At 56.0% G+C, this 57,671-nt stretch carries 46 protein-coding genes (1 of these 46 running past the window's edge); 33 read left to right on the top strand and 13 right to left on the bottom strand.

Going from position 1 to position 57,671, the window contains the following annotated elements; all coding sequences use genetic code 11:
• Nucleotides 1-167: the beginning of a sensor histidine kinase gene (locus tag ABD971_RS28755; protein WP_345327175.1), read on the bottom strand. The gene continues 1,687 nt to the left of window position 1, outside the view; 167 of the gene's 1,854 nt are visible here — the first part of the coding sequence; the start codon lies at nt 165-167; its stop codon lies beyond the left edge, outside the window.
• Nucleotides 168-823: 656 nt separating this feature from the next.
• On the opposite strand from ABD971_RS28755, the gene ABD971_RS28750 reads away from it, so the two are divergent.
• The 4 genes from ABD971_RS28750 to ABD971_RS28735 all read left to right on the top strand — a co-directional run bounded on the left by ABD971_RS28750 (nt 824) and on the right by ABD971_RS28735 (nt 5,523).
• Nucleotides 824-2,731: an SHD1 domain-containing protein gene (locus ABD971_RS28750; RefSeq protein ID WP_345327174.1), complete on the top strand. Its 1,908-nt coding sequence runs from the start codon at nt 824-826 to the stop codon at nt 2,729-2,731.
• Between the two features lie 232 nt (nt 2,732-2,963).
• Nucleotides 2,964-3,494 carry a GrpB family protein gene (locus ABD971_RS28745; RefSeq protein WP_339940342.1) on the top strand — a complete coding sequence of 177 codons (531 nt, stop codon included), beginning with the start codon at nt 2,964-2,966 and terminating at the stop codon, nt 3,492-3,494.
• Between the two features lie 86 nt (nt 3,495-3,580).
• A complete protein-coding gene (locus ABD971_RS28740; RefSeq protein WP_345327173.1) occupies nt 3,581-5,242 on the top strand; it encodes a serine/threonine protein kinase in 1,662 nt (553 codons plus the stop codon).
• An 80-nt stretch (nt 5,243-5,322) separates the two neighbouring features.
• Entirely contained in the window at nt 5,323-5,523 is a 201-nt protein-coding gene (locus tag ABD971_RS28735) for a hypothetical protein (RefSeq protein WP_339940346.1), read from the top strand.
• Nucleotides 5,524-5,535: 12 nt separating this feature from the next.
• Here the strand turns inward: ABD971_RS28735 and ABD971_RS28730 are convergent, their stop codons facing one another.
• Complete coding sequence (locus ABD971_RS28730) at nt 5,536-6,252, bottom strand: class I SAM-dependent methyltransferase (RefSeq protein WP_345327172.1); 717 nt, start codon at nt 6,250-6,252, stop codon at nt 5,536-5,538.
• Here ABD971_RS28730 and ABD971_RS28725 point away from each other — a divergent pair.
• The 3 genes from ABD971_RS28725 to ABD971_RS28715 are packed head-to-tail and all read left to right on the top strand — an operon-like array spanning nt 6,242 to nt 9,401.
• On the top strand, nt 6,242-6,616 hold the full coding sequence (locus ABD971_RS28725; protein ID WP_339940350.1) for an ExbD/TolR family protein: 375 nt from the start codon (nt 6,242-6,244) through the stop codon (nt 6,614-6,616). The genes ABD971_RS28730 and ABD971_RS28725 overlap by 11 nt on opposite strands.
• On the top strand, nt 6,616-7,065 hold the full coding sequence (locus ABD971_RS28720) for a biopolymer transporter ExbD (protein ID WP_345327171.1): 450 nt from the start codon (nt 6,616-6,618) through the stop codon (nt 7,063-7,065). Before ABD971_RS28725 ends, ABD971_RS28720 begins: the two co-directional genes overlap by 1 nt.
• A gap of 5 nt (nt 7,066-7,070) precedes the next feature.
• Nucleotides 7,071-9,401, top strand: coding sequence for a hypothetical protein (locus tag ABD971_RS28715; protein ID WP_345327170.1), 2,331 nt, complete (start codon nt 7,071-7,073; stop codon nt 9,399-9,401).
• A 360-nt stretch (nt 9,402-9,761) separates the two neighbouring features.
• Here the strand turns inward: ABD971_RS28715 and ABD971_RS28710 are convergent, their stop codons facing one another.
• Together ABD971_RS28710 and ABD971_RS28705 are read right to left on the bottom strand one after the other, a co-directional pair.
• Nucleotides 9,762-10,304: a hypothetical protein gene (locus ABD971_RS28710; RefSeq protein ID WP_345327169.1), complete on the bottom strand. Its 543-nt coding sequence runs from the start codon at nt 10,302-10,304 to the stop codon at nt 9,762-9,764.
• Between the two features lie 839 nt (nt 10,305-11,143).
• On the bottom strand, nt 11,144-12,274 hold the full coding sequence (locus ABD971_RS28705; RefSeq protein ID WP_345327168.1) for a GNAT family N-acetyltransferase: 1,131 nt from the start codon (nt 12,272-12,274) through the stop codon (nt 11,144-11,146).
• 276 nt (nt 12,275-12,550) lie between these two features.
• On the opposite strand from ABD971_RS28705, the gene ABD971_RS28700 reads away from it, so the two are divergent.
• From ABD971_RS28700 to ABD971_RS28605, 20 genes are all read left to right on the top strand, one after another.
• Nucleotides 12,551-13,870 carry an outer membrane protein assembly factor BamB family protein gene (locus tag ABD971_RS28700; RefSeq protein WP_345327167.1) on the top strand — a complete coding sequence of 440 codons (1,320 nt, stop codon included), beginning with the start codon at nt 12,551-12,553 and terminating at the stop codon, nt 13,868-13,870.
• Nucleotides 13,871-14,112: 242 nt separating this feature from the next.
• Nucleotides 14,113-14,946 (top strand): ATP-dependent sacrificial sulfur transferase LarE, encoded by an 834-nt coding sequence (gene larE, locus ABD971_RS28695; protein ID WP_345327166.1) that lies wholly within the window; start codon nt 14,113-14,115, stop codon nt 14,944-14,946.
• On the top strand, nt 14,943-16,496 hold the full coding sequence (locus tag ABD971_RS28690; RefSeq protein ID WP_345327165.1) for a protein kinase domain-containing protein: 1,554 nt from the start codon (nt 14,943-14,945) through the stop codon (nt 16,494-16,496). Before larE ends, ABD971_RS28690 begins: the two co-directional genes overlap by 4 nt.
• A gap of 149 nt (nt 16,497-16,645) precedes the next feature.
• Nucleotides 16,646-17,821 (top strand): metabolite traffic protein EboE, encoded by a 1,176-nt coding sequence (gene eboE / locus ABD971_RS28685; protein ID WP_339940365.1) that lies wholly within the window; start codon nt 16,646-16,648, stop codon nt 17,819-17,821.
• An 84-nt stretch (nt 17,822-17,905) separates the two neighbouring features.
• On the top strand, nt 17,906-18,625 hold the full coding sequence (locus tag ABD971_RS28680) for a pyridoxine 5'-phosphate synthase (protein ID WP_339940367.1): 720 nt from the start codon (nt 17,906-17,908) through the stop codon (nt 18,623-18,625).
• Nucleotides 18,626-19,148: 523 nt separating this feature from the next.
• Nucleotides 19,149-20,792, top strand: coding sequence for a MotA/TolQ/ExbB proton channel family protein (locus ABD971_RS28675; protein WP_345327164.1), 1,644 nt, complete (start codon nt 19,149-19,151; stop codon nt 20,790-20,792).
• Nucleotides 20,793-20,794: 2 nt separating this feature from the next.
• Nucleotides 20,795-21,622 carry a hypothetical protein gene (locus tag ABD971_RS28670; RefSeq protein WP_345327163.1) on the top strand — a complete coding sequence of 276 codons (828 nt, stop codon included), beginning with the start codon at nt 20,795-20,797 and terminating at the stop codon, nt 21,620-21,622.
• Nucleotides 21,619-22,749: a DUF4200 domain-containing protein gene (locus ABD971_RS28665; protein ID WP_345327162.1), complete on the top strand. Its 1,131-nt coding sequence runs from the start codon at nt 21,619-21,621 to the stop codon at nt 22,747-22,749. Before ABD971_RS28670 ends, ABD971_RS28665 begins: the two co-directional genes overlap by 4 nt.
• 312 nt (nt 22,750-23,061) lie before the next feature.
• A complete protein-coding gene (locus ABD971_RS28660) occupies nt 23,062-26,160 on the top strand; it encodes a PVC-type heme-binding CxxCH protein (protein WP_345327161.1) in 3,099 nt (1,032 codons plus the stop codon).
• A 156-nt stretch (nt 26,161-26,316) separates the two neighbouring features.
• Entirely contained in the window at nt 26,317-27,255 is a 939-nt protein-coding gene (locus ABD971_RS28655; RefSeq protein ID WP_339940378.1) for an RDD family protein, read from the top strand.
• Nucleotides 27,252-28,337, top strand: a complete 1,086-nt coding sequence (locus ABD971_RS28650) for a stage II sporulation protein M (protein ID WP_345327160.1) — start codon at nt 27,252-27,254, stop codon at nt 28,335-28,337. The genes ABD971_RS28655 and ABD971_RS28650 overlap by 4 nt, the downstream gene beginning before the upstream one ends.
• Nucleotides 28,327-29,367: a hypothetical protein gene (locus ABD971_RS28645; RefSeq protein ID WP_339940382.1), complete on the top strand. Its 1,041-nt coding sequence runs from the start codon at nt 28,327-28,329 to the stop codon at nt 29,365-29,367. Before ABD971_RS28650 ends, ABD971_RS28645 begins: the two co-directional genes overlap by 11 nt.
• Nucleotides 29,367-30,221: a DUF4129 domain-containing protein gene (locus ABD971_RS28640; RefSeq protein ID WP_345327159.1), complete on the top strand. Its 855-nt coding sequence runs from the start codon at nt 29,367-29,369 to the stop codon at nt 30,219-30,221. The genes ABD971_RS28645 and ABD971_RS28640 overlap by 1 nt, the downstream gene beginning before the upstream one ends.
• Entirely contained in the window at nt 30,221-31,693 is a 1,473-nt protein-coding gene (locus ABD971_RS28635; protein ID WP_345327158.1) for a hypothetical protein, read from the top strand. The genes ABD971_RS28640 and ABD971_RS28635 overlap by 1 nt, the downstream gene beginning before the upstream one ends.
• Nucleotides 31,690-32,865, top strand: coding sequence for an AAA family ATPase (locus ABD971_RS28630; RefSeq protein ID WP_425571387.1), 1,176 nt, complete (start codon nt 31,690-31,692; stop codon nt 32,863-32,865). Before ABD971_RS28635 ends, ABD971_RS28630 begins: the two co-directional genes overlap by 4 nt.
• A gap of 258 nt (nt 32,866-33,123) precedes the next feature.
• Nucleotides 33,124-34,983, top strand: coding sequence for a hypothetical protein (locus ABD971_RS28625; RefSeq protein ID WP_345327157.1), 1,860 nt, complete (start codon nt 33,124-33,126; stop codon nt 34,981-34,983).
• A 2-nt stretch (nt 34,984-34,985) separates the two neighbouring features.
• The gene (locus tag ABD971_RS28620) at nt 34,986-35,795 is read left to right on the top strand and encodes a MotA/TolQ/ExbB proton channel family protein (RefSeq protein WP_339940390.1); all 810 of its coding nucleotides are present in this window, start codon (nt 34,986-34,988) and stop codon (nt 35,793-35,795) included.
• A 173-nt stretch (nt 35,796-35,968) separates the two neighbouring features.
• Nucleotides 35,969-39,385, top strand: a complete 3,417-nt coding sequence (locus ABD971_RS28615) for a DUF7932 domain-containing protein (protein WP_345327156.1) — start codon at nt 35,969-35,971, stop codon at nt 39,383-39,385.
• Between the two features lie 282 nt (nt 39,386-39,667).
• Entirely contained in the window at nt 39,668-41,710 is a 2,043-nt protein-coding gene (gene ligA, locus ABD971_RS28610) for an NAD-dependent DNA ligase LigA (protein ID WP_425571386.1), read from the top strand.
• Nucleotides 41,711-42,307: 597 nt separating this feature from the next.
• Nucleotides 42,308-43,627, top strand: a complete 1,320-nt coding sequence (locus ABD971_RS28605) for a right-handed parallel beta-helix repeat-containing protein (RefSeq protein ID WP_345327154.1) — start codon at nt 42,308-42,310, stop codon at nt 43,625-43,627.
• A 216-nt stretch (nt 43,628-43,843) separates the two neighbouring features.
• Here the strand turns inward: ABD971_RS28605 and ABD971_RS28600 are convergent, their stop codons facing one another.
• From ABD971_RS28600 to ABD971_RS28580, 5 genes are all read right to left on the bottom strand, one after another.
• On the bottom strand, nt 43,844-44,293 hold the full coding sequence (locus ABD971_RS28600) for a hypothetical protein (RefSeq protein ID WP_345327153.1): 450 nt from the start codon (nt 44,291-44,293) through the stop codon (nt 43,844-43,846).
• On the bottom strand, nt 44,290-44,805 hold the full coding sequence (locus tag ABD971_RS28595) for a hypothetical protein (protein WP_345327152.1): 516 nt from the start codon (nt 44,803-44,805) through the stop codon (nt 44,290-44,292). Before ABD971_RS28595 ends, ABD971_RS28600 begins: the two co-directional genes overlap by 4 nt.
• Entirely contained in the window at nt 44,802-45,251 is a 450-nt protein-coding gene (locus tag ABD971_RS28590) for a hypothetical protein (RefSeq protein ID WP_345327151.1), read from the bottom strand. The genes ABD971_RS28595 and ABD971_RS28590 overlap by 4 nt, the downstream gene beginning before the upstream one ends.
• Before the next feature lie 14 nt (nt 45,252-45,265).
• Nucleotides 45,266-45,724 (bottom strand): pilus assembly FimT family protein, encoded by a 459-nt coding sequence (locus ABD971_RS28585; RefSeq protein ID WP_345327150.1) that lies wholly within the window; start codon nt 45,722-45,724, stop codon nt 45,266-45,268.
• Nucleotides 45,725-45,908: 184 nt separating this feature from the next.
• Nucleotides 45,909-46,235 (bottom strand): prepilin-type N-terminal cleavage/methylation domain-containing protein, encoded by a 327-nt coding sequence (locus tag ABD971_RS28580; protein ID WP_339940406.1) that lies wholly within the window; start codon nt 46,233-46,235, stop codon nt 45,909-45,911.
• A 115-nt stretch (nt 46,236-46,350) separates the two neighbouring features.
• Between ABD971_RS28580 and ABD971_RS28575 the strand changes: the two genes are divergently transcribed.
• From ABD971_RS28575 to ABD971_RS28565, 3 genes are all read left to right on the top strand, one after another.
• The gene (locus tag ABD971_RS28575) at nt 46,351-47,796 is read left to right on the top strand and encodes an aldehyde dehydrogenase family protein (RefSeq protein ID WP_345327149.1); all 1,446 of its coding nucleotides are present in this window, start codon (nt 46,351-46,353) and stop codon (nt 47,794-47,796) included.
• 895 nt (nt 47,797-48,691) lie between these two features.
• The gene (locus ABD971_RS28570) at nt 48,692-49,120 is read left to right on the top strand and encodes a hypothetical protein (RefSeq protein ID WP_345327148.1); all 429 of its coding nucleotides are present in this window, start codon (nt 48,692-48,694) and stop codon (nt 49,118-49,120) included.
• Between the two features lie 94 nt (nt 49,121-49,214).
• Complete coding sequence (locus ABD971_RS28565; protein WP_345327147.1) at nt 49,215-49,751, top strand: GNAT family N-acetyltransferase; 537 nt, start codon at nt 49,215-49,217, stop codon at nt 49,749-49,751.
• 1,421 nt (nt 49,752-51,172) lie between these two features.
• On the opposite strand, the gene ABD971_RS28560 is transcribed toward ABD971_RS28565, so the two are convergent.
• Complete coding sequence (locus tag ABD971_RS28560; protein ID WP_345327146.1) at nt 51,173-51,319, bottom strand: hypothetical protein; 147 nt, start codon at nt 51,317-51,319, stop codon at nt 51,173-51,175.
• A 147-nt stretch (nt 51,320-51,466) separates the two neighbouring features.
• Between ABD971_RS28560 and ABD971_RS28555 the strand changes: the two genes are divergently transcribed.
• The 3 genes from ABD971_RS28555 to ABD971_RS28545 all read left to right on the top strand — a co-directional run bounded on the left by ABD971_RS28555 (nt 51,467) and on the right by ABD971_RS28545 (nt 56,347).
• Nucleotides 51,467-52,792, top strand: coding sequence for an N-succinylarginine dihydrolase (locus ABD971_RS28555; RefSeq protein WP_345327145.1), 1,326 nt, complete (start codon nt 51,467-51,469; stop codon nt 52,790-52,792).
• 136 nt (nt 52,793-52,928) lie between these two features.
• A complete protein-coding gene (locus tag ABD971_RS28550; RefSeq protein ID WP_339940419.1) occupies nt 52,929-53,444 on the top strand; it encodes an RNA polymerase sigma factor in 516 nt (171 codons plus the stop codon).
• A gap of 74 nt (nt 53,445-53,518) precedes the next feature.
• A complete protein-coding gene (locus ABD971_RS28545) occupies nt 53,519-56,347 on the top strand; it encodes a vWA domain-containing protein (protein WP_345327144.1) in 2,829 nt (942 codons plus the stop codon).
• Between the two features lie 85 nt (nt 56,348-56,432).
• Here the strand turns inward: ABD971_RS28545 and ABD971_RS28540 are convergent, their stop codons facing one another.
• The 3 genes from ABD971_RS28540 to ABD971_RS28530 form a co-directional block, all read right to left on the bottom strand.
• Nucleotides 56,433-56,912, bottom strand: coding sequence for an RDD family protein (locus ABD971_RS28540; protein WP_345327143.1), 480 nt, complete (start codon nt 56,910-56,912; stop codon nt 56,433-56,435).
• Nucleotides 56,913-56,924: 12 nt separating this feature from the next.
• Nucleotides 56,925-57,422, bottom strand: coding sequence for a hypothetical protein (locus ABD971_RS28535; RefSeq protein WP_345327142.1), 498 nt, complete (start codon nt 57,420-57,422; stop codon nt 56,925-56,927).
• A 3-nt stretch (nt 57,423-57,425) separates the two neighbouring features.
• Nucleotides 57,426-57,671 (bottom strand): hypothetical protein (locus ABD971_RS28530; RefSeq protein ID WP_345327141.1); only part of this gene is annotated, 246 nt, incomplete at its 5' end.

The following is a 57,671-nucleotide window of genomic DNA, read 5'->3' as shown; positions in this document are numbered from 1 at the left end:
TAGTCGCGAGCCCGTTGGCGGGTCGTGTTGGTGACCAGACTTTTGGCCAGCAATTGGACGACGAAAAAAGCAGCGCACATCAAGACGAGCAGCGCCGAACCAAAAAAGAGCAGACATTTCCGCTCAAGGCTCATCGATGCAAAAACGCTCTTGATGAAGCGAAACATGAAAATCCGAGGCAATCGTAAACGAGAAAAATGACAAAGCGGCATGCACGTGGATGCAATCGACAAAAATGACTGGCACGCCAGCGGCCTCCGACCATCGACAAGCTGTGTGGTGCACGGCTGGCGACCCTCGGTGTTCGTTGTCCAGTCAGTATACTTTAACCGAAAGCTTGCACGATCGAACTTAAACCATGGACGCGGCAAAGCTTACAACTTTGCACCCGCCCCTGAGATCGACCGTTTTCCCCGCTAAAAAAGGGGAAAAAACACTGCGACGAGCGTCCCCGCAAAATACAAACTAGCGTTCCCTCAGCAGGCCTGGTCCCCGATCGGTTCCCCTAGTGTGACGAATTATTCCGATCCAGGGGAGGCGAATTTCGACCTCCACCCGACCTCCACATGGGGCACTCGAGCCACCCTGGCTGATTCTCACCGGATCATTAAAACCAGACCTGATTGCGCAAAGCTCTCCATTTAACCTGAATTCGCTGCTTGCTTGCTGATTTTCTGACAACTAGCATGTGAGGCAGGGTGATAGCAGAAGCCTACCGGTCAAATTGATTCATTTGGTTATCGAAGAAGGCCATTGCCCCAAAATCCCACCTTAGAAACTCGCACGCGACCCGCACTTCGGTGTGGAGGAGACAAAACGAACTATGAAACGAACGGCCCGAAGTCTATACCGATGGAGCCTCGTTGCCACGTTGACTTGCTTGCTCGGTATTAGCCCTGCATCCGCCGGATGGCTTCTTCGACACGCTTGCAGTGAACCGGCTCCCACCTGCTGTGACCCGTGTCCGCCTATCCATTGCCCACCTGTTCACTGCCCCCCGATCCACTGCCCACCGGTACTGCACTGCCCTCCGGTCCAGTGTCCACCGGTTGTTTGTCCTTCCGTCGCTTGCCCACCGCTTCATTGTCTTCCCGCCCCCGCGGCTCCCTGCTGTGGCGAAGTCTCCTACGAAGCGGTCGATAACAACGGCATTTGCGACTACAGCGGCGTCGACAACGGCACCGTGATCGAATCGGCGCCGATGCAATACGATGGCGGAACCGAATATGCAGCTCCGTTCGATCACGGCAGCATGCCGATGGAAATCGAAGACGCTCCTCCGGTTCCCACCGACCTGGATTCGTCAAACGAAGCAGAACCCAGCTCGCCTTCGGATTCACCGTTTGATAAAGCTCCCGCCGCCGATGAAGATCCTGCGGATCACGCCGAGCAACCTGCTCCTGTGATGCCGCTGGAAACCAAGCCTGAACCGCCTGCGGCACCAGACATGCCTGAGCCGCCTGCGACTGAACCGGCGCCAGCGGACGATTTATTCAGCAGTCCTGCTCCGGCAGAAGCCGAGCCCGCTCCGGCCGAGCCTGCTCCTGAAAAACCTGCTCCTGCAGAGCCAGCCAAGCCTGCCGCTCCAGACGCAGCGGACGACTTGTTCGGCGCTCCTGCTCCTGCAGAAACCACGCCCGAGCCAACCGAAGATCCGTTCGGTGCCCCAATGCCTGCAGAAACCGAACCTGCTCCGGCAGACGACTTGTTTGGCAACCCACCAGCTACCGAACCTGAAACCAAGCCTGCTGAAGAGCCTGCCCTGGACGATCTGTTCGGCGGCGACGCTTCGCCAGCAGGCGAAGAATCGGCTGCCAAACCGCCTATGGATGACGACATCTTTGGCGGTGCTGCGGATTCGCCAGCCGAAGCGGAAGCTCCAGCGGATATGCCAGCCAACGAATCGCCCGCCAACGAATCGATTGACGATTTGTTTGGTGGCGATGCTCCGGCCGAAGAGGCTCCTGCGGCAGAACCACCTGCAACCGAAGCACCGGCTGCCGACACCAGTCTGGATGATTTGTTCGGATCGGACGCCCCCGCGCTGGATACTCCTGCCGAAGACGCGGCTCCGATGGAGGCACCTGCGACCGACGCACCGGCCGCGGACGCGGGTCTTGATGACTTGTTCGGCAGTGATGCTGCGGCCACCGATGCCGCCCCTGCGGGAAGTGACACCAGCATCGACAGCCTGTTCGGTGACGCCCCCGAAACGCCTGCAGCACCTGCGGACGCTCCGGCTGATCCTCCTGCCGACGCTCCCGCAGACGACATCGACGGTTTGTTCGACACTCCGCCCGCCGACGATGCGGCTCCTGCATCCGATTCGATCGATGACTTGTTTGGCGCCCCTGGCGATGCCGACGAAGCCACACCCAAGACCGAAGAGGCTGGCACGTCAATCGATGATTTGTTCGGTCACGCCGAGCAACCTCAAGCAAGCGAAGTCGATTCGAAAGAGTCGACACAGCTTGTCGTTTCCGAGAAGAACACGGTTCGAATCACTTCGCTTTCCGACACTCGCTCGCGAACTTGGATCGATAACACCGGAAACTTCCGCACCGATGGACGTTTGATCGAAATCAATGCGACCAACATCCGTCTGCTGAAATCGAACGGCAAAAAGTGCACCGTGCCATTCTCGCGAATGTGTGCTGCGGACACCGCTTATGTCGAATCGATCGAAAAGCAGATCGAAGCTTCCAAAGTGGCAATGTTGATCAGCCGATAATCAAACCCCTTTGATTTCAAAATTCGAACCGGGCCAACGAGCAATTCGTTGGCCCGGTTTTTTTGTTGGCTGTCGTCTTGTTGATCCGTTTTTTTATGGACCACATCCCGAATCATCCAACTTCGGCTACATTCAATCCTAGAGCTGCTCGTCACTCCCCGATCCCGAATCCCCTGATCTCGAATCCCCCGATCCCGCTACACCGACGCGAACTGATCAAGGCATTTTCGTCATGGCCTCTCATCCCGTCCGCTTGATGCACTTTGACCCAAGGTGGCGTCAAGAATTTGAGCAAACTCGCAGCAGCATCCTGCTGTCGTGTGAGGGGCGGGTCGTGGACGTCGTCCATGTCGGCAGCACGTCAATTTCAGGTCTGATTGCTCGCCCGACCATCGATGTCTTGGCCGGAGTGAACGACGTGGCGATGATGGAATCCGCAGCGTTATTAATCGAAGGACTCAATTTCCGCCGCGGTAAAACGCCCGACTGGGCCGGCGCAGCGATCGCGCTCTTCAAACCTCGCTACGTTACGCCCGATCAGCCTGATCCGACCCATTGTGTCTATTTAATGCAGACATCCACCCCAGCCTGGATTCAAGCGGTTTCCATTCGCGATTATCTACGGCAAAATGCGGAGTCAGCACTCGATTTCGAAGAGGCCAAAGTGCGACGTTGGCGACACGGCGAGGGAGATTTGCAGCAGTACGAGGCGGACAAAGCGATCTTCTTTGCCCACCTCAAAGACCAAATCGACGCGTCGTAACCGCCCCCCCGCCGAGGCAAACTATAATCAATTCAAATTTGGCGGATTGTTTCATTCACATTCTCATTCCCAAGCTTTAGTCTCCTATGCCGCGCAGCCGACTTGGCCCGTTAGCGATCGAAGCGAAACTCGGTGACCATCCGTCACAGAGTTCGGTATGGCGTGCCATTCACGTCCAATTGCACAAAGCGGTTGCCGTCAAGGTGTTCTCGTCCCCCTTTGGCGCGACGCCGGAAGCCCGCACCCAATTTGCCGCCGAGTGGGAAACGCTAAAAACGTTGCAACATCCCGCCATCGCCCGCTGCTTTGGCGGCGGATTCGAAGACAAGGACGCCTACTTGGCCTACGAGCTTGTCGACGGCGAAACATTGGCGGCCGAGATCGAGCGGCGCAGTCGGTTGCCATGGGAATCGGTGCTCGAGTTTGCCGAGCCGATCATCGGTGCGCTGTGCTATTTGCACGAGCACAACATAATCTATGGGATGCTGGCCCCCGACAAAATTCTGTATGCGGGACTGAGCCCCTTGCTCGTGGACGTTCGCACCGATCGATTTAATTCCAACTTCAAGACCTCGCGTCCCCCCACGCCTCACGAAATCGCCTTTCGTCCCCCTGAATTGATCGACGATCCGACCTCGATCACCCACAAATCGGATCTCTATTCGTTTGGTGCGACGCTCTATTATGCGATCACCGGCCGACCGCCGGTCCAAGGCGATACGGTCGAAGAAGTCACGCGGAACGTGCGTGAACAAACACCGACGTCGGCCGCATCCTTGGTTCTGGATTGCCCGGTTTGGTTTGACAAATTAATCACGCAGCTACTGGAAAAGGATCCCAGCAAACGTCCGTTTGGTGCCCCGGCTGTCCAGCTTGCTTTGGCAGAAGTACGACGTCGATCGATGTCTCGCACCGGGGTGGCTGAGCATGCTTCGTCGGGATTTAGTCCGCTGAGTGTGACGGACCAAAAGGAGCGTGACGAGGCTCGTTCGCTGCTGGGGCGTGAATTGGTGGACGACGAGAAAGAATCGCTCCCCGATGCAACGATATGGCATGACAAGCCGTGGTTTTTGATCGGCGTTTTGATCGCGATGTTATTGATGCTCGGCTGGGTGGCGTGGCCGCTGAACGAAAATCAAATGCGAAAGCGTGCCGAGGACCTGCTAGCGCAAGAAACGCAATCATCGTTGAATCAAGCGAAGAACAATTATCTGAAACCGATGATCAACAAATTCCCCGACGGAGAACACACAACGTGGGCGGAAGAGCAAGTTGACCGAATCGAGATGATGCAGGCCGAGCACGCATTGTCGGTCAAAATGAAACGGAATCTCGCACTGAAAAACGAAGGCGAACGTTTGTACGCCGAAGCCGAACAGTTTGAACGCTTTGGCGATACGTCCACGGCGCTCGATAAATACCGCAGCATGGAAACGCTGCTCGGGGATGACCCCAAATATCGCCCCTACGTCAACCTTGCCCGTCGCCAGATCGCCCAGATCGAAAATCGTTCCTTTATCAAAGATGAAGCCGCGACGATCATCCAAGAAAAACTAGATGAAGCCGAACGAGAACATCGCCGAGGCAACGTGGTCGCGGCGCGTCAAATTTGGTATTCGATCATCGAACTGTACGGCAACAACAGCAATGTCGGCCCGCTCGTCTTGCAAGCCCAACAACGTCTCGGCGGCAGCAAATCCTCGGCCCCCGATGCTGATTCCTCGAGCCCGCTAAAGCCACCCCAATGACTTTTGATGCCGAGCCTCATGACACGCCGATTGAGGCGAAATTAGCCTCCCATCCTGCACGAACATCATCGACTGATCGCATGATTCAAAGTCGGGGTGCCGTGCTGGCCGTGCTGTTCTTGGTGATGGGGGCACTAGGTATTCCGCTGCTGTGGATGAACAAAGCGTTCTCCAACGCCGAGCGTTGGTTTTGGGCCGTGGTCGTGACGATCTATACCGCGATACTGATCTACATCGCCTGGCGAATCTGTATGTGGAGCTACCACCAAATCGTTGGTTAACAAGGTCGTTGATCACGCTCGCGTGCATCGATACACGAACGCGGGGGGCAAATTTCGCCATACCGTCGGACTTCGCCCCACTTGCGGAAACGTTTTCTTTAACCGAGACGAAAAACGTTGCCCTGCCGGTAAAGCCAATCCCTGCCAATACGCGAACGTCGCGAACTGGCCTCCCGGTCGCAACACCTCCAACATCGAATCCATGATCTCGGCTTGCAGCGATTCCGAGAACGAAGCCCACGGCAAACCACAGATCACCGCGTCGACATGAGGCATCGATTCGCGGCGACACAGATCGACCACATTCGTCACGCTGTCTTCGTAAACGGTGACCGAGGGACATCGTTTGCGAGTCGCGGCGACCAGTTCGGCGGAGCGTTCAATCGCAAAAAACTTGGCGTCAGGATGCAGCCGCTGGACAATCCCCTCGGTAAAAACGCCAGTCCCCGGTCCAAACTCGACCACGTTGCGAGCGGACTCCCAATCGAACCACTCGACCATCGTTTTGACCAATCCAGGACTGCTCGGGGCGATCGCCCCCACCTGGGTCGGGTTCCGGATGAAGTTTTTCAAAAATGTCAGCGTGTTATTCATGGACGTAGCGTATCGCAATCGAGCCACCACGCGGTAGGGCGTATTATTTTCTCGAGCCGCGTCCGTTACATTGACGCTTATGCGAGTCCCTAATCCCAACAACACATCTCCGGTCGGCGCCAACATGACGCCCATGATCGACGTTGTCTTTTTGCTGATCATTTTTTTCTTGGTGTCCAGCCACCTGGCTCGCCAAGAGATCCACTTGCCAGTCGAATTGCCGATCGCCAACACCTACTTGCCTGAAAACCCTGATCGATCGGCGTTGACCGTGACCGTCGACGACCAATCTCAGTGGCGAGTGGGCGGAAACGTGGTCGCGATCGACGAACTGAAGCAGATTTTGAACGATCATGCGTCACGCAGCGGATCAAGCGCCGCAGTGCGATTGCGAACCGACGGATCGGTCCATTACCAATACATCGAACCCATCCTGCGAGAAACGGCACTGGCAGGCATCTATGACGTCACGTTCTCGGTGCGTGAGGCGACTCGCTGATGAAAATCCCGTCATCTCGATTGCAAGGATCACTGAAAGTCGAAATGACTCCGATGATCGATGTCGTGTTTCTATTGTTGGTGTTCTTTGTTTGGACCAGCAGCTTTGAGCTGCCTGAGTTCGATCTTCCCAGTGCAATTGCGCAGCCGCCCAGCGTCGGCACGAATAACGAATCGACCGACACGCCGCCCGTCGAGATTTTTGACGAGATTATCATCCGCATGCTCGCCACGTCGGCGGGCAATACGATTCAGCTGAATGGACAACCGGTCGCGAGCACTGACGAACTGGAAAGCCGTCTTCGCAAGATTCTAAAACTGGGCGTCCAGCCGCCGGTGATCGTCGATCCCGAACCCACGATTGCGATGGCCGATGCAATCAAGGTTTACGATACCGCTCGCGCGGCCGGCGCGGACCGAGTTCTCTTTACCGCCAACGACGAGTCGTGATCATCATGCGTCCCTTCGCACTGCATTGTTTGTGGATGCTCGCCTTAGCATTGCCGCAGCTGCATGCGAGTGCGGAACAAACGCCCGTCGCCCGCATGACGAACGATCGCGATGCCGATTTGAACCGCGAGCTGATTCGTCGAGGCGAATTCGATACCGCCGAGCGATTGATTCGCCGTGTCCTTCAATCTGCGACCCCCAGCAGTGATACCTACGCACGCCAAATCATTTGGTGGTCCGAGCTCGAAACGGCTCGGCGTCGCACGATCGACAATTTTGGGAACGAAGACGTCACCGCAGCCCAACAACCGATTACCGCGTTGATCACTGCCTATCCCGAGCACTCTCGAAGGCTGTTTCTCGAGTCACAACAGATCGCAGTCGAATTGGCTGCCGCCGAACATGACCTGTTGGCGATCATGGTCAATCCCGGCGACACCGACCGCAACGAGCGTGCACTCCACCGTTTGACCGATGCTGCGGCAAAATCCGAATCGCTTTCCAAGGCAGTTGCCGAAGAAAAGACGCGTTTGAATTCACAAACCAGCATGTCACCGAGCGTCATGGCAATGCTCGGTGACTTGACGCGGTTAGAGCAAGAAACGCAAGTACAGATCGTGCAAATCAAGCTGATGGAAACCGAGCTGTTCCCCAGTGGCAGTGACGACCGGTTGGCCGCCGCCACTGCGGCACTGCGGTCGGCCGATCAAGCGCTGACGCGACTTCCGAGCGAATGCCAAGCACGTAACGAAGTCGAGCGACTGCGTGTCGTCGCGTTGTTGCGAAGCGAAGATTTTGAGCGAGCTCGCACCGCGTTTAAGGAACTGATTCGCGAAGTGCCACTGGATTCCGACCCGCGCGTTCGTGCACTCGATATACAAATCGACCTCCATTCGGATCACCACGCCGACGCGATCAAGAAACTTCGGGCGTTTTATGGCAAGCAACCGACGCAGGCCCCGCTATCGATCGAGATGGATCTGGTCCGCTTGGAATCGCTGCTGACGCAGAATGACACGAACAAGAACAGCGTCGGTGATTGGATCGATTCGATTGGCACTCGGCATGGCGCGTATGGACGTCGCCGCGCCGAAACGATCGCGATTGGTTCGCTGCGATCCCAATCAGGCGACGCGTCCGCCGATGGCACGGGCAACCGGATGGATCCCTCGATCATCGCAGCCCAGGGGCGACAATACCTGCGTGACGGCAATCCGCTGAGGGCGGCACAGTTATTGGCAAGCGCCGCGATGACGGAATCGAACCCCGATCAGGCGATCCAGCGGTCGCTCGAAGCGGCGGCAGCCTTTGTTGCTGCGAAACAGCCCGGCGATGCCGCAGACATACTGGCAGGCGTTGCCAAATTAAAACCAACCGGCAACGGTGCCGCCGCGGCACACCTGCAAGCGGTGTTGCTGAAAACCAAGACCAAACCGGCGGCCAGCGAAATCGAGGAAATGCTGCGAACCACAATCACCACGTGGCCCGAGAGCGAACACGCACCGCAAGCGGGTAATTGGCTGATCAAATTGCTGTCGGGCGACAAGCGGATCGTCGAAGCGGCCGAGATCGCCACGGAACTTGCACTCGACCACTATGAAACCGCGTTGGAACTTTGGCGGCAAGCGTTCCGCGAAAGCGATCCCGCCGATCAAAGTGATCTGACGACGCGAATGAAGCAAGCGTTTACCACTGCGATCGGCGAGGCAAGCGTTGCATTGCGATACCGCGAATTTGCAGCCTACCTTTTTGATCGCGACGCATTGAGCGATCTTCCGGAATCTGCCGCGACGAATTCCTACAGCGAGTCGTTGTTGCAATTTCGTCTGCGTGGCAAACAAGCGACCGAGCTGCCCGCTCCGCCCGCAGACGTTTTGGACGACACCGTCGCCCGCTTGATGCAGGACGGTCGACAAAACGCGTCGCTGCGATCAAAGATCGCGACACAGATCGAAGGTTGGCCGGAGCTGTCGGGCGACTCATTGGCGAAGGCCGAGCGACAGATCTGGCTCGGACAAATCGAGGACGCCAAAGCGACAGTTGAAGCCTTGGTCAAGGACTCTGCTTCGCCCGGTTGGGTCATCCGTGCCACAGCAACACTGTTTGGCAGCAGCGACAATGCCGACGCGCAGCGTGAATCGATTCAGTGGTGGGACCGGCTAGCAGCCGGATTGCCGGTCGGCAGCGACGATTGGCACCAAGCAAAAATCGAGTCCATTCGAGCGATCAAGCAGCTCGGTGATGCCGAACAAGCTCAACAGCGAGCACGTTACATCTTGCTAACGCGGCCGCCGACCGCCGCCGACCTTCGCCGCCAATACCAAGACCTACAATAGCGAAACTCGCCTACTCGTAGGCTGGAACGCAGCGGAGCGAAGTTCCGGCTCTGAGGCTGCAATGACGCCTGCATCCATGAAAACCCCGTTCCGACCGAGCTTGCCTCGGCGGAGGAACAACTGGACGCTTCTGATAAGCGCAAACCGAAACGGGGCTCCGCTGCGGGCTTTTCCCGGTTTCCTGCCACCTCTGCACCGACGGAGTTGGTGGAGAGGTAACCGCATGTAGATTCCATTTGTCTGCTCCGCCCGGTCAAGTCGGACGGACGCGAAGACAGCCGTGCGGTCTTGCTCTTCCTGTTCAACCTCAACTCGGCCATCCTGTCCCCTCTGCCTCTTGCCCTCTCATTCCAGCACTGGTTACGAGCAATTTTCACCCCAGATCCTGCGTGCTCTTGCATCTCGTATTGTGGGCGAGATCGGCAACATTGTGACCATTTGATCCAAGTCAACCGAACACGGCACACCAAGCACGAGTGTGTGCAAGTGATCTCGTCGACGGTAGCGCAGCTTCAGCCGTATCCGGTCCTGGCGATGGACATACAACTGAATTGCAACGAATTGATCCGCGTTGATCTGCAGCCCCGTTTGACCATGTGATTTTTGCAGTCGGTCAGATCGCAACGTGACGCTCGGACGAATCACGGTGAGCATTCCGAATTGAAGAACCAACGCCAGCAGTAACATCGGAATCGCGGCAACCACGTGCCACAGGTTCGGAATCACCAATGCCGGAAACGCAATCTTAAGCACGCCGACAATCGCAGCGCAGGAAACGAGGGTCCCGACGCAAATGTTCCGCATCGCTTGACGATTCAGTATGCAGCGGCGTAGCGATTGCCAAAGCTGGGGCACAAACGCCCAGCGAGGAACCGACCATGTGATTTTGGATCTGCCACTCATCCCCCAACTCCTCTAAAAGTGCCGATATCGATCCAGGGCACGAAATGGGTGGAGACGGGGCGCCGATTCGGCAAACCATTGTCGGTCAGCTTTCCAAGCTGAAACCGGCGTCGGTGAACACGACGTTTATATGGGACCGTAGCTACTCTCGCATCGGCGATCACACGTGCGGCACGCTAACGGCTTGGAAAGCCGTGCGACAATGTAGAGCAAGCCATTGTCGGTCAGCTTTCCAAGCTGAAACCGCCGTCGGTGAATGCAGCGTTTTTATGGGGCCGCGGCTACTCTCGCAGCGGCGATCACACGTGCGGCACGCTGACGGCTTGGAAAGCCGTGCGACAATGTCGGGCAAACCATTGTCGGTCAGCTTTCCAAGCTGAAACCGCCGTCGGTGAACACGACGTCTCTACGGGACCGCGGCTACTCTCGCATCGGCGATCTCACGCGTGGCACGCTAACGGCTTGGAAAGCCGTGCGACAATGTAGAGCAAGCCATTGTCGGTCAGCTTTCCAAGCTGAAACCGCCGTCGGTGAACACGACGTTTTTATGGGACCGCGGCTACTCTCGCAGTGGCGATCACACGTGCGGCACGCTGACGGCTTGGAAAGCCGTGCGACAATGTAGAGCAAATTATTGTCGGTCCGCTTTCCAAGCTGAAACCGTCGTCGGTGAACGCGGCGTCTCTACGGGACCGCGGCTACTCTCGCAGCGGCGATCACACGTGCGGCACGCTAACGGCTTGGAAAGCCGTGCGACAATGTTCCGGCACAGCGGCGGTTACGAGCGAAATTCATAGCGGAACCGCAGATGAGGTCAAATGCTTGCCTGTCACGCAACATTAAGACGTCAGTGCCATGTCGACGACTTTGACGAGCTCGCGGCCGGTGCGACGACGGGCCCATTGCTTCAGCTCGAATTGCGCGGACCAGGCACTGTGGCATACCTTGGCCCACCAACGTGGCGCGACGACTCGTAACTGCAGTAGCGGCGTCGGCTCGGCGCCGCTGCGTGGTTTGTATGGCTCGTCGCCTCGCATGTATTCGATCCCTCGGAGACCTTGGTCATGCACGTACTTGTGCGTATTCACGGCGAGAATCCGGCCAGGCTCGAGATCGGATGCGTCCAGATCAAAACCGCTGCTGTAAATGTACAACTGGTTGTCTGAAAGAATCCCCAGCTCTCCACCGATGATTCGTCCATCCAACCGCAACACCGGTAGATACAGACGTTCATGTTCGAACATTTCATGAGCCATTTGGATCACGAAATCGCGGAGTCGTTTGTCGGCATAGCTTCCAGGTTCGCCTACTGCGTTCCAGCGGCGTTGATGCAGCTCGATCATCGCGTCCATGAATTCGTCCACCTGCTCGCTCGACTGGGCCAGGACACGCTGCATTCCGGGGGTTTTGTCCACCGCTTCGAGGAACCCTTTGGTCTTTTTGCGAGTCCGTTTGCTATGGTTGCTCAACTGCTGCTCCCACGATTCAGCCGACTTCAGAAACCAGGTGCTCATGCGTGATTGCGCGTGAACGATCACCCCCGCCTTCGCGAGCGACGCTGAGAAGCAGCGCATGACCGGATCGGCGGCGCTGACACCATCGAGCTCGAGAAAATCCCAGCCGTAGGAGTCACTGCCTGCATGGAGACACAAAAATTGGACCATCGCGTCAACAATGCTCTGGGCGACAATGCTTTGGGCGGCGGTAGCGCCGGAGTCCAAAAGAATCGAGGCAAAATCGGTACAAGCGTTGTTATCCCCCATAAAACGCAGCGTTCGCGGAGAAGCGAGCTGTCGACAGAGCGGCAAAATCCCGCAGATTTGCCCCTGATCATCTCGGGCCACCACCACGTACGCTTCCAACGCGTCGCCAAACTGGTCCCACCACGGCTTGAGCCAGCGGGTTTGACGAAAGGGAATTCCGTCCGAAAGCGAATTCCAGCTCTCGGGATTTCCGAACAGGGCGTTCACGCTGCTCGAACATTCGACTCGGTACATATTGGGGCCATCACCGTGGAGATTTTCATGAGGGATTCACCTGAAAATCTAGCCCGGGGGATGGGTCGCGTACGGACGCAGCGCGAGGTTTCGCTTACAATGCAACCTGCAAAAAAACGCCAAAGCTTCGTAATCGGAACAACCGTTGCAATCGCTCTTGGCCTTCATTCACAGCAGACTCCGCTCTGCACACCGCCTGCCTGCTTCCCTTCCCACCGTTTTGTTCACCTTCATTGTCCTGGAAATCAAATGACGTCATCCCCTTGGCTTGTGGGTAAATTATCGATCGCAATCCTCATCGGACTCGGATTGCCAGTTCGAATCGTTGCCGAATCGCCGCTGTCCCAACAAAGTGCAACCGCGAATCCGGCGTCTTGGTCTGAATTCCACGGCGCCCATGCCCAGGGGTTTACGGCCGACGGCTCGCTTCCAAAGCGTTGGAGCGAGGACGATTACGCATGGCGTCACGACACCGGCGACTACAACGTCGGTTCTCCGATCGTTGCCAATAACCATGTGGTGTTCCTGGCGTCCGATGTCAAAAAGCAAACAATCGCGGTCCGAGCCTTGGACTTGAAGACCGGACAATTGGCTTGGCAACGTCCCTATCCACACCACGTCACCCATCTGCACTCGCGAAACACGGCAGCGTCCAGCACCGCGGCGGCCGATGCAACCCACATCTTTTGTTCATGGAGCGATCCAGAGCACACGATGCTGAAGTGTTTCGACTTTGACGGCAACGAGATTTGGTCTCGTGATTTTGGAACCTGGCAAAGCCAACATGGCTTCGGCACGTCACCACGAATCTTTGGTTCGCTCGTCATCCTGTTCAATTCACAACAAGGCGAACAATTAAAGCCGGGCGATACTCCGGGGCAAAGTCGCATGATTGCAGTCGACCGCAACACCGGCGAAACCGTTTGGGAAACGCCTCTCAAAACCACGCGGACGTGTTATGGGGTGCCCGCCATTTTCCAAGGCAAAGACGGAGCCGCACAAGTGATCAACGCCAACACCGGAAACGGCATGTTTGGCTTGGACGCAAAAACGGGAGAAATGCTCTGGAGTCTGCCGGTATTTGGTGCACGTTGCTGCAGCACCCCGTTGGTCGTGGGCGACTTGGCGATTGCGACTGCGGGCAGCGGAGGCGGTGGCAACCATCTTGTTGCGGTTCGCATTCCACAATCGAAAAACGAGCAACCCGAACAAGTTTACCGGATCGACCGCGGATCGCCTTACGTCCCCACCCCGGCGAAGAAAGGCAACCGATTGTTCATGGTTGACGACAAAGGGATCGCGTCGTGCGTCGATGTCACGTCCGGCGAGACGATTTGGAAAGAACGTATCGGTGGCAATTTCGGAGCCTCGCCAATCATCGTCGACGACACGATGTTGATCATCAGTCTGGACGGCAAGGCAACCCTGCTGCGGGCAAGTGACAGTTTCGAGAAACTTGGTCAAGTCGATTTGGGCGGCCCTGTCGGCGCGACGCCGGCATATTCAAACGGACGTTTATTGCTTAGAGTCGGTAACGAAATCCGCTGTTTGGAAACGTCCAAAGGCTAGATTTCGAGTAGACCGTAGTGGACGAGGCAACGAGTCCTTGCAGAATAGGAGCGGGACTCGTAGCCTCGTCCACTACAGATGGCGGGACTTGTAGCCTCGTCCACTACTAGATGGCGGGACTCGTGGCCTTGTCCACTACAGTGGGCGGGACTCGTGGCCTCGTCCAATACTAGATGGGGGGGCTCGTGGCTCGTCCTCTATGCGAAAAATAATCGTCCCTTTTCCCAATTTTGCGTTTTGCAATGTCCAGCGTCTCCTCTAACGCCGAGCGATTGATCGGGCGGATCGCATCGTTTCGCCGCGTCACCGTGGCGTTTTCCGGAGGCGTGGACAGCAGTGTGGTGGCGGCAGCGGCGATGCGTGCCAAGCTCGATTCGCTGCTGGCCGTGACCGCGAACTCGCCCAGCGTGCCGCAGTGGCAACTGGAGTGGGCAGCCCGAATCGCCCAGCAGATTGGCATTCAGCAGCAGCTGGTCGCCACCGACGAAGGCAATCGCGAAGAGTACATCCGCAACGACACCCGGCGGTGCTTTTATTGCAAAGAAACGCTGTACCGGACCCTCGCTCAATTGGCGGCCCATGATCCGACCACCGTGCTGGTGTCGGGCACCAACGCCGACGACCTGGGCGACTATCGCCCTGGGATCGAAGCGGGAAACCGGGCTGCCGTGCAGACGCCGCTGGCCGATCTCGGACTCGGCAAACAAGCCGTTCGTGAGTTGGCTCGATTTTTTGGGCTCGAAAACGCCGACTTGCCCGCATCCCCCTGCTTGGCGAGCCGAGTGGCGTACGGCGTCCAGGTCACGGCCGAGCGATTAGCACGCGTCGAGCAAGCTGAATCATGGTTACGTGATCGCGGATTCAGCGACGTGCGGGTCCGAGTGCACCACGACGAACTGGCCCGTGTCGAAGTCCCACAAACGGAACTTCCACGCTTACTTGCCGGCCCGCTGGCAACCGAACTAAACGAAACATTGCGAACGATGGGCTTCCGATTTGTGACGGTTGATTTACAAGGCCTTGAATCGGGCAGCATGAATCGGGTGCTTGTTCGGATTGGAGAGAAAATTCATTGACTTCCGAAACGCCCTTGCCGACACCTCCCGATGACACCGATCTGGCTTCGTCCAAATTGATTGGATGCCGACTCGGCGACTATCAAATCTTGCGGAAACTTGGACGTGGCGGGATGGCCGACGTTTACTCGGCACGTCATCTGACGTTGGGCCGTGACGTTGCAATCAAGATTCTGCGCAGCGACTACGCGCGCGACAAAGATTACGTCACTCGGTTTCGCCGCGAAGCCAAGGCGGCCGCGAAATTGAATCACCCGAACATCGTCCAAGTCTATGATGTGGGCAGTGTCGATTCATTTCATTACATGGCCCAAGAACTAGTCGACGGCGAAAATCTTCGCAGCGTACTTTCTAAACGAGGATCGTTGTCTGCCGACGAAGCGATCGAGGTCATCGTCGGCGTCGCCTCGGCGCTCGAGGTTGCGTCGGAGGCATCGATCACGCATCGCGATATCAAGCCGGAAAACATCATGCGATCCGATCGCGGCATCGTGAAGGTGGCCGACTTTGGATTAGCGCGTCTTGGCTTGGACGTCGACGCGACGCGAGGCGACTTGACGCAAGCGGGGCTGACGCTTGGCACGCCGCGTTACATGAGTCCCGAACAGGTCCAAGGGCATACCGTCGATGTGCGCAGCGACTTGTACTCACTCGGGGTGACGATGTATCACCTGCTTGCCGGTCGTCCGCCGTTTGAGGCCGATGATCCTTTGGCGTTGGCGGTGATGCATTTACACGAAACACCGCAGCCACTCGACCGGACTCGGGGAACGCACGACATTCCCGAGTGGTTGGTTGCGATTGTGATGAAATTGATTCGCAAACGGCCTCAGGACCGTTTTCAATCTGCCAGCGAACTGCTTGAATCCATCCGGTCCCAGGCCACGGACGCCGGATTCCCGACGGGCGCAACGGTGGGCACTGCGGCTGCTACCATTCGGCTGCAACGGGTAACGGACGAAGCACGCAGTCGTCGCAATCAGCGTTTGCGCCGCTACGCCGCCGTGATCCTATTGCCGCTGCTGTGCACCGGTGCCGCAACCGCCGTGATGTTGTCACGGCCTGCGAAAAGCATCGGCCGTTTGTTACGCCCGGACCAAGTCCCGCAAACCAATTCGGTGCAGGAACAATACCTTGTCGCACTGACGCGAAACGACGAAGCCGGTTGGCTGGCCGTTTCCGAGAACTTTCCGCCCGAAGCCAACTCGATTAACACCAATTACTACGCCAAGAGCATGCTGCAGTTAGCTCGCGTCTTGTCCGGCGAGAAACAATGGAAGCAGGCCGCAGCAGTACTCGAGCGGCTCAGTGCCGACCCTAGGATCGATCGACTGTACCGCACCTTGGCATTGACGCAGCGCTGTTTGGCGTTGGAACAGATGAATGATTCAAAGCGACTTGGCGAGACACGGACTCAATTGCAGGCGGCGTATCGCGAACTAGAAACAAGCAATCGCGATGCAGCCCTGCTGGTGAATCGTTTGGTCCCCGAGAAAGAACGGGTGCGGCTCGGGCTACAGCCCATCGCCAACAGCCCCCCAAGCAGCTAAAAAGTGACCCAAACAGTGATGGGATGCGAATTGGCTGCGGAACCGCGGCATTGCGATTAATGCACCGATGCAACGTGTCGCCCGCCGACACACCGCAACAAAGTGCTATGATCTAAGGATCTGTTCAAAAATTCAGTTAGGAGAGATTGATGAGTTTCACCGTTGGCTATTGCACGAATGTGCATGCAGGCATGGATTTGCCGGCCATTCGCCAAAATTTGCTTCAGTACGCCGTGCCGGTGCAATCAAGTCTGCCCATCGACACACCTCTCGGAGTTGGACTTTGGTTGCCGGCCCAAGCGGCCGGTGAATGCTTTGATGGCGGCGCCAAACCACTGCGTCAATTTCTCGACGAACATCGGCTCGAAGCGTTCACGATCAATGGATTCCCCTACGACAATTTTCACCAAGATGTGGTCAAACACCGAGTCTATCAACCCACTTGGTGGGACCTGAGTCGATTGACTTACACCAAACAGCTCGCCGTCATCCTCACCGAATTGCTGCCACAAACGCAAACCGTCGGCTCGATTAGCACCTTACCGATTGGATGGGCGTCGGACAAAGTCACCGCGGAACAACTTGAAGCTGCCGCAGAAAACCTACGTCAATTGGCGGAGTTCTTGGCGGCATTGGAAGAACAAACCGGTCGCCGCATTGTCGTTGCAATCGAACCCGAACCCGGCTGCATCTTGGACACAAGCCAAGATATCGTGGATTGGTTTGACAAACACCTCGACAAACCGATGCACCGTCGTCACATCACCGTTTGCCACGACGTGTGCCATGCGGCCGTCATGATGGAATCACAAGCCGACGTGCTTCAGCGCTATGCATCTGCCGGCATTACGATCGGAAAAGTGCAAGTCAGCAGTGCAATTGTCGCAGAGTGGGACGCGATGTCGCTCGGTCGGCGGCAAGAAGCGATCGAGCAGCTGAGCAAGTTTGCCGAAGATCGCTACTTGCACCAAACCGGTCGTATCACCGGCGACGACCAATTTGAATTGACCGAAGATCTCCCAGCTCTCATCTCGCGGGCTCCCGCATCGGGTGACCCTGCATGTGGCGACAAACGATGGGTTGTCCATTTTCATGTCCCGATCTTCCTGGAGCGATTCGGACACCTAACGACCAGCCAGGATGAAGTGCGTGACTGTTTGCGAACCTTGCTCAGCAGTGATACGTCGATTGATTTTACTGGTCACCTCGAAGTGGAAACGTACGCCTGGAGCGTGCTGCCGGACGCGATGCGAAAGCGTAGTCTCGCCGAAGACATCTCCGAAGAAATTCGCTGGTTGCGACGCGAGCTGATTGATTGCATCTAAGTTTCAATTCACGTTTCGTATGGTAAATTTGCCGTTTTGCCGCTAGCCACGGTTTCCATCCCCCCCTTCTGCTACACCCCCAACATGATTGAACTCGGCGTCAACATTGACCATGTCGCAACCGTTCGCCAAGCACGGCGCACCTATGAACCCGATCCGGTAATCGCCGCAGCGCTTGCCGAGCAAGGGGGTGCCGACGGCATCACATTCCACTTGCGTGAAGACCGTCGTCATATCCAAGAACGTGACGTCGAGGTGCTGATGCAAACCGTAACGGTGAAAACCAATCTCGAGATCGCCTGCACCGACGAAGTGGTCGCGATCGCATGCCGGGTTAAACCGACTTGGGCGCTGCTTGTTCCTGAAAGCCGAGAAGAGGTTACGACCGAAGGGGGGCTGAATGTCGTGGGTGACAAAGGTCGCATCCGAGATGCGATCGAAAAATTGAAGGGCGAAGGCATCCTGACCAGCCTGTTTATCGATCCGGATTTGGAACAGGTCCAAGCGTCCGCCGACTTAGGAGTGGATGCGGTCGAACTGCACACCGGGCCCTACGCCTTGGCTCGCGGTGCAGCGCAAACTCAGGAGCTTCGGCGATTGATCGCGTCGGGCGAGAGGACATCCGAATTAGGCATGCGGCTGCATGCAGGCCATGGTTTGAACTACGCCAATGTTCGTCCCGTTGCGGCGATTCCGAACATGATCGAATTGAATATCGGCCACTCGATCATCAGCCGCGCCGTGATGGTCGGAATGCGTGACGCGGTAGCGGAAATGCGGCGGATCTTGGATCTAGTTGCGTAGCTGCGATCACACCACCGGATTATCGCACCAGCCCAAACGGGTGGATTGGTCTAGCGGCACGGCGCGAGCCTGGACTGCTAACTCTTTGCTGTCGTCATCGAATCTTCGAGGTGAATTTTTCTTCCGGCCTTTGCGTTTTGTAGCTACGCTCGCCAGAGCGTGGATGGTTGCCGGCCAATACGAATCACCACCTTCGGGCGTTGGTAGCTACGAGAAAATGCTTCACAGCGTTAACCCAAACGGCTAACAAAACCAGCCTCACCCCCTCTGCGGCGGCGTGGCGGCGTCTCGCGCAAATGCGACGTTTTTCGTTAGAATACGGACCTATCGGCGGGTACGAAACACCGATGGGATACGTTGAATATTGTCGGACGCGACAATATTTCCGGCGTACGATCAAGATTGCTTGTTTTACCGTCCGCTATCGTTTTGATTCCTCCTCCGCGTCTGTCTATAACATGAAGACGCTTGTCTCGTTGCTTCTCCCACCTCTGCCTCCCCCTCTGCCTTTTGCGGAAAACGAATGTCCTTTTTTAAGATCTCCTGTCCTGGTTGCAACAAATCGCTGAAGGTTTCCGAAAGTCTGGCTGGCAAAAGTCGCGCTTGCCCTTATTGCCGAGCGACGGTGCGAATTCCCGAGACCGCGCCGCCGGAACCCGAACCCGCATTCCCAGGCATCCAGATCAGCGAGACTCCGGCATCCGGCAAACCGCGTGCGAAGACGACCACAGCGGACATCGCCTCCGAGCCTGCGGGCGCCGTTACCCCGGCAATCCAAACAACAGTGGCACCCGCAGCGGCTCCGGCCAAGAAAGCAGTCAAACGGCGTCGACGCGAAAAAAGCTGGTTCAGCAGCAGCAGTGATTCGGCCAGCAGCGACGTTAGCTTGGTGCTCAGCTTTCTGATCGGCGGTGGCATGGCGGTGCTGTGGTACGGCGTGACCTACCCGATCCAAGACAGTGCGTTTGGCCAACTGTTTTGGCAGCGCGGACCGGTCCCCTTTCCGACAACGCTGCTGATGTTCTGGGCGATTGCCATCTTGGGGCTGAAGTGGCTGAATCTGAAAAAGCAAAAGGACGCGATGCTGTTGGACGTGTTGCCAACCGAGGTTTCGCCGGAGATCACGGTCGCTTCCATTGACCGTTTTATCCTGCACATCAACGAGCTTCCCGGAGCCAGCAGCGATACGTTCCTGGTCAACCGCGTGGTTCGTGGGATCGAACATTTTCGTGTCCGTAAAAGTGCTGCCGAAACCGTCACGATGATGGAGTCGCAATCGGCGATCGATGCCAACAATGTGGCTGGTAGTTACACAATCTTGAAAGTGTTCATTTGGTCGCTGCCAATCCTCGGGTTCATCGGGACGGTCATGGGGGTCAGCTCGGCGGTCGCAAGTTTGGCGTCTAGCCTCAGTGGCGGCGGCAGCATGGATGCGATGAAGGCGGCGCTACAGGACGTGTTCGGCGGGCTCGGTACCGCGTTTGACACCACGCTGCTAGCGCTGATCATGAGTATGTTGGTGAAAATCCCCGCTTCCGCACTGCAGAAAAGCGAAGAGGATGTGATCACCAACGTGGACGAGTATTGCAACGAAAACCTGCTGCGTCGGCTGAACGACGGACGCGAAGGGGGCGCCGAGCGTGGTGCAACCGCAGGCGGCGGTGAGTCCGACATTTTCCGGCAAGCGGTCGAACAGGCGTTAGGCACGCATCATGCCGAAATGGAACAGTGGCTCTCGAAACTCGATACGATCGGCACCCATCTGACCGACCAGGTCTCGGCGGGCTGGGACAAGGTCAATAAACGAATCGAAGAACAACAACAAAAACATGTCAACGTGCTGCACGAGCAACAGCTCGACCAACAAGCTCGGTTGCAGGCCCAGTTGGATCAGATGGCAAATGCGGCGGACAAGATCCAGCAAACACTCAGCTCGCTGGCCGAACAAACCACCACGCTGCAAACTCACGTCAACGAAACGTTCTCGCAAACCAACACGTCGCTCTCAGATCATCTATCCGGCGTGCAATCAGGTTTAGCCAGTTTAAGTGGCGTGCTCGACAAACTCGGTGACCAACAAGTGGTTGTTCAGCAAGTCGCGGTACAGCCCGAAACGAGCCGCAACGGATGGTTTGGCAAAAAGTCACGGACACGTGGGCGAGGTTAACCATGGCACGCAGACCAAGAACCTCCGACGACGACATCTCGCTGTTTCCGTTTCTCAGCATCATCGCCAGCGTGATTGGCGTGCTGACGATGATGATCGCGACCCTTGCGCTCGCACAAACCGACACGCCGGACATTGCTCAGATCGAGCAGTACGAGAAATCCAAGAAAGAACTCGACGAAACACTCGAAGAGGTCGCCGAACTGCGGCGTGAAATCGAGGTTTCCAATTCGACCGGTTTGCAACTGCGCGAAGAAAAGAAGTTGCTCAACATCACCCTCGAGCAGCTCGAGGAACTGCTGAAGGAGCAGGAAGAGATCGAGAAACAGCTCGCCGAACAGGAAAAAGTCAAAATTGTCATCCCGACACTTAGCGAGAAAGAACGCGAAACCGCTGGCGAGATGAAAGCGGAACTCGAAGCGTTGCAAGAGGAATTGGCGCAGCTTGAACGTGAAGCGGCCGAGCGTGCCGACGCTGCCGAGTCCAACGTGACGGTGTTGCCACAAGGCAGCGGATTGAACTTTGTGCCGCATTTTGTTGAATGCACCGAAGGGGCGATCGTGATGCATCACTTACAGCCGCCCAAACGCATTCGTGCCAGCGAAATGGCTAAGGACGCGGACTTTATCGCTTTATTGGAAACCACACTCAATGGCAAGGACGATACGATCGTATTTCTAGTCCGCAGCGATGGATTGTCGGTCTATCGTGCGGCGAAGAAGATTTGTGACAGTCGTGGAATCCGCAACGGCAAGATTCCGGTTGTCGGCAAAGGACGAATCGATTTGAGTGCCTTTGCGGCTTCCAAGAAAACGGAGCGTGAACAATGAAACGCCAACCCAGCAATGATGATGAAGACGGCGGCTTGGATTCGCTGCTTGATACGATGACCAATGTCGTCGGTATCTTGGTGCTTGTCTTGATCGTGACGCAAATGAGTGTCGCGGAGGTCGTGACACGCGTCACCGAGGAATCCCAAGTCGACGAGGCTCAGGTCGAAGAACTGCAAAAGAAACTGCTACAGAAAAAGCAGGAGGCGTTTGAACTGAATCGGATGCTTGTGGATCCCTTGGACATCGATGCCGATGCGCAGCGAGAAGAACTGCGAAAGAGCAAGGAACTGCTAGCCCGACGCAAGAAAAACATTGAAGATCGCAAAAAGCAGATGAACGAATTTGCCATGAAGATCCAAGCGGATCGTGAAATGGCAGAGAAGAAGGCGGCCGAGATTGCCAATACCAAAGAGCAACGCGAGAAAATGCACACGCTGATCGCAACGTCGCTAGAGCGTAAAGCGGAACTCGAAGCGATCCTCGACAAAACGCCTCGGCGGCAAGCTGCACCGGACATCAAAGTCAGTATTCCGAATCCGCGTCCGGCACCGCCGGGGACGAAAGAGGCGACGTTTATCTGCGTCAACAACTTGGTTTATCCGGTGAATGCCGAGTTCTTTCGCAAGCGAGCCGAATTAAAAGCCAAGGCGATCATCCAGCGTGGCGGTTTGGACCGTGATCCTGCCGCTGGCATCGATCCTGAAAAATTCACGGCATTTTATGAGAAGCTAAAGGACCAGGACGAATTTTTTGACGTCGAGTATTTCGTCCAGTCAAAGACGTGGCCGCGGATCCGTTTGATCCCTCGCGAAGGACGCGGTGCGAACGAATCAGCGATCCTGAACCCTCGCTCCAAAATTCGCCGTGACGTGCTCAGCCAACTCGACACGACAAAGTACTACGGACGCTTCCACGTGTTGCCGGACAGTTTTGATGTCTACGTAGCGGCACGAGGACTGTTCAGCGACGAAGGAGTCCTCGCGGGCTGGGAACCTCAGCCAGCCGATTGGGTCTACACGACTCACATTGACGGCGGCATCCGGCTCGGCCCGCCACCACCGCCACCGAAAAACCCACCTGACCCGAACGCGCCCAAACCAAAACCCGCCTCGGTGATCGACTAGAATGCGTGAGCGGCCATTTTGGGTGTTGTTTTCGTCTCGGCGTTTCGTCACTGGATTAGTCACGAAGTGACGACAGGTAGTAGCTCCGGACGCCAGTCCGGGGTTTGGGAAACCAAAGCGAAGCAAGTCGCAACGCGACGACAGGAAACGCGGGTGTACGCGTCAATGGACCACGGGGATTCGACACCTGTCGTCGCTTTGCGACTAAGCCTGCATGAGAGGCGATGTCGCCCTCCGGACTTGCGTCTGGGGCTATCTCCTGCCGTCGCTGTCGCGACAATGAATTGAAAAAAAGTACAAGGAAACTGGCTGATGCATCGCATTTTGTTGCTCGGGATACTTCTGCTGGTGCCCTCCGTTGCCAACGCCGAGTTTCCTCCGCTTTTTAATACCGAACCGCTTGCAGACGCTCCGGTGATGACCGCTGCTGAATCTGCCGAAACGTTCACGGTCCCTGACGGGTTTCGCGTGACGGCGGTGGCATCCGAACCTGACGTGATGAACCCGATCGCGATGGCTTGGGATTCGCGTGGACGATTGTGGATCGCGGAAAATTTCACTTACGCGGAACGCCAACAACGTTTTCAGCTTGACCTACGTGACCGGGTCGTCATCCTCGATCCCGCACACCAGGACGAAGCGGAGGACGAGTCTTCGCCAAATCGCGTCCGCCGCACCGTATTTACCGATGACGTGCAAATGTTGACCGGAATCGAAGTCGGCCATGGTGGGGTTTGGTTGATGTGCCCTCCAAAGCTGATCTTCATTCCCGATGCCGACGGCGATGACGTTCCCGATGGTCCCGGCAAAGTCGTGCTGGACGGGTTCGATGTGGCTCAACAAAACTATCACAACTTTGCCAACGGTATCCGCTTCGGCCCCGACGGTTGGCTGTACGGTCGTTGCGGCGGTTCTTGTCCGGGACGCATCGGTAAACCCGAGACGCCTCGCGATCAGCGTCCAGCACTCGAAGGAGGCATTTGGCGTTATCACCCGAAACATGAAATCGCCGAAGTCTTGACTGCGGGAACGACCAACCCGTGGGGACACGACTGGAACGACGTCGGCGAAATGTTCTTCTGTAACACCGTCAACGGCCATTTATGGCACATGATTCCGGGTGCCCATTTTCCGCGTCCCTTCACACTCGATCCGAACCGACGTGCCTACGAGATGATCGAAATGCATGCGGATCATTGGCATTTCGATACGGGGCAGAGCTGGACCAAGTCGCGTGACGGTGCGGCGAACGATTACGGCGGCGGTCATGCTCATTGCGGCACGTTGATCTATCAAGGCGATTCTTGGCCGGACGCCTATGTCGGCAAACTGTTGACGTTCAACTTCCATGGTCGACGTGCCAACCAAGAACGGATCGAGCGACACGGCAGCGGTTATATTCTGCGACACGAGCCCGATATGATCTTGGCCAAAGATCCCTGGTTCCGCGGTATGGATCTAAGCACCGGCCCCGACGGAAACGTGTTTGCTATCGATTGGAGCGATACCGGTGAGTGCCACGAACACACCGGAGTGCATCGCGAAAGCGGACGCGTCTTCAAAATCAGCTACGGCGACGAATCCACTTCGAAAAAGGCCTCTTCATCGAGCGATGTTGCAATGTGGTCGCTATCCGAGTTGGCCAACGCTCATTTGCCAGGCAATCGCTGGCAACGCCGTCAAGCTCGCATCGAGCTGATCGAACGATCCAATGCGGGGCAAGACATCACCGCGGCAACAGATCGACTGCGTCAAATTTTTGCGGCGAGCGACACACGCGAATCGACTGCGGTGCAGTCACTGTTGACGTTGCACGCTTGCGGTGCCACCACGCCAGACGACTTGGCTGCGTTCCTGGACCACCGCCACGAACATGTTCGCGTTTGGGCGATTCGGCTCTTGAGCGAGACGTGGCCGATCGATGATGTGATGGGTGCGGAATGGAAATCGCAATTGCCGGCCCCCAATTCGTCAACCTCCAAAGCGTTGACCCGGCGTTTTGCCACGATTGCGAGTACGGATTCCTCTGCCGCGGTTCGTTTGGCGCTGGCGTCGACGCTGCAGCGATTACCGCTGCAGCAGCGTGCCGCACTGGCTAAACCGCTGGCGATGCGAATCGAAGATGCCGACGATCACAACATTCCGCTGATGATCTGGTACGGCGTGATGCCGCTCGGAAAAGGTCACCACGACGACTTGGTGTCGGTGGCAACCGGTTGCCAACAACCTCGGTTAACGCGATTGATTGCTCGTTGTTTAGCCGAAGAAATCACGCGATCTCCCGCTGCGATTGACGCTCTGTTGACGAAGGTCGCAGAAAGCAATGATCGCCACTTTCAACTCGCGGTTTTGAGCGGCGTCAGCGACGGGCTTCGCGGCTGGGCCTCCGCGACTCGCCCCAAGTCATGGGACCAAGTCGTTCGCGTTGACCACGACGAACTTCGCCCACTAATTCGCGAATTGAGCGTAGTGTTTGGCGACGGCCGCGCGATGGACGAAGTCAAACAGATCGCACTCGGTAAATCAGCGACGGATTCAAACGAGCCGGTCTCTTTCGAAACACGATTGGCCGCGTTGCAAACGTTGATCCAAAGTCAAAGTAAAGAGCTGAGACCTGTTTGCGAAAAATTGATCAACGATGCTCGTATGAATGTGTTAGCTGCGAAAGGCCTGGCAACGTTTGACGACCCCAAGGTCGCCGCGACGCTGGTATCGGGGTACAACCGATTCCGTGGCCCCGACAAACCTCAAATTGTATCGTTGCTGTCGTCACGCAAATCGTTCGCCCGCGAGTTGCTCGATGCGATTGGCGAGGGCAAGATCCCACGTCAAGACTTGTCGGCGTTCCAGGTGCGGCAAATCCAAAGCCTCGGCGACGCGGCGCTGAACCAGCGGATTGGCGAAGTCTGGGGCGAGGTACGTGAATCGCCGGAAGACAAACAACGATTGATCGAAAAACTGAAAAACGAATTGTCCGCCGACGTGTTGTCCCAAGCGGATCGCAGCGCCGGCCGGGCATTGTTTCAAAAACATTGTCAAAATTGCCACCGCTTGTATGGCGAAGGAGGCCAGGTCGGCCCAGATCTGTCGGGTGGTAACCGCAGCAACCTCGATTACTTGTTGTCCAACATCATCGACCCCAGTTCGGTGGTGGACAAGAACTATCGAATGACAATCCTGTTGCTCGATGATGGCCGCGTGATCAACGGGCTGCTGACCGACCAATCCGACCAAACCGTAACGATCCATACCGCAACTGAGCAGATGACGATACCTCGAATTGAAGTCGAACAGCAAAAGGTAACTGAAAAATCGCCGATGCCTGAAGGGCTACTCGACACGCTATCGCAGCGTGAAATCCGCGATTTGTTTTCGTACCTCAGCCATCATTCTCAAGTCGCTCTGCCGTAATCGATCGAAGTTGACGAAAATGGTGGCCCGCGAAAATGGTTCGGAACGGGCGATTCGGACCTCGCCGTGGTTGCACGACGAGGGGGCTACACGCGATAATGGTAGGTGAGCGGAACTGCACATTTCGAAAATTATTTTTGAGCCCCAAGCCCACGCATGAGCGTCCCTGCTGCACTCGACACGACGATCGCGGTAGTGACGCCGGAGAACATCGCCTTTAACTATCAGTTGGCGGGTCCGTTTCGCCGATTGCCGGCGTATTTGATCGACGTCGCGATCCGCTGGCTCGTCATCATCGGCGTCGTCGTGCTGATGTTGATCACCGGCACGATTCTCGATTTGCGATTTTTCGGACCGTTCATCGGTGCGGGTGCGTTGATTTTGAATTTCGTGGTCAGCTGGTTTTACGGAGCCACGCTGGAGACCTATTTCAATGGGCGAACGGTTGGCAAATGGGCCACCGGGATTCGCGTCATCGATATCGAAGGCCGACCGATCACCGGCAAACGAGCGTTGATTCGCAACCTGTTGCGGATCGCCGACTTTTTACCCGTCGCCCCGCTATCAAGTCTTGGTGCCGAAGACGCGCCACCGGCCTTCATCATTCCGACTGCGATGGTTTGTTTGTTGTCGATGATCTTCACCCGTCGGATGCAACGGCTTGGCGACTTGGCCGCCGGCACGATGGTGATTGTGGACGAGCGGAGTTGGCGATTGCCGATTGCCAAAGTCGACGACCCGCGAGTGCCTGCGTTGGCATCGTTCATTCCCGCCGATTATCGCGTCTCGCGAAGTATGGCAAAAACCTTGGCGATCTATGCCGAGCGACGCCACTACCTGACTCCAGCGCGTCGACGCGAAATCGCCAAACATTTGACGATCCCGTTGATCGAGCGGTTTGAATTTCGCAACGACATTGATCCCGACTTGCTGATGTATTCGCTCTACTACAAAACCTTTCTTGCGGACGCGACGGGCGAACTTCCCGACCTGGGAAATCTGGCAGACTTCAGCCCCTTGGCGAAAGACGCAAACAAACCAACCCAAGTCCTTGCGGGTAACCAACCTCTGACACCGATGCGGGCTCCCTCATGAATGTTGCCTCGATCTTAGACAAGCGTCGCGTTCAGTGGAACGAACTCGAATCGTTGTGCGATGCGATGGAATCACGTGGACGCACCGATCGCGCGGGTGGTCCTGAACATCGCGGCGCCCAAGGGATTGCACGATTTTCGTCGCTGTATCGTGCTGCCTGCGCCGACCTGGCACTGGCCGATGCATACCAATTGCCTCCCAACACGGTGACCTACCTGCACCAATTGGTAGCCCGAGCTCACAATCAACTCTATCGGGCAAACCAATTTGAACCGTCCACTTGGGTCGATGTATTGTTCTACGAAGCTCCGCGACAAATCTTTGCAGATTCGTGCGTGCGAGTGGCCACGATTCTGTTTTTCGGGCTTTTTACGCTCGCGATGTATATGGGTTACAACGAAGAGCAGTTCCCGGGATTTGCCAATGCGGTGATGGGCGAATCGCAGTTGGAAAGTCTCGAGTCGATGTACGAGCACAAACTCAATGGTTCGCTCGACCATTACGTTTCGATGGCCGGGTTCTATATCAATCACAACACCGGTATTGGATTGACCTGTTTCGCCTCGGGTATTTTGATCATCCCGTGTTTGTTCAAATTGGCCTATAACGCGGTCGTCCTGGGCGTCGCGTTTGGCTACATGGCCAGACCCGATGTGACCGGCGGCGACAATTTCTTTCAATTTGTCACCGCACATGGTCCTTTTGAATTAACCGCGATCGCATTGTCCGCTGCTGCCGGATTGCGGCTTGGCGTCGGATGGTTTCGCACCGGCGGACTGAACCGAATTGATTCGCTTCGTCGCAGTGCGGTCCAAGCGATCCCGGTGATGGCCGCCGCCGCAGCGATGTTCGTGTTGGCAGCGTTCACCGAAGGATTCCTGTCTCCCAGCCCGCTGCCGTTCATCTTCAAAGCGGCATGGGCGATCATGTCATCGGGCATGATTAGTTTTTACTTTGTGATTCTTGGGTTCCCGTGGCCCAAGCGATCACGCGGGTCGCATTCGGCCCGGTATGAACCGACAACGATCGAGTCGGACTCGGGTGATTCCGCATCAGTGGGGCGAGTGACACATGCAACTTGATCGCACCCATGTGGTGGTTCGCCGCCGAACCTTGTCCGAGATCGGTGATTTGTCCTTAGTGATGCTGCGCCGCTACCCGTCCGCGATTGGGGTTGGCTTTTTCGTGGGCGCGGTTCCGTGGGCGCTGCTCAATGCGCTTTTGCTTTACTGGATCCCCATCACCGAATCCGACTATGGTGCAGATGACCCCGATGCGGTTGCGGAAATTTGGCGATACGTCTGCTGGATCTCGCTGTTGGTCGTCTTGCAGACGCCGGCGGCGGGCGTCGCCACCACCATCTACCTTGGACAAGCGGTATTTGAAAGCCGCCCCACGTGGACAAGCGTTTTCAGTGATGCAAAACAATATTTTTGGCGATGGTTGTGGGTCTTAGGCGTCGCACGCTGGGCGATTCCCGCGATGGCAATTTGTTTGTTTCGACTAGGGCAACCCGCAGATTGGTTTTGGGATGGCATGATTCCCATATGCATTTTGGTGGCCGCAACCTTGGTGCGTAGCAACCGCCCCTTTATGCCCGAGATTCTATTGCTCGAACAATGTCCGCTTCGCAGTCGATCGGTGACCGACATCACTCTGTCACGCCGCAGCAAGGCACTGCATCAACCGATGGCGAGTGATTTGGGAGGCCGATTCTTGGCGTCATCGTTCATCCTGTTTTGGATCTTTATGAGTGTCCTGTGTTCGATGTTGTTCGTTCGTGTGATCGCGACCGGCAATCCCGATTGGGATCTATTTTTCTTGACTGTCATGTTTCCCGCGTCGTTATGGTTGGTTGCTGGCGTCAGCGTGGTGATGCGATTGCTGAACTATTTAGATACTCGAATCCGGCTGGAAGGATGGGAAGTGGAACTGGCGATTCGCGCCGAGGCGATGCGGCAATTTGGCGAAGAGGCCGGACTGGCGGTTCGCCCTCAACACAAACAACCCGTCAACACCCGAGGTAAAGTCGTCCCGGCGAATCCAGTCCCCGCGACCGCGGCACCTACCCCCGCTGAGCCGCTTGTTCAAAACAGTCCAGGGGCGTCATGATGCCAAACAATCCACTGCACTGCCGCATCGTGATGCTTGTTGTCGTGACAAGTTTGATCTGCCAGCTAAGCACTCGGGTATTCGCCCAAGACGCCAGCGATACGAAACAGCGATCGTTCGCCGAAAAAGCATTGCCGTCAACGGTTTGGTTTGATCCCGACGAAGGAAAAATCGTACCGGTCACGGTACAAACCAGCGTGGACGATTCCGAACACCGCGATAGTCGCTGGTTGCCTAAGGCTAAACAGGTAGCCAAAAAAACGCCTCCTTCCGCGGCTTCGCCCACTGCCACGGGGTCGACAACCACCGGTTTGTTTGGAACCGATTTAACGCTCGGCAACCTGTTTGCTTGGATGTTTTTGGCTGCGATCATCGCTGGACTTGTGGGAACGTTGATTTACGCGTTGTCAAAAACAGACATCGACTTGAACGCGACATCCAAATCGGTTGCGACGGACGATCGAGCGGGACCAGACGAACAGACGATCGAACGAATGAAACACCTGCCCGCAGAATTGCGACGCACCGATGTTAATCTTCGCAGCGAAGCAGCCCGCTTAATGGGGTTGGGGCAATTCGACCAAGCGGTGATTTTGTTGTTCGCGCATCAGTTATTGTTGCTCGATCGCTCGTCCCTGATCCGGCTCAATCGCGGCAAGACCAACGGCAAATACGTTCGCGAATGCCGCAATGCCAACCCAGAACTGGGCTCGTTGTTAAAGGAAACCACCACCGCGTTTGAACGATCCTATTTTGGACGCCAACAGATCACCGATGCCGAATTCCGCGATCTGTGGAACCAAAACGAAACGCTCGAACGCATCGTCCAATCGCATCACGAGGTGGCGGCATGATGCCAACAAAATTCCCTCCGCATCCCGAGGCCATGGTCGGCAATTCGCGTAATCCGTGGATCATCCTATTGTCTCTGCTAATCAGCGTGACCATAGGTTGCGGCGGTTTATCGACAAAGTACGGCGACTCATCTGGTCGCAACGGAGAACAAAGTCTGAACGGCTTTGGTGCCCTACGTGAATCCTTCAAAAATGCCGGATTCCAGCATCGTGATGTCTCGCGGCTTTCCAATCGCGTGCTTACCAACGACGCCCTTGTCTGGACTCCGACCCATTTTAATGGCTTTAACCCTCGCGTCACCCGCTGGATCGATCGCTGGCTTACCCAAGGCGACCGCACCCTGATTTTTGTGATCCCCGACAGCGGTAGTGAAACGGATTACTGGATCGACGCCAGCAAGGTGGCGCCTCCCGAACAGCGTTTAGAGTATCGTCGACGCGTCGCAAAAAGCATCAACCGGCGGATCCAATCGCGGCTGATCCGTAATGCAGCCGTCTCTAACGGTTGGTTCACCTCCTCTCCCCTTCCCGCCGGCCACCCCATCACGAAGCTCGATGGCGAATGGGCTGACCTATTTAGCTCGGAAACCAGCCAATCCGGTTCGTACACGATCGAGTATGAAATCGAGCCCTTTTCCAAAAGCAAGCCGGCTAAAGCAGCGGCCAACACGACGACCGGCGGTGCGGCGGCGGCAACCCCTGGAACCACGCCCACACCTGCGACCGCGGTGGTCGTTAGCGATAACGAGATCACGAACACTCCGGTAACGCTGCAGCCGTTGCTTCAGGACCAAAGTGGGACGACGATCGTCGCCCAAGTGCAATCCAAACGTTGGAACGGTTCGCAGATCATTGTCGTCGCCGGCGGATCGCTGCTGACAAACTATGCGTTCACCAAACCGCTGGCCATCGAATTGGCCGACCAACTCGTCCTCGCCTCGCTGCCGCCGTCCACCCCACCCCCAAGTGCCGGTTTCATCAGCGTTGATCCGCAGTCGTTGCCTGTCAGCGAATCGAAACCGGGCGTCCCGAAGGCGTCGGGCTGGGAGTTATTGACGACGTGGCCGATGAGTTTGGTGACGGTCCATGCGGCACTCTTAGGCTTGGTGATCTGTTTGATGCTGTTACCGTCGCTCGGTCGCGCCCGCCACGTCCGCTATAGTGTCAAAGGCAGCTTTGGCGACCATTTGGATGCGGTCGCTGCGTTGATGAACCGTGCCGGCGGCGAGCAATTTGCCCGGCATCGCATCAGCGAGTACATGCGGCGAATTCATGGCGAAACCCAAGGCCCCTGGGTGCTGCCGGAACCCGAGCACGAAGCGATCCACCGTCCCGCGATTCACCCCACGACCACGGAATCGTCAACGCCGCCCGGCCTACCAGATCCGCCCGCGGGCGGTCATACTCAACCCTCAAGTCAAACCACGCGTCCTCTCGACCCAACCGACTCTGACATCACGGCGAACTCTTGAGCAATCTCCCACCTTCGAACGACCCGCTCTCGTCCGCGCGACCCGAATCCCCTACTGACCCGGGGATGCAAGATCGCGGTGCGCCACCCTCGGCAAGTGAATCCCAAGCCGGGCCGCCACCCCAGATCCCCAGGGCGGTGGTATCGGATGCGGCGGCCTCGAACGCAGCACCCTCTAACGCAGCGGTGTCGCATGTCGCCCCGACACGGTCGACGAAGATGCAACCGATCCAGCAACTGTATAACGAAATCTCGGCCGAGATCGGCAAGCTGTACGTCGGTCAGGACGAATTGGTCCTGGGAACGCTGACCGCGTTGTTTGCGGGCGGTCATGTTTTGATCGAATCGGTCCCAGGCCTCGGCAAAACGTTGTTCGTGCGAACGCTCGGCCAAGCACTTGGTTGCGAATTCGGACGGATTCAATTCACTGCCGACTTGATGCCGTCGGACATCACAGGGGCACCGGTCTATGACATGCAGCGAAGCGAGTTTCGATTCCGTCCCGGACCGGTGTTCACTCAGCTGTTGCTGGCTGACGAAATCAACCGCTCGCCCGCGAAAACTCATGCGGCACTACTGGAAATCATGCAGGAGTACCGCGTCACTGTCGACGGAACCAGCCACCGAGTGCCACGGCCGTTCCTCGTCTTGGCGACACAGAACCCGTTGGAGAGCGAAGGCACGTACAATTTGCCCGAAGCACAACTCGATCGATTCATGTTCAAACTGCGAGTCGATTATCCGACATCGGATCAAGAGGCCGAGATTCTTCGCATGCACTCTCAGCAAGTCGATTTGAATCAACGATTGCGTGACGAAGTCAAAACGGTCACCAATCCTGAACGCTTGCTCGAAGCGATGCAGTTATGTGGCCAAGTATTAATCGAAGACAGCTTGCTCGATTATATCAACAAGATTGTCCGGGCAACACGAACGTGGCCCGCGTTCCATATCGGAGCATCGCCACGAGCGGGGATCGCGCTGATGCAATCGGCTCGCGCTCTCGCCGCGTTCTCAGGACGCGACTACGCGATCCCCGACGACGTGGTGGAAATCACCCTGCCCGCGATGCGTCACCGAGTTCAACTGACTGCCGAAGCCGAGATCGAAGGACGTAGTACCGACGAAGAACTGCAAGCGTTGGTGCGAGGGATCGAGGTGCCTCGGGATTAGTGTTTTGCAAGGCTTAAAATCAATGAGGTCCGTAGCGGAAGTCGTCAAGACTTTCGTTGCAGTTCCAAAGCCTCAGCATCACCTTTGTTGCAATCACAAATTCGGTAAGCTCGAGTCTTTCCGCGAATCAGCAGTTTTGGCGACCGACTTGATGCCGTATACCGATCACTCAATGGTTCAAAACCGCGTTTCAGTCATCGTCGAATAACACCGTTTAATAAAGTCGCCCAATGAAATTGAATTTTGAAAGTGTTTGACGTGTCCTCTGCTTCCTCTGCAAACGACGATTCCACGGCGCCCCATCAATCGCTCAGTCTGCCGGGCGACACGTTCTTGCGTCGCGTACGTCATTCGGCCACCAGCGTGCTGGCCGACAGTCCGACGGGCCGCGAAGTTCTGGAACTGTGTGACGACCACGCCGAAGCACGGCGAATGATCCTGCAAGACCGCAGCAGTGGCACGTCGGTGATCGCGATTGTCGGCGCGACCGGGCAAGGCAAGTCGTGGTTGATCCGTCAATTGATTCGCAAATCGTCGGCCGCCAATTCGATTCGCAGCGGCAACAACGCGGACGAAGCGACCGAGAAACTCGTTTGGATCGGCCCCATGCCGCCCGCCGATCTGGACCCCCGTTACGAACAATACTTGCATTGTGATCCGGCTCACATGCAATCGATTGGCATCACCTACATGCTCGTTGACGCGCCCGGGTCGACCGACGATCGGCGTGCGATTGCGGGCGTTGCGGCGCGAGCGTTATCGCTTGCCTCGGCCATGTTGTTGGTCGTCCGGCGAGACCAGATCCGCAGCGTCGCGGTCGGCATGCTTGCCGAAGCGAGTGAGGGCAGTATCGTGATCCCGGTGATCAATGCGGTGCGTGAGCACGATGATCGCTTGGACGCCGACATCGACGCGTTTGCAAAACGGATGCGAGAAATGGCGCCGACCAGCGTGATTGCGCGTCCGATTGTGATCAAAGATTTCGAGATCGAAGGCCGAAACGAATCGGAAATTGCCACAACGGCCGCGGAAAATGTCGCGTCACGATTGCAAGAAGAACTGGGGCAATTGTGGGAAGGTGATCGTCGCCGGAGCACCCGACTTGCCGCACTGGACGGCCGTTTTCGCGCCGCCCTGCACGGCGTTCTGAGTGATCAATTGCCTGGATTGACCAGCGCCGTTCGGCGACTGAATCGCGAAGCGACTGCCATTCCCACGCAAGTTGCCGAGTCGTTGATTGGCAGCGACGGCCCGCTGCGAGCCGCCGTACGATCGCGACTTCGCTTGGCGTTATTGACCGAAACCGCAGCGTTCTGGTTTCCCTATCGCTCACTGCTTGGGCTTTTGAATCTGACGCACGGTGCCTGGGACCGCGTGATGATCTCGCTTTCAGGTTCGCTGCCGTCGTTGGTTAGCGCGGTATGGACGACCACCAAAAATTTGACCGCTCAACAAGGTGCCGAGCAAGACGTTCGCGACGGGCTTCGGCGCCGCAGTACCGCCGCGGTCGCCGATCGACTGGGGCCGCTGGCGAGTCGATTTCGTGATGAACTGGCCGAATTACGACGACAACCGGTCAAGGCGGCGGCGTGGCATGGCGACGACGACGACCACTCGCGTTCGCAACTCGCTTATCTGGCGGGCATCGATACATTACAAGAAATGTCGCAAACGATATTTGATGAAGAGGTCAATCGCGTTTCGATCTCGCGGTTTGCGACGGTGGCGTTCGCGTTGCTCGCGACGTTTGTGTTTTGGTTGTTCATGGCCGGCCCCGTCGTGGCGTTGTACCGAGACTATTTCGTCGCCAGTTTTTCCACGCTGACGACACTCTCAGGCGACCTGGATCGCTTTCCACGCCCTGAGTTGGCAATGATGTTGACGAGCCTGTTGTTGGCGATCCTGCCGACTGCGGTGATTTCGATGTTCGCATTGTCGGTTGCTCAAAGCCGCAGCCGCGTCAATCAAGCGGAACAGCGGATTCGCGAGCGACATCATCAAACCATTACCCATTTGCAAGACGACGGCGTACTGCGACTTCGCTGGGACGACCCGCTGCTGTCGGACGCCGAGTTTTTACTATCGGTCGGCGCGGCCGATTACGACGAAAGGTCATAGCCATGGATGAATCGACCAGCTTCGCTCAATCCTTTTTCAACATCGCTCTTCAAACGCCGACAAATCTGATCGCACAATCGGACACGCCCGAGACCGCGGGGCTTTTTGACATCATCCTCAGCGGTGGCATCATCGGATTGATGATTCTACTGGTGCTGTTTGCACTCAGTATCGCGGCTGCTTATTTGGTGTTTGACCAAACGATGACGCTTCGCAAGACCGAGATTCTGCCTGATGGCGTTAGCGATACCGTTCGCCAAGCGTTATTGAACGCACGACCGGCCGAAGCCGATACCGCGTGTCGCCGCGAACCGAGCGTGCTGAGCGTCGTGTTGTTGTCGGGGCTAAGCGAGCTGGAATTTGGATGGCATGAAGTTGAAAAGTCAGTCGAAGATTCGTTGGCCGAACAATCGGCTCGTTTGATGCGGCGAATTGAATACTTGTCGGTGATCGGCAACATCGCACCGATGGTGGGACTGCTTGGAACCGTCACCGGGATGATTTTTGCTTTCCAACAAGTCGCCACGACACGGGGTGCCGCCGGAGCCGGCGATCTTGCCGAAGGAATTTATCAAGCGCTGGTAACCACCGTCGGCGGACTGGTCGTGGCCATCCCATCGCTGGCGGCCTACGCGATCTGCCGCAACCGAGTCGATTCGTTGATCGCCCAGGTGGCCTATCAAGCGCAGCACGCGTTGACGCCGATCAAACGTCGCCCCACCGCTCGCACCCGACCAGCGAATCCTAATCCCGCCGCATCGCCCGCCCCACGCCCGCAAGGCGGCAACCCGCCGATGCCTCCCAAAACATAGCACAGGCTGCCAGCCTGTCTGTTTCATCCTCGCGCTAGTCATCAAGACTTCCGTCCGGCTCTGCGCCCCCCTCTCCGAAACTCTTGGCGAGTTTCGCTACATCGTTTCGCTACGTAAGCTCAGCTTTCATCCTGGCGTCTCCCCCCAACCGTGGACGCGATATAATCGCAGGCATGAATCCTCGTGCCGCTGCCCATCCCGACGACGCCGATCCCGGTTGCTTTGCATCCGATGGTGAGATCGATTGTCTTGCCGAGATCGATCTTGGCGGTGACGACGGGATCGATGGACGTGATGGCAGGTCGATCTTCACCCCCAATCGTGGCTATGGTGCGGATGGCCAGCGAGGCGAAGACGCGGGTGCTGCCACCGCGGGCCAACGAGCCGCAGCGGCCACTCTCGAACTGACCTATCCTGAACACGACACAGAATCGGGAACGATCCTGATTTCAGGGACTGCGGTCGCGTCCGATGGTTCGTCACATCGGATTGAATTGCAACGAATCATTGGCGATCACGGATACGTGTTCATTCGCGCCGTCGGCGGCAAAGGAGGCAACGGCGGACGCGCTGGCGATGGACAACCCGGTGCCCCCGGACGCCCCGGTCAAGATGCCACCCGCTTTTCCAGTGGAACCGACGGAGGACCTGGAGGCAACGGTGGTGACGCCGGCAACCCGAGCGACGGTCAACACGGCGGCGACGGTGGCGACATCACGCTGCAAATCGATCATCACCATCTCGGTCTGCTGATGCTGGTCACAGGCGACTTGTCCGGCGGTGACATTGGTTTTGCCGGAGAACGTGGACTCGGCGGTCGTGGGGGCCCCGGCGGTCCTGGTGGCAGCAGTTATCACTGGACCACCACGCATCGCACCGGTGGCAAAAACGGTCACACTCACACCGTCCATCATTCCAACCCAGGCGGCAGCCCGGGACGTCGCGGCCGCGATGGCGCTCCGTCGTCTTACCGAGCGGATGACGGAACCCCGGGAAAAAACGGTCGTTTGCGGATCGTCGTCAACGGTCCTCGCGGCGTTCAAACACAGTACGAATCGCCCTACGATCTCGAACTCGTCTCGTTCGACATCGCCAGCGAGTACCGTGTCTACGAACCCGACAGTTTGGCGAGCCTCGAGCGGATCAGCGTTCGAAACCGCGGCGGAATGCCGACGCCTCCCAACTATAAAATCCGCATTTTGCTGCCGTCCGATACATGGATCCAATCCGAAGAAACCGAATTGGTATTACCCCGTGTTCTGGAACCAGAGGAAACGTATACGTTCGATGATGAATGCTTGTCGCTACGATGGACCAATGTCATCGTCAACGAACCGCGTAAGCAACCGTTCCATCTAAAGCACGACGTTAACCCAAGAGCATTCGTCGAAAGCGGGATCCATCGCCCGTTTCGCGACTTCGAGAACGAGGAAACGGTCGATGTCCGATTCCCGTTGCAGCTAACCGAGATCACGGCGCTGAACAGTCTCGCGCCAGGCGAATCGACTCGCGTCCGATATGCGATCACCAACATCGGCGATGAAACGTATGATGATCGAGCGTACCATCGCAGCGTCCGCACCGGCATTCGCTTGCTCGGCGGCGATATCGACAAGAACCAATTGCTGTTCTTCAACGACTCGGACATGCCGCATGATCTGCGGGCCGAAGAATTTCGCGACGCCGTACGCAATCTATCCCCAGGTGAAACGCGTTGGATCGAAACTCGCATTGGCATCCGCAACCACAGTGACGTGATCGCCTACCAAAGTTTTACGCTCGGCGTCGATTTGTTACTGCAACATCCCGGGTCGAGTTCGCGGCATGACCAGTACCGCCGCATTGATTATCGCAAGGAAACGATTCGCGTCTCGGAACAATTTCGCCGCGATGAAGGATCGCGTTTTTTACTGATTGCGAATCAAAAAACTGACGTCAACGACATCCAAAAATGGACGCAACTTGCCGACTATTTCGGTAGCGGCTTGGATGTGTGGGACGTTTCCTACTATGGTTTTCTGGACCTAGTCCGCAAGATCGAAGCCGACAAATCGATGCTCGAAATGTGGCGTGGCATGACGATCATCATTCCCAACAACTACTACCAAACACCGATCGGCAAAAAAACGGCATTTGAGCAACTTGCCAAGTCACAGTTTTTGGTCGCTGCTGCGGATTTCGACATCAATTTCTATATCGTGGGCGATTCACGCAGCGGGGGCGCCGCGGCGCTGCAGTCCTACCTGATCCCAATCAACCGCAGCAAAACGGCCAGCCAAATTAAAACCCAGCGAGCTTTTCTGAAACAGATTCACCGTTGGAATCAATACGTCCAGCGGACCGGCGACGTGGTCGGCGGAATCACATCCGGCGCCGATGCAATTGCCGACGCATCGCTCGGTGCGGTCCACGAATTCGAGATACAAAAACGGACGTTCCTATTTCAACCGAAACCGAAATGGCTCGAACAAGAAGCCGTCCGGCTACAGAATCAATTGCGGAAGCAAGATCCACTGCACCGCTGGGTCATCGTTTATCGCAACGACACCGCCGATACCGATACGTCTTGGGGATTTTTTCGCAAACGAAAAATTGGCAGACTCGAAGCACGACGTTCGCTGGATTCAAGCAAAGGGTCGGCGGTCTTGTTCGAAGTCGACTCGATCGACATCATCGGTGACGACTTTATCAACAGCGAGGCGAACAAGCACGGTATTTTCTTGACACTGAAATTCGAAGACAAGGTGGATCGCTTCATCCGTTTGGTCAGCGAACGGACTTTCCCCCGCTTCCGCGAAAACTACATCGACCGCCCGCTAACCACCGACGAGATCCAGCAGATCGGCGACGCCTTGATCGATTCAATCGTGGTCGATCTGTATAACGAGCAGCGAATCGCTCGTGAAGCGAAAACCTGGGGCACCGGCGGCGTCAAATCACTGATGCCGAAGCTGAATTATCTGGCCGAGCGTTCGCTGAACTATGGATTGACGTATCGTCAGATGCAAGAAAATGAAGCGTCGATCTCGCTGCTGTATCAGTTGCTGGCGAACATTCGCTATATCGCAAAACAGTCACGAACGATTTGGGACTATCCCATCTTTCCTACCGCGTTATTCAAACGAAGTCGAGCTGTCACACGACACATGCTCAATCGTGTCGACCAGATCATCGCGAATCTGTTCGGGCCCAAACTCAGTTGGTGGGACAAATGGAGTTCCGCGGGCGACGATTACGATCCGTTTGGTACTCAAAAAAACGCAGCACCCAAAGGGATCGCTCGCGAAGCCGCCATCGAAGCGATCGATAAGTGGGAAGCGGAACTGCGAACGCACACAATACCGCTGACACACTTTGAACGCGCTCAACATCATCCCGGTCTGACATACGATCCCGAACTGCTGAGGGCCGAGGACCGCGTGGTTTCGGGTGCGGTTTACGATCAATGGGTGCAGCACGAAAGGGCGTTGGAAATGCAGCGGGCGGAAACCGAATACGCGGTCGCTAAACAACGCAGCGAATTCCTAGTCCCCTTGGAAACCGAATCATCGATGCCGCGCGAAACAACCTCTCAACAAACGCAGCAATAGCGTGGCCAACGAATCGCGGGCGAAATCCCCGTCTTCCTTTTCGCGGGCAATTTACCGTATGCTTTTGTGGACCCGATCCGCGTTTTTTTCAGGATGCATTTTTCGTAGGTCGAATCAAGCAAACCACGAAAACGCCGGACCGGCGCGGACGCAATTGTAAATTTCAATTTTGTCCTTTAGCGAATACGATCAAGCCACCGTTTGCGACGATCCGGCATGATCCTGCGTCCTTGATCCGGCCAACAATTGACATTCTTTTCTATCCACAGGAGAAACACGGTCGTGAACGAATCCATCGCGCAACGTGTGGCAGAGTTACGAACCGAGATCCGCCGTTTGGATCACCTGTATTATGTCGAGGCCACACCTGCGGTCACCGACCTTCAGTACGATCGATTGCTCGAAGAACTCAGGCAACTCGAGACCGAGCATCCCGAATTCGCCTCGGCCGACTCACCGACCCAACGAGTGGGTGACGCACCGGTCCCGCACTTGGTCCAAGTCGCTCATTCGGTTCCAATGTTGTCGATCGACAACACCTACAGCCGCGAGGAACTGAAGGCGTATTTCGACCGCACCGAAAAAACACTCGGCGAGCCGATCCAGTGGGTGATGGAATTTAAAATCGATGGTGTCGCAGCCTCGATTCGGTACGAGCAAGGCAATATGGCTGTTGCGCTGACTCGTGGAAACGGACAAGTCGGCGACGATATCACTCACAACGTACGCACCATCCGCGATGTGCCGCTGCGTCTGGTCGGTGAATCGCCGCCGGACGTGCTAGAGGTTCGCGGCGAAGTCTATATGACGAACGCGGATTTGGCGGACCTCAATCTGCGACAAACCGAGGCGGGTTCCGAGCCTTACAAAAACACACGCAACGTCACCGCCGGGACGATTCGGTTGCTCGATCCGGCTGTCGCGGCCGAACGCAAACTCCGATTTTTCTGTCACGGTATCGGCGAAACAACTGGCTTGAAGGCTAAAAACCATATCGAATTTTTGGACGAAGTTGGCAAGCTTGGTATTCCGCCGACCCCCGAAGTCCAGGTGTTTAAAAGCTCCGCCGACGCACTGAAGGCCGTTGCGGTGTTTGAAGAGGAGATGCCCGATTTGCCGTTCGAAGTGGACGGGATCGTTTTCAAAGTCAATCGCTTTGACCAACGTGAACGATTGGGGATTCGCAGCAAGAGTCCACGGTGGGTGATCGCGTATAAATTCGAACGTTACGAAGCGGTCACGGTGCTCGAATCGATCAGCGTCCAAGTCGGCAAGACCGGAGCGATCACTCCGGTGGCTCATCTAAAACCAGTCGATATCGCTGACACCACGGTGTCGCGAGCGTCGCTTCACAATGCCGACGAAATCGAGCGATTGGATGTCCGCGAAGGTGACGTCGTCGTCGTGGAAAAGGCCGGCAAGATTATTCCCAAAGTCGTCCGTGTCGAAAAACACGAACGCAAAACCGAGCGACCTCCGTTTCAGTTCCCGACACATTGTCCTGTTTGTAGCACCGAATTGGTGCGAGATGATGGAGGCGTTTATATTCGTTGCCCCAGTCCCGAATGTCCCGCGCAATTGCGTCAACGCTTGATCTATTTCGGCAGCCGCCCAGGCATGGATATCGATGGACTCGGAGACGAGTTGGTCGATTTGCTGGTGCAACGCGGCATCGTTTCCAGTTATGCCGATCTGTATCGATTGACCGCCCCAGAGCTTGCCGATGTCAACTGGCTGAAACAGCGCAAAGGCAAAGACGGCAAAATGATTGACGTCCAAGTCGGCAAAAAGAACGCGGAAAACTTGGTCGCTGGGGTCGAGGCAAGCCGGACTCGGGGGCTAGCCCGCGTACTCGCGTCGATTTCGATCCGGCACGTCGGACCGCGCGTCGCTCAGCTGATCACGCGGCATTACCCGACAATCGAGCAACTGCAATCGGCATCGATCGAAGACCTCGCATCGATTCATGAAATCGGTGACGCGATCGCTAAAAGCATGCACGAGTTTCTGCACAGCGACTACGGCAAGAAAGTCTTCGCCGAGCTTGCCGAAGTGGGCGTCAAACTGAGTGAAGATGTCACGGCACGAAGTGGCGGTCCGCTCGAAGGCAAAACACTCGTTGTCACCGGAACGCTTCAGCAATTCAATCGCGACGAAATCAAAGGTCTAATCGAAAAACTCGGTGGTCGTGCATCGAGCAGTATCAGTAAAAAGACCGACTACTTGGTCGCTGGTGAAAAGGCAGGCAGCAAGTTGGCAAAGGCCGAGTCGCTGGGGGTGAAGGTTTTGACGGAAGCCGAATTTAAAACGCTGATCGAAGAATAAACCTTGTATTTCTAAATGCAAGACGCATCGATACTTTTCGGTGAATGCGAATAAAAAGACGCGCGTTCTCAGGCTCCAGCCTGGTAACAAAACGTAACGCTGGACGGCTGATTTAGTAGCAATGATTACAGGCCGGAGGCCGACACACCCTTTGCCGGTGGCGTGAGCCACCGGCTAGTGGAGGTGGGGAAACATAGCCCAGCGGGCGACACACTCTCGGACAGTGTGTCGGCCTCCGGCCTTATGGCGACAGGTCGCTCCTAAACCGTTGGCTCACGCCAACGGCAATTTATGTTTCGGCCTCCGGCCTATTCGACTGCTACTAAATCAGCAGTCTTCGAAGTTGGTGGAGAGGTGACAGTAAGCCTACGCAGCCAAAAATTAAGTCAATACCATTGTTTTAGCGACCCAGCAGTAGCGATCACCGGAAAGCATCCCGTTCTTCATCAAACTGCATTCACCGGTGAAAGTGCGAGTGGTATTTGCATTCGTACCATCACCGACGATACTTGGTGCCTTGTATTTTTTAGCGAATACGAAGTATTCCTACCGACGAACGATGCCCCTGCCCCCTTTTTCTCGTCACCGAGTGAGTTAATGAAACCTTTGATTGCGACGATGTTTGGTTTGATGCTTTCTGCAGCAGCGGTTCCCGCGATGGGCGCGGATGTCTACGTCACACCGGACGGTGCAGGACGTAGGGATGGCAGTAGCTGGCAGCATGCGTTCTCTGGCAATTCGCTCCAATCCGTAGTCGACGATCATTTACACCCCGGTGACCGATTGCTGATTGGAAGTGGTGTCTACAGCAATGCAAAGATCACGATCACCGAAGGAGGCGAATCAGAACGACCGAAACAAATCGTGGGTGTCGACCAAGGTGAGGGACTGCCAGTATTTCGTGGCACTTGGAGTGCCGACGCGCCAACCAAAGGTGTCACCGCCGTTCGGATTGCCGCTGGTGTTGGCTATGTCAGCTTGAAAGGTTTGCGGATCGATGGCTACGTGACCGGTGTTTCCATCGTGAAAGCAAGTAAGGCAGAGGACAGCTCTCATCTTTTGTTTGAGGACGTCGATATCAGCCACACTCGCTATGGATTCTACGTCTCGGATAGTGACGACTTACGACTCGTTGACTGTGATTTGACTCGCTACACCAAACATGGTTTCCGCTTCGAAAAGGGATGCGATCGAGTGGAATTGTTGCGATGTACCGCCGATTGCTCCGAAGGCGACGAGTCGTGGGAGAAAAAAACAGAGTTGCTGCCGTTCGGCTTTACCGTCAACAACGGCGACTCGCCCAACCGTGATTTCCTCTTTAAGCAGTGTGTGGCCAGCAACAACATGATGCCGCTGCAAAAGGGAAAATACAAAAACGGAGACGGTTTTGTCGTCGAGGGTAGTGCTCAGCGAGTCCGTTTCCACCACTGTCGCGCGATTCGTAATCAAGACGCCGGTTTTGATTTAAAGGTGGAAGACGTCAGGCTGATGGGCTGTGTCGCAGTGAACAACAAACGCAACTTTCGAATCTGGTCCACTGGCATGCTGTGGAATTGTTTCGCAGGCGGCGGAGTCGTGGGGTTGTGGTGCAACGGCGGTCCCGTGTTGGCACAGCGATGTACTTTCTTCGGCTCACGCAGTGCCGCGGTGCAAACCGACGACCGAGCGAAGTTGCCGGTCACGCTTCGTGATTGCATTATCTCTCACGCAGAGAAAGCCTTTCGTAAGACCGCTCGTGGCCCGATCGATTCCGAGGGGACGATTATTTCAAGCCCAACCGGTTCGGACCAAGCCTCGCAATTCAACGAGCCTACGGAGAACTGGGACGGCGTCGGAGCGGCGTTTGATAGTCGCCAGTTTCCTGACAAAGGTTACCGCAGCGATCTAGAAACGATGGTCGATCTGCATGGAAAATGATCCTGCGATCTGCAATGCCGGACCACTAGAAACGAGGGTGACGGTAGTGGATCTTGCTAAAGATCCCCAAGATCCCCATGTGGCAGGATCTTTAGCAAGATCCACTACGGCAGAATCCATCAAGCTTGACCGTCGCGGAAGTCGAGAGTGACGTTTGATGAATCTCTGAACAACGACGGAACTCTTGACGAGTTCCGCTACCGGAAAACAGCTCGCTTATTTTGTCTTTGTTTTGGGAGCCTTTGGCTCTTTAGGGTCTTTCGATTTACCCTTTGTCTTTAGCTCGTCGACGTCAATCGAAACTTCCTTCGCGGCGACGGCCGATCTCTCGTACAGGAAAACGGACAGCATCGCTTCTTTCTTACCTGGCTGTTTGACGACGACACGAGCGGTTGGCATTGCCGAATCGGTTGCAAAAATCTCGCCTTCAAAGTCAGCATCACTTTTTAGTTGAGCAATCGCTTGCTGTACGAGTCCGTCAGCGATGTGACGTCCTTGGATCGCCGTTCGCCGCGCATCGACGCGCGCGATCGCAAGCTTGCTGGACCTCAATATCGCGATCGCCGACATCGACAATACCGCCGCTGCAAGCGTGCACAGCAGTAATGCCGAACCTGAGCGGGTGCGTGCGCTGCGAAGCTTGTGCAAGCGTTTTGACTGGATCATTTCCCGCCCTTTTTCGGTTCAGGAATTTGCGGTGGGAACACAACAGTCGCCGTCACTGCAACCTTGCGATTTTTAGTCGTATCCAAACCAATAAGGTCGATTTCGATGCCAACCCACCGGCTTGACGGCTTAGGCTGGACGATGGAACGAACCGAAAAGTCAAGGATCTCTTCAGCCAACACCGCGTCCGTCGATTTGCCGTCAATCATGACCAATTGATTGTTAGCACGAGTAATCTTGACGATCGTGCCGTCACGTCGCTGCAAAGTCAAGCTGGACGCGTTCGCAGTCACGACCGTTCCATCGTCGATCATCCCCGACAACCACGTCAAAGTATTTTGTAAATTGGTGGCAGCCGAGCCGCCCGATTGGGCACTTTCAATCGTTCGCGCCGAAGCACGAATTACCCCGGCGATCGGAATGAACAGAATCGCGACAAGCGCCGTACACGCGATCACTTCGATCAAACTGATTCCGCGACGACGCGATTGTTGATTGCGAGGCACGGTCATGGTTCGCCCCAGTGCGATTGCAGTTCTTCCACCGGCTCGTCTTCATCGACGCGTCCGTTGCGATTGCGGTCCTGCCACACTTGGCATGTGATCGTTAATAATTTGGACGACTTGATGGTCGTATTACGTTGGACCAGCACACCGGCGGCTAGTTTGTGGCCGTCTTCGGTCACGATTGTTGACCGTTCAGGACTCGACATCGGGCGCGCCCATGCCTTCGTAAACGACACCTGGTCCGAAAGCAAAATCTTTCGCTGCTGCAGCAATTGGTCGGCCTCGTACAACATCGAGTCGTGCAACTTCAATCGGCGATTCATCTTCTGTGACCGCGTAACTAAATGAAGCGACGGAATCAACAGAACCGAAAGCAACATCGATCCGGTGACGACGTCCAGCAATGTGGCTCCGCGACGATGTTTCGATTTGACTTTTGCTTCGATCCGCATGATGTACATCGAGGTTAGGGAACTCGGCTTTGAACGTTGCCCGTGGTGGGCGACACTCGAACCTCTCCGGCGACGCCGCCCTGAGTGATCGTCCAGCGAAGGTCACGGTCGGCGCTGCCCATGGGCGAAAAACGAATTTCCGTGGGCGATCCTGTCACGGTGACCTCGGTCCCCAATTCAAAGAACGCGATCTTTTCATCGCGGATCGGCCCCGCCGCTTCAGTGATTGCCAGCATCGTTTGGCCGTCTTTGCGAATCCGCTGAACCCTGACATCGGCTTGGTTTGTGATCGCAGTATTGCGTGCCATCATCAGCGTATCCGCGACATGCAGCGTTACCCCCGTCACACTCAGCTCCGATGACCAACGCGGCCTCAACACAAACGAGCTCGCGACCGCCGAAGCGCTCAGCAACACGACCACCATGACCGCTTCGATCAAGGTGACACCGTTTCGTTTTGATTGGGTAAACATGATCGACACCCAAAGGATCTCGGCAAAAAAAATGGGTCGACGTGGAGGTGCAAACAATTTCTCGCTCGCAGCGTCTCCTCGACGACCCCAAATGTCCTGCGAATCGTTCACGCCATATGTCGCCGTGAATGATTCGCTTGGCCTGGATCGCAGCCAGCTCCTCGCGGAGACTGACTACGCCTATTTAGCGTTTCGTAAACGTACCGGTCGCACGAGCGTAGGTGTAATTACGACGGATTGCGGTAATGCGTGTTTGTTCGGCCGGAGTTGTATTGGCAAGGTAACCGCCCGTAACCAGGTCGTTGACACTGCGGGGGAACGCGCCCGTTTCGAGGAAGTAGGTTTGTGCCATACTGTTTAGTGTCGCGACTTCTTGTTCAGACAACTTTTGATCGCTCTTCGCTCGCATCGGCGCGACCGTAGCTACGGTGGCAGCGGCGACGACAGCGAGGATCACAACTGCGGCGATCACTTCAAGCAGCGAAAAGCCGTTCTTTTTATTTCGTTTCATCTGAGTATATACTCCGTGTGTGGACTTTAGATTGCAGGTGGCCAGACAAGAGAGCTATTCTCGTCTACCTAAACCTAGGTCAGAAATCGAAACACGATCCCGTTGGAGTCGAGAAATGCCTAAATTGTTTCAAAGCGTGAGTCCACTTGATGACACAATCCTCTTTGATGGCCCCGAATCGACGCCCAAGCAAATCGAGCGAGCGATCGCAACGGCACGGCAATCCGCGATACTTTGGCACCGTACTCCGCTTTCACAACGGATACAGATCGCACGCAACTATGCAAAACACTTGAGCGAGCATCGTGAAGAAATTCGCGAGCTCATTACAAGCGAAGTCGGCAAATTGCCTTGGGATGCCGACGCCGAAATCGGCGCTGCGATCGGCAAAATCGATCTAAGCGTCACAGCCCTTCATGAACGACGCGGCAAAACGGTGATTGAATCGGGCAGCCTGGCTCGTGTGGTTCGTTATCATCCGCTCGGTGTCGCCTTGGTCTTGGGCCCGTTCAATTTCCCACTGCATCTTCCCGGTGGTCAAATTGTCCCGGCGCTGTTGGCCGGCAACACGATCGTGTTCAAGCCGAGCGATCAAGCCACGGCGGTCGGGCAATGGATGATCGATGCATGGCGGCAAGCGGGACTTCCCGATGGTGTGATGCAGATGGTCCAAGGGGGCGTCGAGGTTGCTGTTCATGCAATTGACTCGCCGCTAATCAATGCGGTCTTGCTGACCGGCAGCCGCGCTGCGGGCCGCGCCATTCATCGCCAATTAGCAGGTCGCCCCGATGTCTTGTTGGCCTTAGAACTCGGCGGCAACAATCCCGTCGTCGTCAGCGACTCGATCCCATCGGCGACCGTGGCCGAGCTTGTGACTTTTTCGGCTTTCGTTTCCGCAGGCCAACGCTGTTCGTGTGCCCGACGTGCCTTGTTTATCGAGAACTCACACAGCGAAGCTCACATCGATGCGGTCATTGAGCGAACACAATCGCTGGTCGTCGGATTACCCGGCGACCAGACAACACCCCAAGTCGGACCGTTGATCTCAGCCCTTGCCGCCAAACAATTACGCAAGACCTATGACGCCCTGTTAGCAAACGGCTGCCGTGCGGTCGTGCCTTGGAAAGTCAATTCGCGTCGCGAGAACTTGGTGCACCCTGCGATTGTCGATGCAACGCAATGCACTGACGCTCAGCTCTCGGCGATCGGCGAACTCGAATGGTTCGGCCCGCTGCTGGTGATCCAGCGAGTCGCTGATTTTAATGCGGCGGTCGCAGCAGCAGCGAACACGCCCTATGGTTTAGCCGCCACGCTACTCGGTGGCACAACCAGCATGTTTGAAAACTTTGTCGACAGCGTCGGTGCCGGAGTGGTCAATTGGAACCGGCCCACAACCGGAGCCGCAGGCAGTTTGCCGTTTGGTGGCATGGGCGACAGCGGCAACCATCGCCCTGCGGGTTATCACGCGATCGATTTCTGTAGCGATCCGGTAGCATCACTCCAGTCCCCAACCGAAACCGAATCCTTCGCCACGCTCGATCCTTGGGACGTCGTCAAGTAAAAGATTAACGTAGTGGATCTTGCTCAAGATCCCACCGCACCAAAATCTCAAGCACCCCGCGGCCGGTTGAACTGCCAGCCGCATCGCCAAGCACGCCCCCCGATTCAATTTGAAATTTACAATTGTCAATTTAACTTTTTCAAACTCCGATCCTCCGTCGCCGTTGTGGAGGAGCCCGATAGAATCCGAACCATGGAATTCGATTGGCGGACGATCAACGCGAAGATCGACGAGCGATTTGCGCCAAAGCAGATCGAGCGCCAATATGGTATCGTTCTGATTGACAAACGCTAGCTCACAAGGAATGCTGCAAGGGTTGAAGACCGAAGATTCACCTTTCATCCACTTTGAGGTTACAGCTCCAAGCGTGGCCGAGCCATCAGGGTACTTGATTGCCGGCCTGTGTTTGATCAAGGTTTCCACCCAAAACCCACTTAAGCGGAGTGTGGTTGAGGAGCTGATACCGAAGAAATGACGCAGTCGAATCGGTGCGTGTGATCTGCGCGGTCGATGATTTCATTGCGACTCCAAGAGGCCGATCCAGTGGTTCGCGCTGGTTCAGTCAACACTCAAAATCGCTGGAGATCCTCGCCGCTGTGAAGCGGACGTCAGGATTCTTTCTGCAGTACATCTCCGGCAAAAACATGTGAGGCAAAAAGATGTGTCAAGTTTAAAAGAGTTCAGCGTTGCGATCGCTCCAAATCAAATGACTATTTTTTTGCCATCCATTTTTTTGCCGCCGAGACGATTAGCACTGCCGGATTGAGCCGCAGGTCGCAGACGAAACCGAGTCGCGGGTCATGCATCCGAGGACGGCTGGCGGAGTCGGACTAAGTTTTCCTACCTAGACATGAACGAAGCGTATACCCCACCGCATCACCCCACTGTCTCATTCATGGCATCTGCAACGCGTCCGCTTGACACTCTTTGTTTCGTCATCAACTTCACATTTGCCATTCTCTTTTTGATCGTCTGCGTTATCGCAATTGGTGCTGCCGATACCCCTTTCTCCTTCATCGGTGGCTTTATGTTGGTACTGCCGGTGGCCTGCTACGCGATCGCCGAATGGATCTGCTGGTATCGAAAACATCACGAGCTTACTCGTCCGCTTGGCATACTGAACCTATTGCTTGCTGCGTTTTTTGTGTTTGGACTTGTGACGACTGTCGGCGAAGTATTGATGGCCGAGGAGCCGATGGATCTCTGGTTCATCCTGATCTTTGGGACTGGCTTTGCGATCATCGCGGGATACCTTGCTTGGTGTGGGTGGCGACGCGTTCGCTCGATCCCGCGTGTCTCCGACACCATCCCAATCGATAATTAACGCCCCGCATTACATAACCGGCCAACGTGAGCATTCTCAAGCGAGAGATCAACCGTTCGCTGCTCCCCCACATCACTAGCGATATCCAGTTGAGATGAGTCCAAACAGCACTAGGATCCCCGGCACGTCGCTGCAACTCTGCGGATTGACGCAGCGGTTCAATTCGAAAAAAGTGCGTGAACGAATCACCGCGTGTTGCAACGAAACGACCATCTACGATCGGCTGTTCCGTGAACGACTAGCGGGAAGGTCTTACACGTCGGACGACGCGAGAGACTTCATTCAGTGGGCGGCGGCGGGATGGAGTAGCCATCGGTATTACGTGTTTATCGCGAACGATCCCGACGGTCTTCCGTGTGCTAGTTGCGATCTAAAAACCGCAACTCGAACTGATGACGAGATCGGATACTGGCGTTCCCAGAGAGTTGAAGGGTCGATGGCCATGATCGTTCGGCAAGTGCTGTCCCTGGCATTGGAGAACGGATTCAATGGTTTCCACGCTCGCGTCGCACGCGACAACCTCGGCTCAATAGCCGTTCTCGAACGTCTGGGTTTCGTGCTGTCGGATCGCCACGACGTAAACGGACGTCTCGTGTTCACTCGACGAGCACGCGAATCTCAATCGACGTAGACGCGGTGTCACCCCAAGTATATGTCAGCGGCAATTGGTTCAACTGTTACGCCACGGATGTTTTCAGTCGCTTCCGACTGACCAATTCGTTTGCAACAAATTGAATTGCGACTCGATCGCGGGTCGGGTACGATGACTTACGAACGTGATCATCGGGGTCGCGATCACCCCCTGTAACCGCCGCGACCAATGTGATGGTGCCGGAGCTGTAGGATCGTTTTTGGAAGTGACAAATCACCACCCGTTCCCGGCTACACATTTTGTAAGCCGAGCAAGAACTCCAACACCTGACACTTCCCGTATGGACTCTCTGCGAAATATGAATGGCCTTCAAGTACTGTGGTCTGCATCCTTACTGACAGTGTCGCTTGTTGGATTCAGCTTTCCCTGGACCTCCCGTTTCTACCTCGCTCCGCTTGGATATTCGGCGTTGGCCCCCTGGTTGTTCATCCCGCTTTTTCTCGCTTCGTTTCACGTATTTGCTCATAGCGCTGCTGCAGAACTTGGCTGGTTGATACCACAGCGTTGGGGCAAGATAGTCCACCCCATCTTGCTATGCGTGCTCGTTTGTTTGCTTTTGCCTGCTCCTCCCGCAACCAAACTAGGGTTGGGGCTTGCAATCGCTGTTACTGCGGCCTGCATAATGTGGGCTGCGTATGCCTTGCGAACCGAAAGGAGTCCACAGGTCACACTCCCCGAAAAGCAAATCGAGTGACCTCCCTTCTGCACTGGAGCGGCAGAGTCGTATTTTCCCGATTGAGAATTTATTATCGCCGCCCCGTAATCGGTTGCGTCGCCGGACTCAGGTCAGCACTGCTGTCTGAAGGATACGCTCGGCAAGCAGCTCATTTGAATTCGCCTGTCCTTCATTCGTCTGTCCTTCGCCTTTCCGTTTTTCCGGCCTGATTGGTATGAGACCGGTTCGGCAAACAGGAGAAACACAGTTACCCAACGAAGGGCAGCTCCTTTGCACAGCGTCATCGTGTGCGATTAACGCAGAGCAGTGTCCTCAATATGCTGGAACCGTCATGGTCCCTCATCAACACCAATCATTGCTCGCCGCCGCGTTGTTCCAGCCATCGCTTCTCATTTTCTAACCTGTGATTTTTTAACCTTTCCTCACCAGTGCCCCACCGTGTGATGGTATGACGAGGCATCGCGTCGTATCAGCCAGTGAACCAGCTAAGCACGCGACAATCGTCGTTACCGATGGATGCCTTCGTGGATCGAGGAACAAGATAGACAGAAAAATTGTTGCGACAGAAAAAATGGGAAAGACGTGATGTCGGATGATTGAACCGGGAACGAACCCTGTTCAATCACCTCCATTCACGGGCAAATTTGCAGATGCTGGATCGGCCACGAATCAAACGAGTCTCAATACGGGCGACTGGCAACAAGACCATCGGCGGTCCTAATCACTATTTCGGCTCGACATAGTTATCGTATCCCTCGCCTTCGGATTGAGCTTGATATTGGTCGATCACACTCTGGTCGAGTCCGGTGGACACAGGAGCCGCCTCTTTCTCGGCAGAATAGACCTCAAGTACCGGATATGCGATAATCAATAGCCCCCATTCTCGCCCCCTCCTATAGCGACGCCAGCGGCAAAACAGGGCGGCTCAGTGGCAACGGATGGCTTTGCGACAACGGATCGCTGAAAAAAAAAATGATAGCGTAAGAGACATTTCCGCACCCCTTTTGGCTCATCTCCCTTGAAACTAATCGAAGTCCAAGTCGATCGTCTTGTCGGCCCTACACATCATTTTGGGGGTCTCGGCGTGGGCAATGTTGCTTCGCATTCGCACGCGGGGCACGTTTCGAACCCCGCAAACGCGGCACTCCAGGGGCTGGACAAGATGCGGTTGATCGCCAGCTATGGCGTGCCGCAGTACATTTTGCCGCCCCAGGCTCGGCCTGATGTCCCGTTTTTGAGGCAAGTTGGTTTTCAAACTGCCGATGGCGAATCACTTGAAAAAGTCGCCTTGCAAACGCCGAATGTCCTTTCGGCTGCAATGAGCTGTTCGGCGATGTGGACGGCAAACGCCGCCACGGTTTCGCCCGCAATCGACAATCGTTTTGGTTTACCAGCGATGACGGTGGCGAACCTCGACGCGAGCTTGCATCGAGCGATCGAGGCCGATTCGACGCGACAAGAACTTCGCAACCTCTTTCCGCATGCGAACGTGCTGCCGCCACTTCCGGGTGGATCCGCGATGCGTGACGAGGGAGCCGCCAACCACATGCGATTTGGCAGTGACCAGAACCAACCCGGTATCCATCTGCTTGTCTATGGCGACGGCGATCCTGAACCGAACCAATTCTGGCCTCGCCAATCGCTACTCGCGTCCAGAGCGATTGCAATCGGCCAGGGGCTCGATCCGGAAAATACCTTTTTTGTAAAACAACATCCCGACGCGATTGATGCAGGAGCGTTTCATAATGATGTCGTTGCCGCCAGTCATCACGACTTGCTAATCCATCACGAGCGAGCGTTTTACGATCCCGGCGAGGTGATCCCGCAGATGGCTGATCGTTACCAAAATCTGTACCACCGACCTCTTCGCCGCATCGTGGTAAGTGAAGACGAATTGTCGCTTGCCGATTCGGTCAGCACGTATCTGTTTAACAGCCAGTTGATCAGCCCCCACACTGACGACGAAAAATCGTCATCGCCGGTATTGGTCTGCCCCGCGCAAGTGGAACAACACCCTCAGGCTCGTGCGCTGGTTGAATCTTGGGTCGGCGGCTCAGGGACCGCAGCATCAAAACCGTTCAGCGAGGTGCGTTATGTTGATTTGAACCAAAGTATGGCGGGTGGCGGTGGCCCTGCCTGTCTGCGGCTGCGAATCCCGCTCACGCCGACGGAGCTGAAACAGTGCAACACGCGACATCGCTGGACCGCGGAGCTTGACGATCGGCTGCGACAGACGATTCGCCAGTACTATCCCAAGGCGGTTTCGCTCGCGGATTTGGGTTCGGCCGAATTGATTTCGGATTCGCAGCAAGCTCACGCGGAAATCGCTAAACTATTTCAGTAGCACGACTTGTGGCGTCGACACACAGTCGCCCTCGCGGAACTTTGCTATTTTTCCGTGGAACCTCCCTAACATTCTTTTCTTGGTTTCGTTGTCGAAGATGAAACCCACGTCTCTCTCCTCATCCAATTCCATCATCATGCCGGATCACGCCCAAAATCAGTGGCCCGCTGAAACCATCAGTGCATTGGTGGATCGTTTTGAGCGACCGCTGTTGGCGTACGCGTCGCGGATGCTTGGTGGCGATTGGCAAGAGGCTCAGGACGCGGTGCAGGAAACGTTTCTGCGGTTGTGTCGCGAAGACCGTAAAAAGATCGAATCTCGCGTCGCAGCTTGGCTGTTTTCCGTTTGCCGTAGCCGAGTCATTGACATGCAAAGAACAAAACACTCGACGCCGATTGATGCGTCAAAGGTCTCGCTCGCCGACCCTGCACCGGACGTTTCCGAGGTGGCCAGCGACGAGGAAGCTCGCGACCGATTAACCGAAATGGTGGATCAATTGTCACCGCGACAACAGGAAGTATTGCGTTTGCGGATGCAGGCGGGATTGAGTTACCGCGAGATTGCCGAGGTGACCGGATTGACGGTCAGCAACGTCGGCTTCCATCTGCACGAAGCGGTTCGCAATCTCCGCAACTCGCTGGCGATGAGCTAAACGCACGGAAAAAGGTGTCCGACACCTTTCTTCGCAACGCTTCCGATCCATCCACAAAAAAACTGAGTGCTAATATGTCTGAATCCATCTGGAATGATCCTCGGATCACCGCTTACGTGCTCGACGAGCTGCCGACGGATGAACGTGCAGCTTTCGAAAGCGAAATACAGTCCTCTGCCGAATTGGCCGCGGCGGTCGAAGAAGCTCGCGGTGTGACGAGCAAGCTCGACTCTTTGTTCGCATCCGAGTCGACCCCGCCGCTGGACGCCAATCGCCGCGACAAGATCATCGCCGGTGAAAACAATCCAACGTTTGTTACGACCAAACCGAACCGAGCATGGTACCAACTCGGCACCGTTGAGTTGGTCGTGACTGCGGCAATCGTCTTGATTATCGCTGCGATCGCGATCCCGGCCAGTATGTCGCCCAAAATTGCGATGAACGGGGACGCTGTGGCCGATCCCCAAGAGGAACCGACACTCAGCCAAGAAGACTACATGCGAATGGCAACGAGTGGGCAAGAAGAAAACGACGAGATCGTGGAGCTATCGGCAGATTCGCTGGGCGGCACGGGAGAGTTGACGCCCGACGATGTTGCCGACGCCAGCGGATTTGCAGTCTCCGAAGCAGCGGCACCGACAACGTCTCCGATGGCAGCGGCGCCAATGTCAGCAGCAGCGATGTCCGCCGATTCCGCATCCGATCAATTTCACAGTCGTGCAAAAGCAAAACGTGATGCTGACACAGCTCCCCCCCAAGTCGCAATGCGATCAATGCTGAAAGAATCGGCCGCAGATCAAGGGCGTGACGGCGCGGGGCAAGCCGGAGCTGCTGGAGCACTAAGCATGTCGCAATCGCCATCCGAATCGCTGCAAGCCCAAAGCGGATCGCGAACGGCATCGGAGCCTAAGCCTGAAGCGATGGAAAAATCTCGACGTAGCATGATGACGCGTCGATCCGATGCAGCCAAAGAAGCAAAGGATTCGGAATCGGCGAAGAAGTCCGAGGCGAGCGAATTGCATTCCATTGCGCCGGATGCACCTGCGGCTCCGGCCGGTACGGATCCGTTCGGAGAATCAGCGGCTCCCTTTGGGGATTTCTTTGGGGGTGCTGAAATTGCCGAATCCGACGCACAAATGGGGATGCCCGGAGGTGGAATGGCGATGGGCGGATTGCAGAATGAGTCCAACGAGAGTTTGAGAAGGGGAAGAAGCGGAGGTATGGAGATGGAGAGCATGGGTATGGGAATGAGTATGCCGGCGAGTCCATCTGCGGATCGTTTTGAAAGCAAGCCCACCAATCGCGGCGACGAAAGCATGGCGGGTGGATATGGGCTTCCGATGGATACGGTGCCCTCGAACACCAGTTTAAGAACCGAGTTTAAACAGTCGATTCCGGGGTTACCCAAAGCCATCCAATTGCTGGACGAAGAAGTTCGCAACCCCGAAGGCGCTGGTCCTGGAACCCCAGGTGACCAGTTTGACGTGATCGAGGACAACCCGTTCCGGCGTGTTTCCGAACATCCACTAAGCACGTTTTCAGTCGATGTCGATACCGCCAGCTACAGCAAGGTGCGTGATTTCCTTGTTCGTGCAAAGCAGCTGCCTCGGCCAGACGCAGTCCGAATCGAAGAGATGATCAACTACTTTGATTACAACTACGAACCGCCTGCTGGCGACGCGGAACATCCCTTCGCCGCTCGCGCCGTCGTGACCGAATGCCCGTGGAACCAGGATCATCGTCTCGCCCGGATCGCACTAAAGGGAAAAGTGATTGAACAATCCGAGCGTCCTCGCTGCAACTTGGTGTTCTTGCTGGACACCAGCGGCTCGATGAACCAGCCCAACAAATTGCCGCTGGTCCAAGACGGTATGAAAATGTTGTTGGAGCAGCTGAACGAGAACGACCGAGTGGCGATCGCAGTCTATGCCGGATCGGCCGGATTGGTACTCGATTCAACCAAAGTAAAAAACGGCAAGAAAGTTCGCAAAGCGCTGACGCAACTCTCGGCCGGCGGCAGCACCAATGGCGGTGCCGGAATAGCCTTGGCCTACCAAGTCGCTCGCGACCATTTCATCCCCGACGGCGTCAACCGCGTGATTCTGTGTACCGATGGTGATTTCAACGTCGGCACGACTGGCACGGACGCGTTGGTTCGCATGGTGGAAAAAGAAGCCAAGGGCGGCGTATTCTTGTCCGTGCTCGGGTTTGGGATGGGCAACCATAACGATTCGATGCTCGAGCAAATCAGCGGCCGAGGCAACGGCAACTATGCCTTCATCGACAACGAAAAGGAAGCTCGCAAGGTACTGGTCGATCAAACCAACAGCACGCTAGTGACGATTGCCAAAGACGTCAAATTGCAAGTCGAATTCAACCCAACGCAAGTCAACTCGTACCGCTTGATTGGCTACGAGAACCGGGTGCTGGCGAAAGAAGACTTCAATGACGATCAAAAAGACGCGGGTGAAATTGGGGCGGGGCATAGCGTCACCGCACTGTACGAAATCGTCCCGGCCGGCAGCGAACCCGACGCGGCCAAACCGAAGGTCGACGACTTGAAATACCAAGCCAAGGTCAAGCCAACCAAGGCAGCTCGAAGCGACGAGATGTTGACGATCAAACTGCGTTACAAACAGCCTGATGGTGACACCAGCACCTTGGTCGAGTTTCCGGTGACGGACGAGGGCGACAGCTTTGACAAATCCGACAAAGAGACTCGCTTTGCCGCCGCCGTCGCCGGTTTTGGGATGCAGCTTCGCCGCAGCGAGTACAAAGGAAACTGGACGCTCGGCGACGTGATCCGCGTCGCCCAAGCCAGCAAAGGCGAAGACCGATTCGAATTGAGAGCCGAGTTCATCCAGCTCGCCCAAAAAGCGAGTCAATTGATGGGCCAAGAGTAGACCGACGCCAGCGGTGCCCGCGTCAAGGTTCCTCCGACGCAATCACAGCTTCCGTGAAGCCGTGATTGCGTTTTATTTTTTCACGCTATCGAGACTTCACGACATACGTGTGTGGAAAACGATCGTGCCAACCTCTCGAAGTTTCTCCAAGAAAGGAGAACGCTTCGAACGGAATGAGCCGCGAAAAACTGCGACCGACAATCTGGCCAAATGAGGGTTTGCCTCCCTGTTCGTTCACCACTTTCGTTCCCGTGACCAATTTCCCCAGCGTCCTTGACGTCGTGGCTTCGCACAGAATGTAGTAACCGAGCAGAATGGGCAAGCCAATCAGAAAGCCCGGCGTTCTATCAATAAAGTCCATACCGTCTTGGCCGCCGACGACCACGACGACAACTCCGAAAGCAAAACTGATGGCAAATTGCACGAAATAGTCGATAAAGAAATTTGCCAAGCGAAGCCCTTTTCCAGCCGGCACGACCGCGCCGCCGGTGAGATAAGGATCCGACTCGTTCGGCAACGCCGCAGCTGCGGCAGGTGCGGCATAAGGATTCAGGGGTTCATTCATTTTTTCACAGCTCTAATTTTCGGAGGGTTTGGGAAGCGGAACAGAGGAATCGATTAACACTTGATCAAACGCAGGCTGGGGAGAACTGGTTAGCATAAAACCACGTTGCTGTTTTCCGTCAATGTACCAGTGGGCATGTAGGCATTCGAAACAAATCACCAGTTCGTAGCGACGACCGTCCACGATGGCGCGGATCCCATGACGCGGACTGAAGCAAGCAGAGATCTGGCCATCGTTTTCGGCGACACCGGCGTCCAACGCATCCATAAGCGATTGACGAACCGAAGCATTCGACACACGCGTACTGCCTAGCACAGGCCATCGATAGAAGTGATCACCCTGTTCCGACCCAGACGGCTCGGGCGAAAGCGACAGCACCTCAAACGAGGACGCTTGACGAAGCGAATTAGACGCATGCTGATAATCATAGGGTGCAGTCAACACTATCACAAACAGCACTCCCGCTGTCAGCAAAACGAAATAGCTAGCGAGTCGTAACCGGTATCTCATTTTCTATTTTTGATTGGCGCGTTGCCCCATGATTAGGATCGCCTTGGCGCAGATTTCAGTAAGCCGCGAGGAACTGTGGCCGACACCGGGAACAGTAAACAGCTGAACCCCTGATTCGACCTGATTCTCAGTCGCGAACTTCTCCATTTCCTTGACGTAGTGCTGAGCCCGATCGAAACGCGTCCAACCTAGTATATGATCATTGTGGTGTTTCGACCGGTTTTCACGTCGATTCGCTGTGATGATCTT

This window comes from Novipirellula rosea, assembly GCF_039541335.1.
Classification (GTDB): Bacteria; Planctomycetota; Planctomycetia; order Pirellulales; family Pirellulaceae; genus Novipirellula; species Novipirellula rosea.
Note: the sequence above shows the minus strand (reverse complement) of the source record. Positions and strands in the feature narration are given on the sequence as shown.

Coding starts and splice junctions, on each gene's coding strand:
- ABD971_RS28750 (WP_345327174.1), top strand. CDS start 824: ATGAAACGAACGGCCCGAAGTCTATACCGATGGAGCCTCGTTGCCACG.
- ABD971_RS28745 (WP_339940342.1), top strand. CDS start 2,964: ATGGCCTCTCATCCCGTCCGCTTGATGCACTTTGACCCAAGGTGGCGT.
- ABD971_RS28740 (WP_345327173.1), top strand. CDS start 3,581: ATGCCGCGCAGCCGACTTGGCCCGTTAGCGATCGAAGCGAAACTCGGT.
- ABD971_RS28735 (WP_339940346.1), top strand. CDS start 5,323: ATGATTCAAAGTCGGGGTGCCGTGCTGGCCGTGCTGTTCTTGGTGATG.
- ABD971_RS28725 (WP_339940350.1), top strand. CDS start 6,242: ATGACGCCCATGATCGACGTTGTCTTTTTGCTGATCATTTTTTTCTTG.
- ABD971_RS28730 (WP_345327172.1), bottom strand. CDS start 6,252: ATGGGCGTCATGTTGGCGCCGACCGGAGATGTGTTGTTGGGATTAGGG.
- ABD971_RS28720 (WP_345327171.1), top strand. CDS start 6,616: ATGAAAATCCCGTCATCTCGATTGCAAGGATCACTGAAAGTCGAAATG.
- ABD971_RS28715 (WP_345327170.1), top strand. CDS start 7,071: ATGCGTCCCTTCGCACTGCATTGTTTGTGGATGCTCGCCTTAGCATTG.
- ABD971_RS28710 (WP_345327169.1), bottom strand. CDS start 10,304: ATGAGTGGCAGATCCAAAATCACATGGTCGGTTCCTCGCTGGGCGTTT.
- ABD971_RS28700 (WP_345327167.1), top strand. CDS start 12,551: ATGACGTCATCCCCTTGGCTTGTGGGTAAATTATCGATCGCAATCCTC.
- larE (WP_345327166.1), top strand. CDS start 14,113: ATGTCCAGCGTCTCCTCTAACGCCGAGCGATTGATCGGGCGGATCGCA.
- eboE (WP_339940365.1), top strand. CDS start 16,646: ATGAGTTTCACCGTTGGCTATTGCACGAATGTGCATGCAGGCATGGAT.
- ABD971_RS28680 (WP_339940367.1), top strand. CDS start 17,906: ATGATTGAACTCGGCGTCAACATTGACCATGTCGCAACCGTTCGCCAA.
- ABD971_RS28675 (WP_345327164.1), top strand. CDS start 19,149: ATGTCCTTTTTTAAGATCTCCTGTCCTGGTTGCAACAAATCGCTGAAG.
- ABD971_RS28670 (WP_345327163.1), top strand. CDS start 20,795: ATGGCACGCAGACCAAGAACCTCCGACGACGACATCTCGCTGTTTCCG.
- ABD971_RS28665 (WP_345327162.1), top strand. CDS start 21,619: ATGAAACGCCAACCCAGCAATGATGATGAAGACGGCGGCTTGGATTCG.
- ABD971_RS28660 (WP_345327161.1), top strand. CDS start 23,062: ATGCATCGCATTTTGTTGCTCGGGATACTTCTGCTGGTGCCCTCCGTT.
- ABD971_RS28655 (WP_339940378.1), top strand. CDS start 26,317: ATGAGCGTCCCTGCTGCACTCGACACGACGATCGCGGTAGTGACGCCG.
- ABD971_RS28650 (WP_345327160.1), top strand. CDS start 27,252: ATGAATGTTGCCTCGATCTTAGACAAGCGTCGCGTTCAGTGGAACGAA.
- ABD971_RS28645 (WP_339940382.1), top strand. CDS start 28,327: ATGCAACTTGATCGCACCCATGTGGTGGTTCGCCGCCGAACCTTGTCC.
- ABD971_RS28640 (WP_345327159.1), top strand. CDS start 29,367: ATGCCAAACAATCCACTGCACTGCCGCATCGTGATGCTTGTTGTCGTG.
- ABD971_RS28635 (WP_345327158.1), top strand. CDS start 30,221: ATGCCAACAAAATTCCCTCCGCATCCCGAGGCCATGGTCGGCAATTCG.
- ABD971_RS28620 (WP_339940390.1), top strand. CDS start 34,986: ATGGATGAATCGACCAGCTTCGCTCAATCCTTTTTCAACATCGCTCTT.
- ABD971_RS28615 (WP_345327156.1), top strand. CDS start 35,969: ATGAATCCTCGTGCCGCTGCCCATCCCGACGACGCCGATCCCGGTTGC.
- ABD971_RS28605 (WP_345327154.1), top strand. CDS start 42,308: ATGAAACCTTTGATTGCGACGATGTTTGGTTTGATGCTTTCTGCAGCA.
- ABD971_RS28600 (WP_345327153.1), bottom strand. CDS start 44,293: ATGATCCAGTCAAAACGCTTGCACAAGCTTCGCAGCGCACGCACCCGC.
- ABD971_RS28595 (WP_345327152.1), bottom strand. CDS start 44,805: ATGACCGTGCCTCGCAATCAACAATCGCGTCGTCGCGGAATCAGTTTG.
- ABD971_RS28590 (WP_345327151.1), bottom strand. CDS start 45,251: ATGCGGATCGAAGCAAAAGTCAAATCGAAACATCGTCGCGGAGCCACA.
- ABD971_RS28585 (WP_345327150.1), bottom strand. CDS start 45,724: ATGTTTACCCAATCAAAACGAAACGGTGTCACCTTGATCGAAGCGGTC.
- ABD971_RS28580 (WP_339940406.1), bottom strand. CDS start 46,235: ATGAAACGAAATAAAAAGAACGGCTTTTCGCTGCTTGAAGTGATCGCC.
- ABD971_RS28575 (WP_345327149.1), top strand. CDS start 46,351: ATGCCTAAATTGTTTCAAAGCGTGAGTCCACTTGATGACACAATCCTC.
- ABD971_RS28570 (WP_345327148.1), top strand. CDS start 48,692: ATGGCATCTGCAACGCGTCCGCTTGACACTCTTTGTTTCGTCATCAAC.
- ABD971_RS28565 (WP_345327147.1), top strand. CDS start 49,215: ATGAGTCCAAACAGCACTAGGATCCCCGGCACGTCGCTGCAACTCTGC.
- ABD971_RS28550 (WP_339940419.1), top strand. CDS start 52,929: ATGCCGGATCACGCCCAAAATCAGTGGCCCGCTGAAACCATCAGTGCA.
- ABD971_RS28545 (WP_345327144.1), top strand. CDS start 53,519: ATGTCTGAATCCATCTGGAATGATCCTCGGATCACCGCTTACGTGCTC.
- ABD971_RS28540 (WP_345327143.1), bottom strand. CDS start 56,912: ATGAATGAACCCCTGAATCCTTATGCCGCACCTGCCGCAGCTGCGGCG.
- ABD971_RS28535 (WP_345327142.1), bottom strand. CDS start 57,422: ATGAGATACCGGTTACGACTCGCTAGCTATTTCGTTTTGCTGACAGCG.